This window comes from Paraburkholderia sp. Cpub6 (genome assembly GCF_014201065.1).
GTDB classification, from domain to species: domain Bacteria; phylum Pseudomonadota; class Gammaproteobacteria; order Burkholderiales; family Burkholderiaceae; genus Paraburkholderia; species Paraburkholderia tuberum.
Map to the genome: position 1 here is coordinate 282758 of NZ_JACHDM010000005.1, position 55157 is coordinate 337914.

General features: G+C 64.0%; 57 protein-coding genes, 1 tRNA gene and 1 pseudogene (2 of these 59 running past the window's edge). 28 read left to right on the forward strand and 31 right to left on the reverse strand.

Going from position 1 to position 55157, the window contains the following annotated elements; all coding sequences use genetic code 11:
- From HDG33_RS12325 to HDG33_RS12335, 3 genes are all read left to right on the forward strand, one after another.
- A protein-coding gene (locus HDG33_RS12325) for a cytochrome c oxidase assembly protein (RefSeq protein WP_184026605.1) crosses the window boundary here: on the forward strand, window positions 1-424 show its 3' portion. 215 nt of this gene lie to the left of the window's left edge; 424 of the gene's 639 nt are visible here — the last part of the coding sequence; its start codon lies beyond the left edge, outside the window; the stop codon is at window positions 422-424.
- 50 nt (window positions 425-474) lie between these two features.
- A complete protein-coding gene (locus HDG33_RS12330; RefSeq protein ID WP_018419310.1) occupies window positions 475-684 on the forward strand; it encodes a DUF2970 domain-containing protein in 210 nt (69 codons plus the stop codon).
- Between the two features lie 125 nt (window positions 685-809).
- On the forward strand, window positions 810-1667 hold the full coding sequence (locus tag HDG33_RS12335; RefSeq protein WP_184026608.1) for a cytochrome c oxidase subunit 3: 858 nt from the start codon (window positions 810-812) through the stop codon (window positions 1665-1667).
- A gap of 160 nt (window positions 1668-1827) precedes the next feature.
- On the opposite strand, the gene HDG33_RS12340 is transcribed toward HDG33_RS12335, so the two are convergent.
- Complete coding sequence (locus HDG33_RS12340) at window positions 1828-2037, reverse strand: twin transmembrane helix small protein (RefSeq protein ID WP_008921867.1); 210 nt, start codon at window positions 2035-2037, stop codon at window positions 1828-1830.
- A 111-nt stretch (window positions 2038-2148) separates the two neighbouring features.
- Here HDG33_RS12340 and HDG33_RS12345 point away from each other — a divergent pair, with 111 nt between their 5' ends.
- Genes HDG33_RS12345 through HDG33_RS12365 form a run of 5 tightly spaced genes read left to right on the forward strand, consistent with a single transcriptional unit; the run spans window position 2149 to window position 6267 of the window.
- Window positions 2149-2865 (forward strand): SURF1 family protein, encoded by a 717-nt coding sequence (locus HDG33_RS12345; RefSeq protein ID WP_184026611.1) that lies wholly within the window; start codon window positions 2149-2151, stop codon window positions 2863-2865.
- Window positions 2866-2915: 50 nt separating this feature from the next.
- Window positions 2916-3590, forward strand: coding sequence for a cytochrome C oxidase subunit I (locus HDG33_RS12350; protein ID WP_184026614.1), 675 nt, complete (start codon window positions 2916-2918; stop codon window positions 3588-3590).
- Between the two features lie 22 nt (window positions 3591-3612).
- Entirely contained in the window at window positions 3613-4722 is a 1110-nt protein-coding gene (locus tag HDG33_RS12355) for a heme A synthase (RefSeq protein ID WP_184026616.1), read from the forward strand.
- A gap of 5 nt (window positions 4723-4727) precedes the next feature.
- Complete coding sequence (gene cyoE, locus HDG33_RS12360; RefSeq protein ID WP_184026622.1) at window positions 4728-5633, forward strand: heme o synthase; 906 nt, start codon at window positions 4728-4730, stop codon at window positions 5631-5633.
- Window positions 5634-5637: 4 nt separating this feature from the next.
- Window positions 5638-6267, forward strand: a complete 630-nt coding sequence (locus HDG33_RS12365) for an SCO family protein (protein WP_184026650.1) — start codon at window positions 5638-5640, stop codon at window positions 6265-6267.
- A gap of 75 nt (window positions 6268-6342) precedes the next feature.
- Here HDG33_RS12365 and HDG33_RS12370 read toward each other — a convergent pair whose 3' ends face one another.
- A complete protein-coding gene (locus HDG33_RS12370) occupies window positions 6343-6633 on the reverse strand; it encodes a YciI family protein (RefSeq protein WP_184026653.1) in 291 nt (96 codons plus the stop codon).
- Between the two features lie 270 nt (window positions 6634-6903).
- Between HDG33_RS12370 and HDG33_RS12375 the strand changes: the two genes are divergently transcribed.
- A complete protein-coding gene (locus tag HDG33_RS12375; protein WP_184026664.1) occupies window positions 6904-7716 on the forward strand; it encodes a MetQ/NlpA family ABC transporter substrate-binding protein in 813 nt (270 codons plus the stop codon).
- A 78-nt stretch (window positions 7717-7794) separates the two neighbouring features.
- Here HDG33_RS12375 and HDG33_RS12380 read toward each other — a convergent pair whose 3' ends face one another.
- Window positions 7795-8721: a bifunctional helix-turn-helix transcriptional regulator/GNAT family N-acetyltransferase gene (locus tag HDG33_RS12380; protein WP_184026678.1), complete on the reverse strand. Its 927-nt coding sequence runs from the start codon at window positions 8719-8721 to the stop codon at window positions 7795-7797.
- A gap of 366 nt (window positions 8722-9087) precedes the next feature.
- Between HDG33_RS12380 and HDG33_RS12385 the strand changes: the two genes are divergently transcribed.
- The 5 genes from HDG33_RS12385 to nagE all read left to right on the forward strand — a co-directional run bounded on the left by HDG33_RS12385 (window position 9088) and on the right by nagE (window position 16565).
- A complete protein-coding gene (locus HDG33_RS12385; RefSeq protein WP_090802906.1) occupies window positions 9088-9822 on the forward strand; it encodes a GntR family transcriptional regulator in 735 nt (244 codons plus the stop codon).
- 74 nt (window positions 9823-9896) lie between these two features.
- Window positions 9897-11000, forward strand: coding sequence for an N-acetylglucosamine-6-phosphate deacetylase (nagA, locus tag HDG33_RS12390; protein ID WP_184026709.1), 1104 nt, complete (start codon window positions 9897-9899; stop codon window positions 10998-11000).
- The gene (locus HDG33_RS12395; protein WP_184026722.1) at window positions 10984-12000 is read left to right on the forward strand and encodes an SIS domain-containing protein; all 1017 of its coding nucleotides are present in this window, start codon (window positions 10984-10986) and stop codon (window positions 11998-12000) included. Before nagA ends, HDG33_RS12395 begins: the two co-directional genes overlap by 17 nt.
- Before the next feature lie 11 nt (window positions 12001-12011).
- On the forward strand, window positions 12012-14618 hold the full coding sequence (gene ptsP / locus HDG33_RS12400; protein ID WP_184026746.1) for a phosphoenolpyruvate--protein phosphotransferase: 2607 nt from the start codon (window positions 12012-12014) through the stop codon (window positions 14616-14618).
- 132 nt (window positions 14619-14750) lie between these two features.
- Window positions 14751-16565 carry an N-acetylglucosamine-specific PTS transporter subunit IIBC gene (gene nagE, locus HDG33_RS12405; protein WP_184026763.1) on the forward strand — a complete coding sequence of 605 codons (1815 nt, stop codon included), beginning with the start codon at window positions 14751-14753 and terminating at the stop codon, window positions 16563-16565.
- 113 nt (window positions 16566-16678) lie between these two features.
- Here the strand turns inward: nagE and cydX are convergent, their stop codons facing one another.
- From cydX to rpoH, 5 genes are all read right to left on the reverse strand, one after another.
- On the reverse strand, window positions 16679-16795 hold the full coding sequence (gene cydX / locus HDG33_RS12410; RefSeq protein WP_184026783.1) for a cytochrome bd-I oxidase subunit CydX: 117 nt from the start codon (window positions 16793-16795) through the stop codon (window positions 16679-16681).
- 36 nt (window positions 16796-16831) lie between these two features.
- Window positions 16832-17968, reverse strand: a complete 1137-nt coding sequence (cydB, locus tag HDG33_RS12415; protein ID WP_184026796.1) for a cytochrome d ubiquinol oxidase subunit II — start codon at window positions 17966-17968, stop codon at window positions 16832-16834.
- A gap of 34 nt (window positions 17969-18002) precedes the next feature.
- Window positions 18003-19595, reverse strand: coding sequence for a cytochrome ubiquinol oxidase subunit I (locus HDG33_RS12420; RefSeq protein WP_184026820.1), 1593 nt, complete (start codon window positions 19593-19595; stop codon window positions 18003-18005).
- Window positions 19585-19845: a cytochrome oxidase putative small subunit CydP gene (gene cydP, locus HDG33_RS12425; protein ID WP_018419327.1), complete on the reverse strand. Its 261-nt coding sequence runs from the start codon at window positions 19843-19845 to the stop codon at window positions 19585-19587. The genes HDG33_RS12420 and cydP overlap by 11 nt, the downstream gene beginning before the upstream one ends.
- A gap of 408 nt (window positions 19846-20253) precedes the next feature.
- Window positions 20254-21189 (reverse strand): RNA polymerase sigma factor RpoH, encoded by a 936-nt coding sequence (gene rpoH, locus HDG33_RS12430; RefSeq protein WP_184026837.1) that lies wholly within the window; start codon window positions 21187-21189, stop codon window positions 20254-20256.
- Window positions 21190-21545: 356 nt separating this feature from the next.
- Between rpoH and HDG33_RS12435 the strand changes: the two genes are divergently transcribed.
- Entirely contained in the window at window positions 21546-22118 is a 573-nt protein-coding gene (locus HDG33_RS12435; RefSeq protein WP_184026842.1) for an acyloxyacyl hydrolase, read from the forward strand.
- A gap of 41 nt (window positions 22119-22159) precedes the next feature.
- A complete protein-coding gene (locus HDG33_RS12440) occupies window positions 22160-22543 on the forward strand; it encodes a nuclear transport factor 2 family protein (RefSeq protein WP_008921685.1) in 384 nt (127 codons plus the stop codon).
- A gap of 197 nt (window positions 22544-22740) precedes the next feature.
- Here HDG33_RS12440 and HDG33_RS12445 read toward each other — a convergent pair.
- Both HDG33_RS12445 and ybiB read right to left on the reverse strand, forming a co-directional pair.
- A pseudogene (locus tag HDG33_RS12445) lies at window positions 22741-23727 on the reverse strand (2-isopropylmalate synthase); the annotation flags it as partial.
- Window positions 23728-24108: 381 nt separating this feature from the next.
- Complete coding sequence (ybiB, locus tag HDG33_RS12450; RefSeq protein ID WP_184026863.1) at window positions 24109-25080, reverse strand: DNA-binding protein YbiB; 972 nt, start codon at window positions 25078-25080, stop codon at window positions 24109-24111.
- A 222-nt stretch (window positions 25081-25302) separates the two neighbouring features.
- Here ybiB and HDG33_RS12455 point away from each other — a divergent pair, with 222 nt between their 5' ends.
- Together HDG33_RS12455 and maiA are read left to right on the forward strand one after the other, a co-directional pair.
- Window positions 25303-26001 carry a fumarylacetoacetate hydrolase family protein gene (locus tag HDG33_RS12455; RefSeq protein ID WP_184026866.1) on the forward strand — a complete coding sequence of 233 codons (699 nt, stop codon included), beginning with the start codon at window positions 25303-25305 and terminating at the stop codon, window positions 25999-26001.
- Window positions 26002-26035: 34 nt separating this feature from the next.
- Window positions 26036-26680: a maleylacetoacetate isomerase gene (gene maiA, locus HDG33_RS12460; protein ID WP_184026869.1), complete on the forward strand. Its 645-nt coding sequence runs from the start codon at window positions 26036-26038 to the stop codon at window positions 26678-26680.
- A 112-nt stretch (window positions 26681-26792) separates the two neighbouring features.
- On the opposite strand, the gene ftsY is transcribed toward maiA, so the two are convergent.
- The gene (gene ftsY, locus HDG33_RS12465; RefSeq protein WP_184026872.1) at window positions 26793-27950 is read right to left on the reverse strand and encodes a signal recognition particle-docking protein FtsY; all 1158 of its coding nucleotides are present in this window, start codon (window positions 27948-27950) and stop codon (window positions 26793-26795) included.
- Window positions 27951-28200: 250 nt separating this feature from the next.
- On the opposite strand from ftsY, the gene rsmD reads away from it, so the two are divergent.
- Window positions 28201-28815, forward strand: coding sequence for a 16S rRNA (guanine(966)-N(2))-methyltransferase RsmD (gene rsmD, locus HDG33_RS12470; protein ID WP_184026888.1), 615 nt, complete (start codon window positions 28201-28203; stop codon window positions 28813-28815).
- 100 nt (window positions 28816-28915) lie between these two features.
- Complete coding sequence (gene coaD, locus HDG33_RS12475) at window positions 28916-29425, forward strand: pantetheine-phosphate adenylyltransferase (protein ID WP_062125937.1); 510 nt, start codon at window positions 28916-28918, stop codon at window positions 29423-29425.
- Window positions 29426-29917: 492 nt separating this feature from the next.
- On the opposite strand, the gene HDG33_RS12480 is transcribed toward coaD, so the two are convergent.
- Window positions 29918-30265 (reverse strand): winged helix-turn-helix domain-containing protein, encoded by a 348-nt coding sequence (locus HDG33_RS12480; RefSeq protein ID WP_184026902.1) that lies wholly within the window; start codon window positions 30263-30265, stop codon window positions 29918-29920.
- A gap of 237 nt (window positions 30266-30502) precedes the next feature.
- Between HDG33_RS12480 and HDG33_RS38040 the strand changes: the two genes are divergently transcribed.
- From HDG33_RS38040 to HDG33_RS12495, 3 genes are all read left to right on the forward strand, one after another.
- Window positions 30503-30883 carry a hypothetical protein gene (locus HDG33_RS38040; protein ID WP_311548294.1) on the forward strand — a complete coding sequence of 127 codons (381 nt, stop codon included), beginning with the start codon at window positions 30503-30505 and terminating at the stop codon, window positions 30881-30883.
- 838 nt (window positions 30884-31721) lie between these two features.
- Window positions 31722-32492 carry a hypothetical protein gene (locus tag HDG33_RS12490; protein WP_260330411.1) on the forward strand — a complete coding sequence of 257 codons (771 nt, stop codon included), beginning with the start codon at window positions 31722-31724 and terminating at the stop codon, window positions 32490-32492.
- 33 nt (window positions 32493-32525) lie between these two features.
- Window positions 32526-32783 carry a YfhL family 4Fe-4S dicluster ferredoxin gene (locus tag HDG33_RS12495; RefSeq protein ID WP_090802933.1) on the forward strand — a complete coding sequence of 86 codons (258 nt, stop codon included), beginning with the start codon at window positions 32526-32528 and terminating at the stop codon, window positions 32781-32783.
- A 78-nt stretch (window positions 32784-32861) separates the two neighbouring features.
- Here HDG33_RS12495 and hisC read toward each other — a convergent pair whose 3' ends face one another.
- The 8 genes from hisC to HDG33_RS12535 form a co-directional block, all read right to left on the reverse strand.
- A complete protein-coding gene (gene hisC / locus HDG33_RS12500; RefSeq protein WP_184026915.1) occupies window positions 32862-33941 on the reverse strand; it encodes a histidinol-phosphate transaminase in 1080 nt (359 codons plus the stop codon).
- Between the two features lie 50 nt (window positions 33942-33991).
- The gene (gene pth, locus HDG33_RS12505) at window positions 33992-34597 is read right to left on the reverse strand and encodes an aminoacyl-tRNA hydrolase (RefSeq protein ID WP_090802935.1); all 606 of its coding nucleotides are present in this window, start codon (window positions 34595-34597) and stop codon (window positions 33992-33994) included.
- A 148-nt stretch (window positions 34598-34745) separates the two neighbouring features.
- Window positions 34746-35363, reverse strand: coding sequence for a 50S ribosomal protein L25/general stress protein Ctc (locus HDG33_RS12510; protein WP_090802936.1), 618 nt, complete (start codon window positions 35361-35363; stop codon window positions 34746-34748).
- A gap of 163 nt (window positions 35364-35526) precedes the next feature.
- Window positions 35527-36483 (reverse strand): ribose-phosphate pyrophosphokinase, encoded by a 957-nt coding sequence (locus HDG33_RS12515; RefSeq protein WP_008921698.1) that lies wholly within the window; start codon window positions 36481-36483, stop codon window positions 35527-35529.
- A gap of 62 nt (window positions 36484-36545) precedes the next feature.
- A tRNA-Gln gene (locus HDG33_RS12520) sits at window positions 36546-36622 on the reverse strand.
- Window positions 36623-36674: 52 nt separating this feature from the next.
- Entirely contained in the window at window positions 36675-37556 is an 882-nt protein-coding gene (ispE, locus tag HDG33_RS12525; RefSeq protein WP_184026918.1) for a 4-(cytidine 5'-diphospho)-2-C-methyl-D-erythritol kinase, read from the reverse strand.
- An 87-nt stretch (window positions 37557-37643) separates the two neighbouring features.
- Entirely contained in the window at window positions 37644-38276 is a 633-nt protein-coding gene (lolB, locus tag HDG33_RS12530; RefSeq protein WP_184026926.1) for a lipoprotein insertase outer membrane protein LolB, read from the reverse strand.
- Window positions 38276-40117, reverse strand: coding sequence for a tetratricopeptide repeat protein (locus tag HDG33_RS12535; RefSeq protein WP_184026930.1), 1842 nt, complete (start codon window positions 40115-40117; stop codon window positions 38276-38278). Before HDG33_RS12535 ends, lolB begins: the two co-directional genes overlap by 1 nt.
- An 87-nt stretch (window positions 40118-40204) precedes the next feature.
- On the opposite strand from HDG33_RS12535, the gene mutM reads away from it, so the two are divergent.
- Together mutM and mutY are read left to right on the forward strand one after the other, a co-directional pair.
- A complete protein-coding gene (mutM, locus tag HDG33_RS12540) occupies window positions 40205-41035 on the forward strand; it encodes a bifunctional DNA-formamidopyrimidine glycosylase/DNA-(apurinic or apyrimidinic site) lyase (RefSeq protein ID WP_184026933.1) in 831 nt (276 codons plus the stop codon).
- Window positions 41036-41042: 7 nt separating this feature from the next.
- Window positions 41043-42176: an A/G-specific adenine glycosylase gene (mutY, locus tag HDG33_RS12545; RefSeq protein WP_184026936.1), complete on the forward strand. Its 1134-nt coding sequence runs from the start codon at window positions 41043-41045 to the stop codon at window positions 42174-42176.
- A gap of 68 nt (window positions 42177-42244) precedes the next feature.
- Here the strand turns inward: mutY and HDG33_RS12550 are convergent, their stop codons facing one another.
- From HDG33_RS12550 to kdsD, 11 genes are all read right to left on the reverse strand, one after another.
- The gene (locus HDG33_RS12550; RefSeq protein WP_013088324.1) at window positions 42245-42880 is read right to left on the reverse strand and encodes an LON peptidase substrate-binding domain-containing protein; all 636 of its coding nucleotides are present in this window, start codon (window positions 42878-42880) and stop codon (window positions 42245-42247) included.
- A 39-nt stretch (window positions 42881-42919) separates the two neighbouring features.
- Window positions 42920-43813: an RNase adapter RapZ gene (rapZ, locus tag HDG33_RS12555; RefSeq protein WP_041734268.1), complete on the reverse strand. Its 894-nt coding sequence runs from the start codon at window positions 43811-43813 to the stop codon at window positions 42920-42922.
- Between the two features lie 98 nt (window positions 43814-43911).
- Window positions 43912-44880, reverse strand: a complete 969-nt coding sequence (gene hprK / locus HDG33_RS12560) for an HPr(Ser) kinase/phosphatase (protein WP_008921706.1) — start codon at window positions 44878-44880, stop codon at window positions 43912-43914.
- Between the two features lie 80 nt (window positions 44881-44960).
- Window positions 44961-45476, reverse strand: a complete 516-nt coding sequence (locus HDG33_RS12565; RefSeq protein ID WP_184026940.1) for a PTS sugar transporter subunit IIA — start codon at window positions 45474-45476, stop codon at window positions 44961-44963.
- 342 nt (window positions 45477-45818) lie between these two features.
- Window positions 45819-46175, reverse strand: coding sequence for a ribosome hibernation-promoting factor, HPF/YfiA family (gene hpf, locus HDG33_RS12570; RefSeq protein ID WP_027199628.1), 357 nt, complete (start codon window positions 46173-46175; stop codon window positions 45819-45821).
- Window positions 46176-46345: 170 nt separating this feature from the next.
- A complete protein-coding gene (locus tag HDG33_RS12575; protein ID WP_184027267.1) occupies window positions 46346-47863 on the reverse strand; it encodes an RNA polymerase factor sigma-54 in 1518 nt (505 codons plus the stop codon).
- A 193-nt stretch (window positions 47864-48056) separates the two neighbouring features.
- Window positions 48057-48833 carry an LPS export ABC transporter ATP-binding protein gene (gene lptB, locus HDG33_RS12580; protein WP_090805577.1) on the reverse strand — a complete coding sequence of 259 codons (777 nt, stop codon included), beginning with the start codon at window positions 48831-48833 and terminating at the stop codon, window positions 48057-48059.
- Between the two features lie 17 nt (window positions 48834-48850).
- On the reverse strand, window positions 48851-49522 hold the full coding sequence (lptA, locus tag HDG33_RS12585; RefSeq protein ID WP_184026956.1) for a lipopolysaccharide transport periplasmic protein LptA: 672 nt from the start codon (window positions 49520-49522) through the stop codon (window positions 48851-48853).
- Between the two features lie 39 nt (window positions 49523-49561).
- Window positions 49562-50149 (reverse strand): LPS export ABC transporter periplasmic protein LptC, encoded by a 588-nt coding sequence (gene lptC / locus HDG33_RS12590; RefSeq protein WP_018419357.1) that lies wholly within the window; start codon window positions 50147-50149, stop codon window positions 49562-49564.
- Window positions 50146-50706 (reverse strand): HAD family hydrolase, encoded by a 561-nt coding sequence (locus tag HDG33_RS12595; RefSeq protein WP_184026959.1) that lies wholly within the window; start codon window positions 50704-50706, stop codon window positions 50146-50148. The genes lptC and HDG33_RS12595 overlap by 4 nt, the downstream gene beginning before the upstream one ends.
- Window positions 50706-51689 (reverse strand): arabinose 5-phosphate isomerase KdsD, encoded by a 984-nt coding sequence (gene kdsD, locus HDG33_RS12600; RefSeq protein ID WP_090802947.1) that lies wholly within the window; start codon window positions 51687-51689, stop codon window positions 50706-50708. Before kdsD ends, HDG33_RS12595 begins: the two co-directional genes overlap by 1 nt.
- A gap of 206 nt (window positions 51690-51895) precedes the next feature.
- On the opposite strand from kdsD, the gene HDG33_RS12605 reads away from it, so the two are divergent.
- From HDG33_RS12605 to HDG33_RS12615, 3 genes are all read left to right on the forward strand, one after another.
- Entirely contained in the window at window positions 51896-53893 is a 1998-nt protein-coding gene (locus HDG33_RS12605; protein WP_184027281.1) for a cation:proton antiporter, read from the forward strand.
- Window positions 53894-53974: 81 nt separating this feature from the next.
- Entirely contained in the window at window positions 53975-54541 is a 567-nt protein-coding gene (locus HDG33_RS12610) for an adenine phosphoribosyltransferase (RefSeq protein ID WP_184026962.1), read from the forward strand.
- Between the two features lie 172 nt (window positions 54542-54713).
- A protein-coding gene (locus tag HDG33_RS12615; protein WP_184027294.1) for a LysE family translocator crosses the window boundary here: on the forward strand, window positions 54714-55157 show its 5' portion. It continues 171 nt past the right edge of the window; 444 of the gene's 615 nt are visible here — the first part of the coding sequence; its start codon is at window positions 54714-54716; its stop codon lies beyond the right edge, outside the window.

Below are 55157 nucleotides of genomic sequence, written 5' to 3' on the forward strand. Positions count from 1 at the left end.
TTCGATCGAATTCGATGCGAACGCGCGGGGCCTGTTGGGTTTCAAGCCGGAGCAGCGCAGTCTCGACGTGCATCCGGGCGAAGTAACGACGGTCATGTACGACGTCAGCAACGAGCAGTCGCGCACGATCCGTGCGCAGGCCATTCCGAGCTACGCGCCGAAGCAGGCGACCGAGTACTTCAGGAAGATCGAGTGTTTCTGCTTCACGCAGCAGACGTTGAACGCGAACGAGACGAAGCGGATGCCGGTGGTGTTCGTCGTCGACCCGAAGTTGCCGAAGGACGTGAAGACGATCACGCTGTCGTACACGTTTTTCGAGTTGAACACGCCGGCGGCAGCTAGCGCGGATGATGCGGCGTCGAAGGCGAATGCAGTGAACGATGCAGTGACCAGCGCGGCAGCCACTCCCGCGAAGCCGGCCTGAAGCAGATTTGACGGCGCGAGCCGCGGACGAACGAAGGAAGACGAAGCGACATGAACGATAACGGCGGCAGTCCGCGCAAGAGCAGTTTCGGTCAATCGATGCGCGCGGTGTTCTGGTCGTTTTTCGGCGTGCGCAAGCGCCGCGATCTCGAGGCGGACGCGACGCAACTGAACCCGCTGCATGTGATCGTGGCGGCGCTGATCGGCGCGGCGGTTCTGATCGGGGTGCTGATTCTGGTCGTGCGCCTCGTGGTCGGTTGAGGCAGTAGCAGGGCACAGCAGCAGAGAAGAGCCCACGAATTAGAGAGAAGCGGTGCGGTATCGACGCGCCGCCGAAGATACAGCCGGAGCTTCCGGAACAACTGGACTGAAGTGGAGAATCAAGAATGAGCGGTCAAAACGAGAGCCCGTACTATTTCGTACCGCATCCGTCGCGGCATCCGATCAGCGCCGCTACGGGGTTGCTGGTCATGCTCGGATCGCTTGCGGCCTGGATCAACGACCATACCTGGGCGCCGCTTGGCGTGCTCATCGGTCTGCTGTGGCTGCTCTTTACGCTGTGGCATTGGTTCGGCGACGCGATCGCCGAGTCGGAAGGCGGCATGTACGGCAAGAACGTCGACCGGTCGTACCGCTGGAGCATGAGCTGGTTCATATTCTCCGAAGTGATGTTCTTCGGCGCATTCTTCGGCGCGCTGTTCTATGCTCGCGAAATCGCGCTGCATCAACTCGGCAGCCTCGACTACAAACTGATCTGGCCGGATTTCACGGCGGTGTGGCCGAACAACGGCCCGGCCGAACTCGTGGGCACCTACAAGTCGATGCAGCCGTGGCCGGTCCCGACCATCAACACGGCGCTGCTGCTGTCGTCGGGTGCGACGCTGACGGTATCGCACCACGCGCTGCGCGACAACCATCGCAAGAAGGCGATTGCGTGGCTCGCGGCGACCCTCGTGCTGGGCGTGAGCTTTCTTTTCCTGCAGGGCTTCGAATACTTCCATGCATACAACGAGCTGAACCTCACGCTGGCTTCGGGCATCTACGGTTCGACGTTCTTCCTGCTGACCGGCTTCCACGGCTTTCACGTGTTCCTCGGCGGCACGATGCTCGCCGTCGTGCTGGTGCGCCTGATCCGCGGCCACTTCACGCCGGAACATCACTTCGCGTTCGAAGGCGCGGCCTGGTACTGGCACTTCGTCGACGTCGTGTGGCTCGGTCTGTACGTCGTCGTGTACTGGCTGTAATGCGGCCAGGTCCGTGCGCACAACGCCGTTCAGGCGGCGCGCACGAGCAGTATGCAAGGCTGAATGCAGCGCCGCCCTCGACCTCTCAGGGCGGCGTTTTGTTTGGCGGCGAGGAAAATTTGCCGCTGAGGGGGATGCGGCGGCGACCTATCCGCGAGCGTCAGCGCCCGTACGGAATCCCCGTCGACTGAATCCAGCCCATCCAGTGTGCGAACAGGATGAACAGGAACAGCGAGATCGACAGGCCCACCCGCGTGGCGAGTGACCAGACCATCCGCTTGGTCTTGCCTTTGTCGTGCATCATGAAATACAGCGCCGACACCATGCTGGCGATGATGAGAGCAAAGGCGATGGGAACGATAATGTGCATGGAACCAACTGAAACCGGAAAGCGCAGTGGCAAGACATTCATTATCGCACCGCGAGCGGGCGTCTGCCGCAGGTTCCCGGCGGCCCTGAGCGCGATGCCGGAGCGCCCGCAATGAAGTTTCGCCTGATTCCCGCGCTGCTGATCCTGCTGGTCGTCGTCGTGACGATGCGGCTCGGTTTCTGGCAGCGCGATCGCGCGCATCAGAAGGAAGCGCTCGAGGCGCGCATCACGCAGTTCGAGAACGCGCCCGTGTTGCCGGTCAGCGCGGCGCCGCTCGCGCTGAAGGACGTCGAGTTTCATCGCGTGAAAGCGCGTGGCAGTTTCGTCACGGACAAGGTCGTGTACCTCGATAATCGTCCGTATAACGATCAGCCGGGCTTTTACGTCGTGATGCCTTTTAAACTCGCCGACGGCGGTTACGTGCTCGTCAATCGCGGCTGGCTGCCGCGCAACCTGAGCAATCGCGAGACCATCGCGCCGTACACGACGCCGCCGGGCGAGGTCGAGATCGAAGGGATTGCGCGTGCCGACGCGTCGCGCGCGTTCGAGCTCGGCGAGGGTGGATCGGCCGCGCATCGCCTGATCCGGCAGAATCTCGATGTCGGCTCGTACGCCGCGGAGACCGGGCTGCCGCTGCAATCGTTCGTGATCCAGCAGACCGGCGATGCCGGCGACGGCCTGGTGCGCGACTGGCCCGCACCGACCACCGGCGTCGAGCGCAACTACGGCTACATGCTGCAGTGGTGGGGCATGGCCGCCGCCGCGCTCGCCTTCGGTCTGTATGCGGCGCGCCGCGCGGGCAAAAAAGAGCACGCGCCGGGCGCGTGAGGAACGCAAGCACGGCTCGCTGCCGTCCAAACATTGAAAGAGGTTCTGTAGTGTCGACTCAAACTCCCCGTTCGCCGGAAGCTGGCAAATCCAGCGGCAAACCCGCCGCGGCCAAAGCGATGCCCGGCCAACCGAACGGCCCGGGCTCGTGGCGGCGCGGCCGCTGGGTGCTGCTGCTGCTCGCGGTGATCTGCGCGGCGCCGATCGCGATCTCGTACTTCATGTACTACGTCGTGAAGCCGACCGGCGGCAGCACGAACTACGGCGCGCTGATCGAGCCGCAACGGCCGATCCCGGACTCGCTCATGGTCACCGGCGCGGACGGCAAGCCGCTGAAGCTCGCCGCGCTGCATGGCCGCTGGCTCATGATCTCGGTGGACAACAGCGCGTGCGACCAAGCCTGCGTGACGAAGCTCTACTTCATGCGACAAATCCGCGCAGCTCAGGGCCCGGAACGCGAGCGCGTCATGGAAGTGTGGCTGCGCACCGATGCAGACAAGGTCGCGGACGTGATACAAACCGCCTACCCCAACACCGACATGCTGATCGCCGATCCGGCGCAGGTCGCCGCGTGGCTGCCCGCCGACACCGCCACGCGGATCACCGACCACATCTACCTGGTCGATCCGAACGGCAATCTGATGATGCGTTTTCCGAAAGACGCGAACCCGAGCAAGATCAAAGGCGACCTGACCAAGCTGCTCAAATGGTCGACCATCGGCTGACGCCGCAACCTGGGTAAATGAGATGTTCGTATTGCAACTGGGCCTGATCGGCTTGTGTATCGGGTTGCTGCCGTTGTCCTACGTGTGGGTCAAGGCCGACGACAACAAGTTCCGCAAGCTGGTCTGGCTCACCACCTTCCTGACGCTCGATCTCGTGATGTTCGGCGGCTTCACGCGCCTCACCGATTCGGGCCTCGGCTGCCCGGATTGGCCCGGCTGCTACGGCACGTCGTCGCCGTTCATCGCGCACGCGGCGATCTCCGCGGCCTATCAGGCGATGCCGAGCGGCCCCGTCAGCATGACGAAGGCGTGGATCGAAATGATCCATCGCTACTTCGCGATGGCGATCGGCGTGCTGATCATCGCGCAGACGATCATTGCCTGGACGGCGCGTATCAAGCGTCGTCCGCTGCATGTGTCGCCGTGGTGGCCGACCTCGCTGCTGCTGCTGATCGTCGTGCAGGGCGTGTTCGGCGCGTGGACCGTGACCATGAAGCTGCAGCCGATCATCGTGACCACGCATCTGCTGCTCGGCCTCGCGCTGCTCGGCACGCTCGGCTGGCTCGCGGCGCGCTTGACGCCGCTGCCCGCCTACGAGCCGGAGGCCGGGCGCTGGCGCGTGGCCGCGCTCGCGGGTCTCGCGCTGCTGGTACTGCAAATCGCGCTCGGTGGCTGGGTCAGCACGAACTACGCGGTGCTCGCATGCACCGACTTCCCGACCTGCAACGGCCAATGGATTCCGCCGATGGACTTCGCGCACGGCTTCCACCTGTGGCGCGCGCTCGGCATGACCGGCGACGGCGACATGATTACGCAGGATGCGCTGGTCGCGATTCACTGGACGCATCGCACGTTAGCGTTCGCCGTGATCGCCTATCTGGTGTGGTTCGCGTTGAAGATGCGCCGCTTCGAGTCACTGCGGCGACCCGCCAACGGCGTGCTGCTGGTGGTGCTGATCCAGTTCGTCACCGGCTTGTCGAACATCGTGCTGCAATGGCCGTTACCGATTGCGGTCGCCCATAACGGCGGGGCCGCGATCCTGCTGCTGCTGCTCGTTATGTTAAACTTTCGGGTCGCTTATAGCCGTCCCGGCCGCGCCGCGCTCCCTGCGCGCGAAGCCGCGCCAGCGTGACTCACATGGACAGCACAACACTCTCCCAAACGCCCGGCAGCCGGGCCTCCCAATATCTCGCACTGACCAAGCCGCGTGTTACGCAGCTTGCGGTGTTCTGCGCGGTCATCGGCATGTTCCTGTCGACGCCGGGCATGGTGCCATGGACCGTACTGATCGGCGGCACGGTCGGCATCTGGCTGCTGGCCGGCGCCGCGTTCGCGATCAACTGCCTCGTCGAGCAGCAGATCGACGCCAAAATGCGCCGCACGTCGTGGCGTCCGTCCGCGCGCGGCGAAATCACCACCCCGCAGATCCTGCTGTTCTCGGCCGTGCTCGGCGGCCTCGGCATGTGGACGCTGTACACGTTCGCCAATGCGCTGACCATGTGGCTCACGCTCGCCACGTTCGTCGGTTATGCGGTCATCTATACGCTGCTGCTGAAGCCAGTCACGCCGCAGAACATCGTGATCGGCGGCGCGTCGGGCGCGATGCCGCCCGCGCTCGGCTGGGCCGCGGTAACGGGCCACGTGCCCGGCGACGCGTGGATCCTCGTGCTGATCATCTTCGTGTGGACACCGCCGCATTTCTGGTCGCTCGCGCTGTATCGCCGCAAGGACTACGAAAACGCCGGCCTGCCGATGCTGCCGAACACGCACGGCGAAAAGTACACGCGCCTGCATATCCTTCTCTACACGGTCATCCTGTTCGCGGTCACGCTGATGCCGTTCATCTCCGGCATGAGCGGCGTCGTGTATCTCGCGTCGGCGGTGCTGCTCGGCGCCGTGTTTCTCGCTTATGCGTGGAAGATCTACCGGGAGTATTCGGACGAGCTCGCGCGCAAAACTTTCCGTTTTTCGATCGTCTATCTGTCGCTGCTGTTCGCCGCTCTGCTGATCGACCACTACTCGCGCGTCGTGATAGGCGCGTAACACCATGCTCAACAATCGCTTTGCGCGCATCGCGCGCGCCGCTGTGATGGCTTGCGCGCTCGGCGCGACGCTCGGCGGCACATTGCTGATGACGGGTTGCGGCAAGCAGCCGCCGGCTTTTACGAATCTCGACATCACCGGCAATACGCAATTCGCCAGCGATTTTTCGTTGCCCGACACGTCCGGCAAGATCCGCACGCTTGCCGACTACAAAGGCAAGGTCGTCGTGCTGTTCTTCGGCTATACGCATTGCCCGGACGTCTGCCCGACGACGATGGCCGAGCTGTCACAGGCGTTACAGCAACTCGGTCCGGAGGACGCGAAGCGCGTGCAGGTGCTGTTCGTCACCGTCGACCCCGAGCGCGATACGCCGAAGTTGCTCGCGCAATACGTGCCGGCGTTCAATCCGAGCTTCGTGGGCTTGCGTCCCGCCAGCGAAGAACAGCTCGCGAAGGTCGCGAAAGACTTCCGCGTGTACTACGCGAAGGTCCCGGGCAAGACACCCGACAGCTACACGATGGACCACACGGCCGCGAGCTATGTGTTCGACACGGACGGCAAGCTGCGTCTGTTCGCGCGCGATGGCCAAGGCGCGACACCATGGGTGCATGACATCAAGCTGCTGCTTGATTGACGCGCATCGCAGGCGGCTTTTTAAAGCGGCGCCGCTCACGCCTCCCCGCATCCATCCCCTCTTCGCAACTCGCACTCAGACCGGAATCGGCAAATTCAGCCCCGGCGCGAGACGCGTCGTCTTGAACTCCGTCACCTCGTAGCGCGCGAGCTGTTGCAGGGCGAACGGATCGCTCGCGAGAATGCGATCCAGCCTGTCGCGCTCGATACGAACCGCGAGGATGATGCCGCCGTCGCGCGGCACTTTCGGCCCGGCCGCGACGAAGATGCCCGCGTCGAACTGCTCCGCGAGAAACGTGCGATGCGCGTCGAGCGCCTCGTCGATACGATCGAGCGGGGCGGTGTAGATCAGGTTGATCACGTACATGGTCGTTCTCAGGGGCGGGTGAGTGGGCCGTGCGCGGCTACGGCTCTGGATTATCGGTCAGCCGCGGGTTTTGCGTTGCGCTAGCCATTGCGCTTGCGCTCCGCATAACCATATGCGGTAAGGGTATTTCCCAACTTGCCGCCCATATGAAACAATTTTGGGCTTGGCCGACGGCGCGCCAGCACGAACCGGAGCGCCGCCCATTTCATCCGACTCCGACATCGATCGGAGCCATCGACTCAAACGTCGAACCGCAACAGCGAGAATCACATGCAGCGCAGAAATATCCTCAAAGCCCTCACCGCAGTCGTCGCCGGGGCGGCGATCCTGACCAGCTTCGGCGCGCACGCCGACGACAAGGTCATCAGGGTCGGCACGATCGGCGGCCCGGACGCGCAGATCTGGGAAGTCGTCACCAGGGTCGCGAAGCGCGAGGGCCTGAACGTGAAGGTCGTCGAGTTCAACGACTACATTCAGCCGAACGCCGCGCTCGACGCGGGCGACCTCGACGCCAACAGCTTCCAGCACCGGCCGTACCTCGATAGCCAGATCAAGCAGCGCGGCTACAAGCTCGTCAACGCGGGCCTCACGTACATCTCGCCGCTCGGCGCGTACTCGAAGAAGCTGAAGTCGTTGAAGGACCTGCCGCAGGGCGCGAAGGTCGCGGTGCCGAACGATCCGTCGAACGAAAATCGCGCACTGCTGTTGCTGCAGGCGCAAGGGCTGATCAAGCTGAAGGCCGGCGCGACCACGAGCGGCAACAACGCGACGCCGCTCGATGTCGTCGACAATCCGAAGAAGATCAGGTTCGTCGAGCTCGACGCCGCGCAATTGCCGCGTTCGCTCGCCGACGTCGACGCCGCCGTCATCAATACGAACTTCGCGCTGGCCGCCGGCCTGCAGCCGACCAGGGACGCGATCGCGCTCGAAGACATCCACAGCCCGTACGCGAACCTGATCGCCGTGCGCGCGAAGGACAAGGATCAGCCATGGGTGAAGAAGCTGGTCGCGGCGTATCAGTCGGAGGACGTGCGCCAGTCCATCAAGACGCAGTTCAAGGGTTCGATGGTGCCGTCGTTCTAAGCGACGCGTTCAGCGCGATCGCAAGCGCAGCCGCATGCGCATCAGGAAAGGCACGCGCCGTACAGGCGCGTGCTTTTTTTATAGCTCCAGCTCCCATCTTTCGATCGTCAGATCCTGGCCGAAGCGGCGCTGCGCCGCGCTGCCGGCCAACTCGAACCCAGCGCGCTCGCAAAGCCGCCGTGGCTCCGCCAATGCGCTCGCGGTGGTCAGCGTGAGCTTCGTGTAGCCCGCGCGCCGCGCGAAGCGCACGCATTCGCTGAGCAATTGCGTGCCGATGCCGAGCTTCCGCACGTCCGGTTCGACCCACAGCAGGCGCACGCCCGCGACCGTCGTCGAGACCCCGACGAGGCAAACCGAGCCGACCACCAGACCCTCCTGTTCGGCGATCCAGCACTTCTCGCGCAGCGGATCGTTGCGCTGCGCGTACTCGGCGACGACGCGCGCGAGCAAGCCCTCGAACGTGTGATCCCAGCCGTACTGCGCGGCGAACCACTGCGCCTGACGATGCACGAGCCAGCCACATTCGCCGGCGCGCGGCTGACGCAGCTCCACGAGCTCGTGCTTCGGCTTGTCGCTGAGCAGGCGCTCGATCAGCTTCATCGCGCCGATCAGCTGCTCCTGCGATAGCGCGCTGAGTCTGTCGAGCAGGCCGAGTGCTTCATGGATGGCGGCGGCGTCGAGCGGCGCGTAGATCGCGTGGCCGTGCTCGGTGAGCGCGATCAGCGACTGGCGTGCGTCGGTGTCGGACGGACGGCGGGTGATCAGCTCGCGTCGCTCGAAACTGGTCAGCAGGCGGCTCAGATAGCCGCTATCGAGCCCGAGCGCGCGCCCGAGCACCGACGCGGTCTGCGCGCGGGCGCGCGATAGCTCGTGCAGCACGCGCACTTCCGTCAGCGAGAACTCGCTTCGAGCCAGATGCTCGTGCAGGGCACCGATGCATTGGGTATAGAAGCGATTGAAATGGCGGACGGCCTGAGCGCGCCGCAGCGCCTCGGAATCTGTCAAGGGCGGCTCCCCGGGACTTTTTATGGTCGGTACAGCGCACTATATCGGCACGACCCTTATTTACAAAGCCACTCCACCGCGGCGAGACACCAACTGGTATTAAATAGGTATTGATTATTTGGGCTGTTGATACCACCAGGAGCCGATAACGACTCGCTGGTATCGTCAAATGCGTGCGATGCGGGAAAGTCCCTGGTCTGCAAATCCCTCCGACGGAGCCCTTGAATCCCGCTGTGATCCCCGTTCAGCAAGGCTTTCCGGCGATCCGGGCCGGCATGGAATCAGTCCATTGACTGGTATTATGTTGGTTATATAATGGGCTCTCAATTTTCCGGGCTGTACTGCTCACGGCGTCCTTGGAGCCCCATGGAAACTCGCTGGTCCGCATTGATGCCTGACGTGCGCAACGTCACGCCGCTCTACCTGCAGCTCGCGCGCAACCTGGCGACGGCGATCCATTGCGGCGTCTGGTCGGCCGGCGAGGCGCTGCCTTCCGAGCGTACGCTGTCCGACGCGATCGGCGTGTCGCGCGTCACCGCGCGCAAGGCGATCGAACTGCTGGTCGAGCAGGGGCTGATCCGGCGCTCGCGCGGCGCGGGCAGCTTCATCACGCCGCGCGTCGAAGATCCGCTGTCGCGTCTCACCGGCTTCACGAAGAAGATGCAGCAGCGCGGTTTCCGGCCCGATTCGGTCTGGCTCGAACGCGACGTGCGCGCCGCCAATCGCGACGAGCTGCTGCGCCTCGGCTTGTCACCCGGCGCGGCCGTCACGAGCCTGCGGCGGCTGCGGCGCGCGGACGGCATCGTGATGGCGGTCGAACATTCGGCGCTGCCGGTCGCGATCGTGCCTGATCCGCTCGTGATCGGCGACTCGCTGTATAGCTATCTCGAGCAGCGCGGCGCGGCGGTCGTGCGCGCGTTGCAGCACTTCCGCGCGGTCAACGCGTCGAGCGAAATCGCCGCGCTGATGGACATCGAACCGCGCACCGCGCTGCTGGTCATCACCCGGATCGGCTACTGCGCGGATCAACGCGCGATCGAGCTGACCGACACCTATTGCCGCGACGACTACTACGACTTCGTCGCTGAATTGCGCACCTGAGCTGCGCGGCCCTCGCAGGCCGCAAGTCCGGCGGACGCCATTTGCCGCATACGTATCACGCACCAGAGAGACTCATGCTGACCGGAAACATACTCACCACCGAAGGGTGGATCCACGGCACGCTCGAATACGAAAACGGCCGCATCACGACGCTGTCCGGCGAGCGCGTCGATCCGTCGACGAACGACGCACCGTACATCCTGCCCGGCTTCATCGATCTGCACGTGCATGGCGGCGGCGGCGCCGACGTGATGGAAGCTGGCGACGCGATCGAAACGATCACCCGCACGCATGCGCGCTACGGCACCACGAGCCTGCTCGCAACGACCATGACCGCGCCGCGCGACGAGCTGATGAACGTCGTCGCCGGGCTCGGCAACGTCACGCGGGTGCGCACGCCGGGTTGCGCGCGCGTGCTCGGCGTGCATCTGGAAGGACCGTACATCAACCCCGGCAAGCTCGGCGCGCAGCCCGACGCGGCGGTATCGGCGGTGTTGGACGAGGTGCTCAGGTATCTGTCGACCGCGCCGATCCGCGTCGTCACGCTGGCGCCCGAGATCGCCGGCCACATGGAGATCATCTCCGAGATGGCGGCGCGCGGCGTACGCGTGCAGCTCGGCCATTCGCTCGGCACCTACGACGACGCGGTCGCCGCGCTCAAGCACGGCGCGTGCGGCTTCACGCATCTGTTCAACGCGATGTCGCCGCTGCATCACCGCAACCCTGGCCTCGTCGGCGCTGCGCTTGCGCACGCCGAATACGCCGAAATCATTCCCGACCTGCTGCACGTGCATCCGGGGGCGATCCGCACCGCGCTGCGCGCGATTCCGCGCCTGTATGTGGTGACGGACAGCACGTCGGCTACCGGCATGCCCGACGGCGAATACCGCCTCGGCAGCCAGCACGTAACCAAGTGCCTCGGCGGCGTACGTCTGGCCGACGGCACGCTCGCGGGCAGCACGCTGACGATGGATCAGGCGCTGCGCAATCTCGTCTCGATCGGCCTGCCGATCGCCGATGTATCCCACCGTTTGTCACGCTACGCCGCCGACTATCTCGGCATCGAGGACCGCGGCCGCATCGCGCGCGGTGCGTGGGCCGACGTGGTCGTATTCGACCGCGAGCTGGCGCTGAGCGCGACCTACGTCGAAGGAGAAGCCATTGTCGAATATGCTTAAGGAAGCGCTCGCGTCCGCCGCAACAGTAGCCGGGCAGCTCAAGGACACCTCGCGCGTCGCGGCGCTCGCCGCGAAGCTCGCGCAGCAGCCGCGCCATGTCGCGCTGACCGTCGCGCGCGGCAGCTCGGACCATGCCGCCAGCTACTTTGCATCCCTGACGATGAGCCGCCTCGGCGTGCCGGTCGCGTCGCTGCCGATGTCGGTCGCGACGCTGCAGCAGGCGCCGCTGCAGGTGCGCGACCAGCTTGCGCTCGCGTTTTCGCAATCGGGCAAGAGCCCCGACCTCGTCGGCACGATGAACGCGTTGCGCGCGGCCGGCGCATTGACGGTCGCCGCCGTGAACGCACCGAGCTCGCCGCTCGCCGACGCGTGCGAATGGAATCTGCCGCTCGTAGCCGGTCCCGAGCTGAGCGTCGCGGCGACCAAGAGCTATATCGCCATGCTGTCGATCTCCGCGCAGCTGGTTGCGCATTGGCAGAACGACGCCGAGTTGCTCGATGGACTGAATACGCTGCCCGACGCGCTGGAACGCGCGGGCCGGCTCGACTGGTCGATGGCCGTGAACGAGTTGCGCGGTATCGAACGGATGATCGTGATTGGCCGCGGTCTTGGCCTCGCGATCGCGCAGGAAGCCGCGCTGAAGCTGAAGGAAACTTCCGGCATCCAGGCCGAAGCGTTTTCGAGCGCGGAAGTGCGTCATGGTCCGATGGAGCTGATCGACCGCGACTATCCGCTGCTCGTGTTCGCGCCGCGTGGCCCGGAGCAGGCGGGTCTGCTGCAACTCGCGCACGACATGAGCGCGCGCGGCGCGCGCGTGCTGCTCGCGGCGCCCGATGACGTCGCGCAAGCCTCGCTGCCGCTCGTCGCCACCGCACACGCGGCGCTCGATCCGATCGCCGCCATCCTGTCCTTTTACGTGATGGCCGCGGATCTTGCCGCCGCGCGCGGGCGCAATCCCGACGCGCCTCGCCATCTCAACAAAGTCACCGAAACTCACTGACGAGAATGACGATGCGACGTGTCGAGAAGTCCAACCTGATGAGCCATTCCGAGAATCACATTGTTTTGCTTGCACCGCTGACCGGCCCGGTCGTGCCGCTCGCGAAGGTGCCGGACCCGGTGTTTTCGGGCGGCATGTTCGGCGACGGCATCGGCGTCGATCCGCTCGAGGGTCGGCTCGTCGCGCCATGCGACGGCGTCGTCACGCATCTCGCGCGCACCGGCCACGCGATAACGCTCGAGAGCGCCGAGGGCGCGCAGATTCTGCTGCATATCGGTATCGACACCGTCGGGCTGAACGGCAAGGGTTTTGCGCCGATGGTCGAGCAGGGCGCGCAGGTGCGCGCCGGTGACGTGCTGATCGAGTTCGATCTGGACCAGATCGCGCGGAATGCGCCGAGCCTCGTCTCGGTGATCGCGATTGCGAATTCGGATGCGTTCGAGGTCATCGAGCGGGCGCCGAACGGGCATGTCAAGGTCGGCGAAACGACGCTGCTGGTGCTGCGCGCGCGCGAGGGCGTCAGCCACGACGCGGTGCGCGAGGCGAGCGCCGCGCACGTGATGGACGAAGCGCGCCGGCAGATCACGCTGACGCACGCGGGCGGCCTGCATGCGCGGCCCGCGGCGCGGGCGCGCGAAGCGGCGCGCGGCTTCGACGCACGGGTCGAGGTGCGCTACGACGGGCGCAAGGCGCCGATCGAAAGCGTGGTGGGTCTGCTGGGACTCGGTGCCGGCGAAGGCGCAAGCGTCGAACTGCTCGGCGTCGGTCCGCACGCGCAGGCGGCGGTCGATGCAATCGCTGGCGAACTGACGCGCGAAGCGCACGGCGAGGTCGAACCGAAGCGCGAACAGAAAGCGGCGCGGCCAGCGGCCGCACCGGCGGCAGTCGTTGCGGCGCCCGCCGCGGGCGGGCCGCTCGCGGCGAACACGCTCGCGGGCGTGTGCGCCGCGCCGGGCATCGCGCTCGGCAAGCTGGTGCGCTGGGACGACGCGGATCTCGAGCCGCCGGAGCAGGCGAGCGGCACGTCGGCGGCGGAAAGCCGTCTGCTCGACAAGGCGATCGCGACCGTCGATGCCGATCTCGACACGATCGTGCGCGATGCGTCGCAACGCGGCTCGGTCGGCGAGGCGGGGATTTTCGCGGTGCATCGCGTGCTGCTCGAAGATCCGACACTGCTCGACGCCGCGCGCGATCTGATCAGCCTCGGCAAGAGCGCCGGTTTTGCGTGGCGCGAAGCGATCCGCGCGCAAGTAGGCATCCTGAGTAATGTGGAGGACGCACTGCTCGCCGAGCGGGCCGCCGATCTGCGCGACATCGAAAAGCGCGTGCAGCGCGCGCTCGGCTACACGAGCAGCGCGGCTCGCACGCTGCCGGACGAGGCGGTGCTCGCGGCCGACGAATTCACGCCGTCGGATCTGTCGTCGCTCGATCGCACGCGCGTGACCGCGCTCGTGATGGCCCGCGGCGGCGCGACCTCGCACGCGGCGATTCTCGCGCGTCAGGCGGGCATTCCGGCGCTGGTCGCGCTCGGCGACGCGTTGCATGCGATACCCGAGGGCACTCAGGTGGTGGTGAACGCGAGCACCGGCCGGCTCGAATTCGCGCCGACCGAACTCGACGTCGAACGTGCGCGACGCGAACGCAGCCGCCTCGCCGACGTGCGCGAAGCGAATCGCCGCACGTCGCAGCAGGCAGCGGCGACCTCCGATGGCCGCGCGATCGAAGTGGCCGCCAACATCGCCACACTCGACGACGCGAACGCCGCGGTCGACAACGGCGCGGACGCGGTCGGCCTGCTGCGCACCGAGCTGCTGTTCATCCACCGCCCGGCCGCGCCGAGCGCGGACGAGCATCGCCACAGCTATCAGGCGATCGTCGATTCGTTGCGCGGCCGCACCGCGATCATCCGCACGCTCGACGTCGGCGCGGACAAGGAAGTCGATTATCTGACGCTGCCGCCCGAGCCGAACCCCGCGCTCGGCCTGCGCGGCGTGCGCCTCGCGCAGGTACGCCCCGATCTGCTTGACGACCAGTTGCGTGGCCTGCTCGCGGTGCGTCCGGTCGGCGCCGTGCGCATCCTGCTGCCGATGGTCACCGATGCGGGCGAACTGATCCGCATCCGCAAGCGTATCGACGAGCTTGCACGCGAAGCGGGTAGAACGGAGCCGGTCGAAGTTGGCGTGATGATCGAAGTGCCGTCGGCTGCATTGCTCGCCGATCAGCTCGCGCAGCACGCCGATTTCCTGTCGATCGGCACCAACGACCTGACCCAATACACGCTCGCGATGGACCGCTGCCAGCCCGATCTCGCGACGCAGGCGGACGGCCTGCATCCGGCGGTGCTGCGCCTGATCGCGGCGACCGTCGAAGGTGCCGCGAAGCACGGCAAATGGGTCGGCGTGTGCGGCGCGCTCGCCGGCGACCCGCTCGCGATGCCGCTGCTGGTGGGCCTCGGTGTGACCGAGCTGTCGGTCGATCCGGTCTCCGTGCCGGGCATCAAGGCACGCGTGCGCACGCTCGACTATCAGCTGTGTCGCCAGCGCGCCCGCGATGCGCTAGCGCTCGACTCGGCGCAGGCGGTCAGAGCCGCAAGCCGCGCCACGTGGCCCCTCGATTGAAACACCAACGAATTTGAGAACCCGCACGCCGTGCGCCCGGCAGCACGTCTGCCTTCACGCGCGGCGCGATTCTCCGTATAGCTGCACCACTCAACCAAGACGTACCCCTACGAGACAAAATTGGAGATACCGATGGATGGAAATCCGTTTCTGAAGATTCAGCGGCTGGGACGCGCGCTGATGCTGCCGATCGCGGTGCTACCGGTGGCCGGCCTGTTGCTGCGGCTCGGCCAGCCCGACGTGTTCAACATCAAGATGATCGCCGATGCGGGCGGCGCGATCTTCGACAACCTGCCGCTCCTGTTCGCGATCGGCGTGGCGGTCGGCTTCGCGAAAGACAACAACGGCGTCGCGGGTCTGGCTGGCGCGATCGGCTATCTGGTGCAGATCGCGGTGATGAAGGACATCAACGACAAGCTCAACATGGGCGTGCTGTCCGGGATCATCGCGGGGGTCGTCGCGGGGCTGCTGTACAACCGCTACAAGGACATCAAGCTGCCCGACTACCTGGCGTTCTTCGGCGGCAAACGCTTCGTGCCGATCGTGACAGGGGTGGTGTGCGTGGGGCTAGGTATCGTATTCGGGCATGTGTGGGAGCCGGTGCAGAACGCGATCGACGTGGCCGGCCACTGGCTCACGACCGCCGGCGCGCTCGGCGCCTTCGTGTTCGGCGTGCTGAACCGGCTGCTGCTCGTCACGGGCCTGCATCACATCCTCAACTCGCTGACGTGGTTCGTGTTCGGCACCTTCACGCCGGCGGGCGGTGCGCCCGTCACGGGCGACCTGCACCGCTTCTTCGCTGGCGATCCGACCGCGGGCACCTTCATGACCGGCTTCTTCCCGGTGATGATGTTCGGCCTGCCGGCCGCGTGTCTCGCGATGTATCACGAGGCGCCGAAAGAGCGTCGCGCGATGGTGTTCGGCCTGCTGTTCTCGATGGCGCTCACGTCGTTCCTGACCGGTGTGACCGAGCCGATCGAGTTCAGCTTCATGTTCCTCGCGCCGGTGCTGTATGCGATCCACGCGCTTCTGACGGGTCTGTCGCTCGCGATCTGCTCGGCGCTCGGGATTCACCTCGGCTTCACGTTCTCGGCGGGCTTCATCGACTACGTGCTGAACTTCGGTCTGTCGACGAAGGGCTGGTGGGCGATTCCGCTCGGCATCGTGTACTCGGTCGTGTACTACGGTCTGTTCCGCTTCTTCATCCGTAAGTTCAACATGGCGACGCCGGGCCGTGAGCCCGCCGCTGCCGACGAGCAGGTCGAGTCGTTCGCGGCGGGCGGTTTCGTCGCGCCGGCGGCTGGTGCGGCCGTGCCGCGTGCGCAGCGCTATATCGCGGCGCTCGGTGGCGCGGCGAATCTGTCGGTCGTGGATGCGTGCACGACGCGTCTGCGTCTGTCTGTCGTCGATACGGACAAGGTCTCGGAAAGCGAACTGAAGTCGATCGGTGCGCGCGGTGTGCTCAAGCGCGGCACGAACAACGTGCAGGTGATCATCGGACCGGAGGCGGACATCATCGCCGATGAGATGCGTACGGCGATTGCGCAGGGTCAGGGCGACGCGGTGAAGGTGGCGGGTGTTGCTGTATCGGCGCCGGCTGCTGCCGCAGCGGCTACCGCTGCCGCGCCGGTCGCGCGAAACGCTGGGCACGCCGGTGACGCGCAAGGCGGTCCGCTCGATCCCGATCCGCTGCGCTGGCTCGCCGTGCTCGGCGGCGCGGGCAACGTGGTGTCGCTCGATGCGGTCGCGGCGACGCGTCTGCGGGTAGTCGTGCGCAATCCGTCGGCGGTCGATCGTCAGCGCCTCGCGACGCTCGATACCGCGTGGGTGTCGACCGACACGTTCCATATCGTCGTCGGCGAGGCCGCGCAGCGCTATGCGCAGAAGCTGGCCGAGCGCCTGTCGTCGCAAGGCGGCGGCGCGGGCGCGGCGCCGGTGCCGGCGTGATCGGTTGATGGCTGTCCAGCGCTGTTGAGTTGCACGGCGATCGCAGCACGCCAATAAAAAGCGGCACCTGGTCCCAAGGTGCCGCTTTCGCGTTGACGACCAGAGCGTGGCGCCTAGCGAGTCCCCCGCTTTGCCGAGCGCGCCATCTCGCGCGATTCGAGCCACATCACATTGACGACACCGAACGCCAGCGCGACGCCAACGCCGAGAATCCAGCTGAAATAGCACATCGCCAACTCCTGTTTTCTGTTGAAGCGTCGTGCCGGTTAATACATCGAATGGTGGTTTTCCTTGATCGCCGCGGCGGTCACCTTGCCGCGCATCACGCGATACACCCAGCCCGTATAGAGCAGGATGATCGGCAGGAACACGATGACGGCGAACAGCATGATCTCGAGCGTCATGCGGCTCGACGTCGAATCCCACATGGTCAGGCTGCTGCGGCCGTCGAGTGACGATGGCATGATGAACGGGAACATCGAGAAGCCCGCGGTCAAGATCAAGCCGACGATCATCAACGACGTCGACAGAAACGCCGTCGCCTCGAAGCGCGAACGCGCGAGCAGCACCGCGAGCACCCCGCCGAGGAGACCCGCGAGCGGCGCAATCGCCATCCACGGGTAGAGCGCGTAGTTGTTCAGCCACAAACCCGGCGCGCCGATCACGGTCTTCATCAACGGATTGGAGACGGCGTCGAGCGGCGGCGCGTCGACGATCTGATAGCCGCCGATCATCGTCGCGACGAGCGCGCCCGCGACGAGAAACAGCACCACCGTGCACAGCGCCGCGAGCCGCAGCGCCTTCGACGCGCGCTCGTGAACCACCCCATCGGTCTTCCACTTGACGAACGCGGCGCCGTGCGCGGCCAGCATCGACACGCTGACGAGTCCCGTCAGCAGCGCAAACGGATTGAGCAGGCCGAAGAAGCTGCCGTGATAGGTGACGCGCAGATCGGTATCGAACGAAAACGGCACGCCTTGCAGCAGATTGCCGAACGCGACACCGAACACCAGCGCCGGCACGAAGCCGCCGATAAAGAGGCCCCAGTCCCACGCGTTGCGCCAGCGCGGATCCTCGCGCTTGCCGCGATAGTCGAAGCCGACCGGACGGAAGAACAGCGCGAACAGCACGAGCAGCATCGCGAAGTAGAATCCCGAGAAGGATGCCGCGTAGGCGAGCGGCCACGCGGCGAACATCGCGGCGGCCGCGGTCACGAGCCAGACCTGGTTGCCTTCCCACGTCGCGCCGACCGTGTTCACGACGATGCGTCGCTCGGAGTCAGTGTTGGCGATGAACGGCAGCAGGATCGCCGCGCCCATGTCGAAGCCGTCGGTGAGCGCGAAGACGATCAGCAGTACACCTATCAACACCCACCAGATCAGTCTGAGAGCTGCGTAGTCCATATGGGTTTCTCCTCCGGGGCGGTGCAGCGGTGCGTCATGCGGCCGTGTTCGACAGTGGCTGCGTCACCGGCTGTCCGATCTCGTGGTGATAGCGGCCCGTATGCAGCGACGAAGGGCCGAGCCGCGCGTACTTGAACATCAGCATGATCTCGATGACGAACAGCCCCGTGTAGAACAGCACGAAGCCGCCGATGCTCAGATACAGATCGCGCGGCGTCAGCGTCGACGCGGCCAGGTTGGTCGGCAGAATGCCCGCGATGCTCCACGGCTGGCGGCCCATTTCCGCGACGATCCAGCCGAGCTCGGCGGCGAGCCACGGCAGCGGAATCGCGATGACCGCCCAGCGCAGAAACCAGCGACGCTTTTCGAGCAGCAACGTGCGCTGCGCGCAGAACCAGAAGGCGAGCACGAAGGTCGCGAGGAACAGCAGGCCAAGGCCGACCATCATGCGGAACGAGAAGAACAGTGGCAACACCGGCGGAACCGTGCTTCTTGCCGCCGCGGCGATCTGGTCTGGCGTCGCGTCGATGACGTTCGGCGTGAACCGCTTGAGCAGCAGGGCGTAGCCGAGATCGTCCTTGTACTTGTCGAACTCCGCATGCGCCTCGTCGCTGGAGTCGCCGCCCTTTAACCGCTGCAACGCCGAATAGGCGAGCATGCCGTCCTTGATGCGACCTTCGTTTTGGGCGATCAGGTCGCGCAGGCCGACCACGGGTTCGTCGAGCGAGCGGGTCGCGATAATGCCGAGCGCGTACGGCACACGGATCGCATAGTCGGTGCGTTGCTCTTTCTGATTGGGGATGCCAAATATCGTGAACGGCGCCGGCGCGGGCGCGGTCTCCCATTCGGATTCGATCGCGGCGAGCTTGATCTGCTGGACTTCACCGGTGCGATAGCCGGATTCGTCGCCCAGCACGATCACGCACAGCGCCGACGCGAGGCCGAAGCCGGCGGCGATCGCGAACGAGCGCAGCGCGAACTCGGTGTCGCGGCGCTTCAACAGATACCACGACGACACGCCGAGTACGAACATCGCCGCGGTCACGTATCCAGCTGATACCGTGTGCACGAACTTGACCTGTGCAACCGGGTTGAAGATCACCGAGCCGATGCTGTCGAGCTCCATGCGCATCGTCTGATAGTTGAACTTCGCGCCGACCGGATTGTTCATCCAGCCGTTGGCAATCAGAATCCACAGCGCCGACAGGTTCGAACCGAGCGCGACACAGAACGTGACGATCAGATGCTGGATTTTTGACAATCTGTTCCAGCCGAAAAAGAACAGACCGACGAACGTCGATTCGAGGAAGAACGCCATCAGCCCTTCGACGGCGAGCGGCACGCCGAAAATGTCGCCGACGTAATGCGAGTAATAAGCCCAGTTGGTGCCGAACTGAAACTCGAGCGTGAGGCCGGTCGCGACGCCCATTGCAAAGTTGATGCCGAACAGCTTGCCCCAGAACTGCGTCATGTCCTTGTAGATCTGCTTGCCGGTCATCACGTAGACCGATTCCATGATGACGAGCAGCCAGGCGAGACCGAGCGTGAGCGGCACGAACAGAAAGTGATAAAGCGCCGTGACGGCGAACTGGAACCGCGACAGTTCTACGACTTCGCTAACGGGCATGTTGATCACCTCGAGACGGATGCGGGGCGGGCACCGACAGCAGCGCCTGCGCGACCTGCTCAGGCGGCAGCATCATGTGCTGCGCCTGTGGATGATTGAAGAATGTGTACTTGAGCGCCATCAGTAGGACGAACTTGATGGCGAGGATGATGGCGATATCGCGCGCCAGCGTTGGACCGCGCACCCACCTGGTGAACCGGCCGCGCAAGCGCGACCGGACAGTGCTGCTGCGATTCAGGGCTATGGTCATGATCGGTCGAAGACGACTTCACGCCGGTGAGTCCGGCTGGATCCAGACCGCCCTGGCCGTCAGGCAGTCTGGCGAATGCATGCCGATTGTAGGAGGTGAACCTCGCGCGCTCAGGTTTAGCCATGCGGCAACACGTCGCGAAACTTGCCGCGTCTGTGCAGTATTGCTACCGGACTTGCGATACGTCAAGAAACGCTTACCGGCCTCGACAAGCCGGCTTGCGGATAGGCCGACGCGAAGCGCGGCCGCGGGGACGCAAGAAAGGGCGAAAAGAATGAAAAGGCCCCGCCGTCTTGCGAGGGCGGGGCTTGAGCGCGATGGTCGCTAAATGGAGCGACCGATTAACGCGTGTCGTTTTTACCTATGTCATGGGCGGGACACAATTGACGCGCGCATGGCTTCGACGCTTTACGCGTATTCGGTCAGCGCGCCGCGCATCTTCTTCATCGCGCTGGCTTCGATCTGGCGGATACGTTCGGCCGAGACACCGAACTCGTCGGCCAGCTCGTGCAACGTGGAGCCGCCCGAGCCATCGTCGGCCACCTTCAGCCAGCGCGCTTCGATGATGCGGCGGCTGCGCGGATCGAGCGCGTCGAGCGCGCTTGCGATGCCGTCGCTTTGCAGCCGGTCGCGCTGACGCGAAGCCAGCACGGCAGTCGGCTCACTATGCGAGTCGGCCAGATAGGCGATTGGCGCGTACGACTCCTCGCCGTCTTCGACCTGACCTTCGAGCGCGATATCGCCGCCCGACAGACGCGTCTCCATCTCCGCGACCTCTTCGCGCTTCACGTTCAGCTCCTTCGCGAGACCCTCGATCTCGTCCGGCGTGAACGCGCCAAGCCCCTGCTTGTGGCTGCGCAGGTTGAAGAACAGCTTACGCTGCGCCTTGGTGGTGGCGACCTTCACCATGCGCCAGTTGCGCAGGATGTACTCGTGGATCTCGGCCTTGATCCAGTGCATCGCGTACGACACGAGGCGCACGTTTTGCTCGGGATCGAAGCGCTTGACCGCTTTCATCAGGCCGATGTTGCCTTCCTGGATCAGATCGGCGTGCGGCAACCCGTAACCGAGGTAGTTACGCGCGATGGACACGACGAGTCGCAGGTGCGACAGCACCAGGCGGCGCGCAGCCTCCAGATTGTCGTGTTCGCGCAACTCGGTGGCGAACTGGCGTTCCTCCGCCGGCGTCAGCATCGGAATCCGGTTGACCGCCTGGATGTAGGCGTCGATGTTGCCCAGATGACCGGACAGCAGCGAGGAATGCGAGAGCGCCAGTGCACCTGCCGGAGCGGCCTTAGCCGACGACGGGCTCAAAGTACTCGGAAGGGTCATTGCATGGCTCACGTGTGAAGCTCCTTTGGAATCAGACAATAGCGTACTCAGTAAACGACTCCAGCGATGGATGTTAGCACTCAGATCTGCCGAGTGCTAATACTTAGAGGTCGCAGGGGCATCCGAGTTCCCGAAAATCCTATTGAGTTTTGACTTCTGATAGCCATCATACGCTCTATTTGCCTTGCGCGTTGGACCTGTACAAAGTACCGCTGGGAGCGGTTGCAGGCTCATGTTTGACTGACATCGTCCCCGTTTTTAAAGAGAATAATTGCTGGTCATGGGCATTATCTGGGAAATACTTGCTCCTGAATTCGTGCTTGGAATAAAGGGGGCGCTCGCTTAATACTCGGCAGTATGGGGGGCGGATGAACAGGCAGAATCTCGTGGTGTGTGGGCTTACTCTAAAAAGCACGTTTGCCGTTCTGCTCGTTCTGCTGTTGGGTGCGGCGGGCGCGTCCCAAGCTGAGCAGTTCGGCGTGCAGGTGGCCGCCGGCGTCGGCGACCATCACGTCAGGACGCTCGATCTCGGCGTGGTCTGGGATCCAAACCTGACCTGGTGGCAGATCGGCGACTGGCATTTCGCGCTGCTCGGCGAGGCGCATGTCGCGTGGTGGCACACCAATGAAGGAAACGTTCACGACAACATCGGCGAGATCGGTGTGACGCCGGTGATCCGCTTCATCAGGTCGTCGGGTTCGGTGCGGCCATTCATCGAGGTGGGTGCCGGCGTCCGGCTGCTGACCAGCCCGCGCATTTCTTCCGACTTCACGTTGGGCACCGCGTGCCAGTTCGCCGAGATGGCGGGCGTCGGGTTGCGGTTCGGCGCTCGTGAGCAGTATGTCGCCGGCTACCGCTTCCAGCATGTCTCCAATGGCGGTATCAAAGAGCCGAATCCTGGTATAAATTTCAGCCAGCTATATTTGCAATATCACTTCTGACCGTGGCCGCCTGCGGCTCGCGGTGTTCGAGGGGCTCTGCAATGGCGGCAAAGATGATCGAAGCGATTCGCGGGCTCGAGCGAGAGCGTTTTCGCGCGATGGTCGATGGCGATGGGCAGTCGCTCGACACGCTGCTCGCGGACAACGTGAGCTACGTCCATACGAATGGCAAGCGCGAGACGAAGCGGCAGTTCATCGACGGGATCACCGCGGGGCGCCGTCGTTATCGGCAAATCGAGGTGCAGTCGCAGGATGTCTTGCCGGCCGGGCGCGAGACCTACGTCGTCACGGGCCGCGCGCTGATCGAGATGGAGGCGAACAACGGCGCGCTCCTGTTTCCGATTGCCTATACCGCGATTCACACGCACGAAGACGGGCAGTGGCGACTGATCGCGTGGCAGGCGACCCGTTGCGCGCTCGAGTGAGATTCTCATCGGGCGGGCGCGCCTCGTGAGCGCGTCTTCAGCGGCAGCGGAATGCGGGTGTGCACTCCGCAGCAGCAGGCTCGAGGCCCAACGCGAATTCACGCGGTCGCGCATTCGCCAGCTTTGTCGCGGCTGTTTGCGCCGTGCTCGTCTACATCGGCATCCGCGTCGCGCGCCTCGCGCGTGCCGCGCATCGCTAGCTCTCCCGCATACGGATGCCGCGCCGCCACCGGAAGCCGCGTGCAGCGTTCCGCCACGCGCCTGATCGTCGCGAGATCCGAGAAATCCAGACCGCTGTCGATACCCATCGCGTCGAGATTCATCGCGACTGTGACGAGATCGACGTTGCCGGTGCGCTCGCCATTGCCGAACAGACAGCCTTCGATGCGATCCGCGCCGGCCAGCAGCGCGAGCTGCGCCGCGGCCACGGCGGTGCCGCGATCGTTGTGCGGATGCACCGACAGCACGATGCTGTCGCGGTAACCGAGGTTGCGATGCATCCATTCGATCTGGTCGGCGAACACGTTCGGCGTGGCCGCTTCGACGCTTGCCGGCAGGTTGACGATCATCTTGTGATCGCGCGTGGGCCGCCACGTTTGCGCGACCGCGTCACACACCTCGCGCGCGAACGGCAGCTCGGTCGTGTTGAAGGTCTCGGGCGAGTACTGGAAGGTCCAGCGCGTGCCCGGCCGCGCCTGCGCGTGTTCCTTGATGAGGCCCGTGCCTTCGACGGCGAGCGCCTTGATCTCATCCTTCGACTGCTGGAACCCGATGCGCCGGAACGACGGGCAGATCGCGTTGTACAGATGCACGATCGCGCGCGGCGCGCCTTCGAGCGCGTCGAACGTGCGTGCGATCAGCTCCGCGCGCGACGGCACGAAGACTTCGATCGTGACGTCGTCGGGAATGCGTTGCTCGTCGATCAGCTTGCGAGCGAAGTCGAAATCGGTCTGCGACGCCGACGGAAAGCCCACTTCGATTTCCTTGAAACCGATCGCGACCAGCATCTCGAAGTACTCGAGCTTCTGGGCAGCGTTCCTCGGTTCGATCAGCGCCTGATTGCCGTCGCGCAGGTCCGTGCTCATCCAGACGGGTGCGGCGTCGACCGTGCGACTCGGCCATTTGCGGCCGGTCAGCCGGACGGCGGGAAAAGGGCGGTACTTTTCAGCGGGGTTGCGCAACATGGTGAGGTGCCTCATTCGTGGTGTCGTCGGCGGAGGGTGGCGACGTCGAGCGGTTGGCCGACTGTTCACGCATGCACGCTGCGGATGCTGCCCATGCAACGTACATGTGATCCTCTCGCATCGTCCGCGCGGTAAACGGACGAATGCAAACGACGACAGGTTGTGGAGAACTACGACGGAGGTGAAGCGAAACTGCGGGAACTACGGGGAAGACCGCCGACGGCAACCGGAGCTGCCAGCGCGCGGCGCTACGCGAGACTTACGCCAGGTGTAGCGATAGGGGCCGCGCCAGGCAGCCGGAGATAATTCGGAGGGTGTTCGGAAGGGAACGCATGAGGCCAAATGTATGACGGCGTGCGTTGGCCTGTCAACCCGCGGCGGTCAGGCCGCCGTCTTCGCGATATCGACGATCAGCTCGACCTGCCGCTCGAGCGCGCCAGGCACCGGCGCTTCGCCGCGCAGCACGGCGTCGATCCAGGCGGCCGTGGTCGCCGCGTCGCGCGCTTCGGGCAGCTCGACTTCGGGCGCATCGGGCGACGAGCGCTCGTGCGGCAGCCGCGTCTCGCAGATGCCGTCATGCAGCCAGTCGACCTGCACCTGGCGGCGCGTATCGGCGACCGCCTCGCCTTCGGTGCCGCGCGCTAGCAGCGCACCGCCGACGGCCGCATCGGGATGCGTGACGAACAGCTGAGTGAGACTGTCGCGATACGGCGGATGCGTGTAGTTCACGAGCCGCAATCCCGCGGGCGCGAACGGCTGCAGCAGCTTCACGAGCGTATGTGTCGAATTGCGCACGCCCATGCGCCGGCGCAGCGCGAGCAGGCGCGCGAGCTTGGGCGCCAGTACGTCGATCGAGGCGAACGCGACGCGGCGCTCCGCAAGTCCAGCTTCGATCTGCGTGTGCGACTGCGCATGGGCGATGCGCAGATGTGTGAAGATTTCCGCGCTCGTCACCCGACCCGGATCCTCGGTGACGCCGTGTACCAGCACCGGCACGCCTTCGCGGGCGAGCAGCAGCGCGAGCAGCGGCACGAGGTTCGGCTGCTTGCGCGCGCCGTTGTACGACGGGATCGACACCGGCCGAAACGCGCCGTGCGGCAGCCGCACCGGCTCGAACGACGTATGCGCGGCGGCCAGCATCGCGGCGAGTTCGTCGGCGGTTTCGCCTTTCACGCGATACGCGAGCAGCACCGCGCCGAGTTCGAGATCGTCGACGCGGCCGTCGAGCATCGCGGTGTAGAGCGAGCGCGTGTCGTCGGCGGTCAGCGCGCGGGCGCCATTCGGGCCGCGGCCGATTTCCTTGATGAATCGGGCCCAGGGGAAGGGAGAAGTGGTATCGGTGGAGTCGGTCATCGTGCGCAAGAGGCGGGTGGCGTGCCGCGCCTGGCGGTTCGCTACGCCATTCGGGGAACAGTTCGGTGTGAGTATCGCATCTATGGCGAGCGGGCGAACAGCAACGAAGCGGGCACGCAGTGGCGCGCGACGGGCCGCCTGACACGCCCCCGCGCCGTGCCGCGCGTTACACTCGATGTTTCTCGCCGCCTCGGCGGCGCACATCGGAAAACGGAGAACGGGATGAGTTACGTATTTGCACCCGCACCGCAGGTCGCGGTGCCGGTCGTGGGGTCGGGCGAGCAGTTCGCGGTGCGCCGCATCTACTGCGTGGGGCGCAACTACGAGGCGCACGCGCGTGAAATGGGCCACGACCCGGACCGCGAGCCGCCGTTCTTCTTCACGAAGCCGGCCGATGCGATCGTATACGTCGCGCCGGGCGCGACCGGCGAATTCCCGTATCCGTCGCAGACCAGGAACGTCCATTTCGAAATGGAAATGGTCGCGGCGATCGGCGAGGGCGGCAAAGACATCCCCGTCGACCGCGCGCTCGACCATGTCTACGGCTACGCGCTCGGTCTCGACATGACGCGCCGCGACCTGCAAGGCGAAGCGAAGAAAATGGGTCGTCCGTGGGATACCGCCAAGGGCTTCGATCACTCGGCGCCACTCGGCCCGATCCATCCGGCTTCGACGGTTGGTCACATCGGCAAAGGCGAGATCTGGCTGTCGGTGAATGGCGAGGACAAGCAGCGCGCGGATGTGTCGCAGCTGATCTGGTCGGTGGCCGAGACGATCGCGTATCTGTCGACGCTGTTCGAACTGCGGCCTGGCGACCTGATTTTCACCGGCACGCCGGAAGGCGTCGGCGCGGTCGTGAAGGGTGACCTGATGAAGGGCGGCGTGGACGGGCTCGGCGAGTTCAGCGTGCGCGTCGTCTGAGACGGCTTGCGTGCAGGTGGAGGAGGCAGACAACATGAAGCTCTACAGCTATTTCCGTAGCTCGGCGTCGTATCGCGTGCGCATCGCGCTGAACGTGAAGAACCTGTCGTACGACTACGTACCCGTGCACCTTGTGCGCGAAGGCGGCGAGCAGTTGAAGCCCGCGTATCGCAAGATCAACCCCGACTGCATCGTGCCGACGCTCGCCGACGGCAGTCATTTGCTGCCGCAGTCGCTCGCGATCATCGAGTATCTCGAGGAGACGCATCCCGAGCCGCCGCTGCTGCCGAACGCGCCGCTCGATCGCGCGTATGTGCGCTCGGTGGCGCTGCAGGTCGCCTGCGAGATTCATCCGCTGAACAATCTGCGCGTGCTGCGCTATCTGAAGCACACGCTGCGAGTCGACGACGACGCGAAGGACGCGTGGTACCGGCACTGGATCGACGCGGGCTTCGCGACGCTGGAGACGCATCTTGCCGGCGACGCGCGCACCGGCAAACTGTGTTTCGGCGACGCACCGACACTCGCCGACGCGTGCCTGATTCCGCAGGTATTCAACGCGCAGCGCTTCAAGGTCGACACCGCAAAGTTTCCGACGATCCAGCGCATCTACGATCACGCGATGCAACTCGACGCGTTCGCGCGCGCGGCGCCGGGCGTGCAGCCGGACGCGGAGTGAGCCCGGGATCGCTGACACGTCGACGGCAGCTCGAAACGAAAAAAGGGCGCTCCGCTGAGTGCCCTTTTTCTTTGGTTCGTCGCGAGCGCCGAGCGCCGCAACGATCACGCGATCAGCCGCCCAGTAGCGCGTCCGAGAACTCCTCCGCGCTGAACGGCTGCAGATCCTCGACCTTTTCGCCGACGCCGATGAAATACACCGGAATCGGCCGCTGCCGCGCGATCGCCGCGAGGATGCCGCCCTTCGCGGTGCCGTCGAGCTTGGTGACGATCAGGCCGGTGAGCCCGAGCGCGTCGTCGAACGCCTTGACCTGTGTGAGCGCGTTCTGGCCGGTGTTCGCGTCGATCACGAGCAGCACTTCGTGTGGCGCGCCGTCCTGCGCCTTGCCAATCACGCGCTTCACCTTGCGCAGTTCTTCCATCAGATGCAGTTGCGTGGGCAGGCGGCCGGCCGTGTCGGCCATCATCACGTCGATCTTGCGCGCGCGCGCGGCGCCGACCGCGTCGAAGATCACCGCGGCCGGGTCGCCGCTTTCCTGCGCGACCACGGTCACGTTGTTGCGCTGGCCCCACACGGCGAGTTGCTCGCGCGCGGCGGCGCGGAACGTGTCGCCGGCCGCGAGCAGCACCGACTGGTCAAAGCTCTGCAGATGCTTCGCGAGCTTGCCGATGCTCGTGGTTTTGCCCGCGCCGTTGACGCCGGCGATCATCATCACGAGCGGCTGCGCGCGGCCGAGCATCAGCGATTTTTCGAGCGGCTTGAGCAACTCGACGAGCAGTGTGCGCAAGGCGGTTTTGACCTGCAGGGGGGCCGTCAGGCGTTCGCCGCGCACTTTTTCGCGCAGCGCTTCGAGCAGGAATTCGGTCGCCTCGACGCCGGCGTCAGACATCAGCAGCGCGGTTTCGAGTTCCTCGTACAGGTCCTCGTCGATCTTCGTGCCGACGAAAATGCCGGTCAGGTTCGAACTGGTTTTCGCGAGGCCGCTCTTCAGACGCGTAAGCCACGAGCGCTTCGCGCCGGCATCCTGCACGGGCGGCGGGACGATTTCGACGGTGTCGAGCATGGCGTCTGGCGGCTCGGGCTGCGGCTCGATGATCGTCGTGGCCACAGGAACGGGGGGCGCGGTAGGTTCGATCGGTTCGATCGGTTCGGCGGGCGCAACGGGCGCGGCCTCGGCCTCGGGTGCCGCGCCGTCTTGCGTCGCCAGCGATTCGTCTGCGGCGGTATCGGACTCTTTCGAACCCTTGAATCGTTTGAAAAAGCTGAACATGATCTGACGTATGGGAGAGCGCGCCGATGCGCGCAGCCGGCACGGGACCGGCGAAGCGGTGGGCAGCGCCGGGATGCGAAAAGGCGGGGCGCTGGCAGCCGCACATTTTATCAGGCGTGCCGCGGCGCGTCGTATCGGCCGCTCGGCCAGGCTGGACGCGTGCCAACCCTGTGGTAACGTGAGCGCTCCGGCCCGCGCGCATCGACGCCGCGGGCGTGTTCATCACCTAGCTGAAACTGCACGATACTGGATGCCTCGTTTAGCACCTTCACGCGCCGCTGGCGCTTCGTCCAAAAGTGGCAAACCGCATGCCATTCGCATCATCGGCGGCGACTGGAAACGCACGCCGCTGCCGGTGCTCGATCTGGACGGCTTGCGCCCGACGCCCGACCGCGTCCGCGAAACGCTGTTCAACTGGCTCGGCCAGCGTCTGGACGGCCAGCACTGCCTCGATCTGTTCGCTGGTAGTGGGGCGCTCGGCTTCGAGGCCGCGTCGCGCGGCGCCGCTCGCGTGCTGATGGTGGAGCGCCATGCGCGCGCTGCCGGCCAGTTGCGCGCAAACCAGCAGCGGCTCGATGCACGCATGATCGAAATCGCCGAGGCGGACGGCCTGCGTCTTGCGGCGAGTCTCGCGCCAGGCTCGTTCGACGTCGTGTTCCTCGATCCGCCGTTCGATGCCGACCTGCTCGGCAAGGCGCTCGCGGTGGCCGTGCCGCTCGTGCGCGCCGACGGCTATCTTTATGTCGAGGCAGGCGAAGCGCTCGAACCGGCCGCTCACAAGCCACTGTCAGGCTGGGAACTCGTGCGGCAGGGCAAAGCGGGCGCTGTGCACTTTCATTTGCTGCAGCGCGAAAATAAGGAATAATGCGCGTTCCAAAAAAGGGCCGGGCGGTTTATCGTCATCCGCGCCGGTGCGAAATGCGTCGCCCGGACGTGCCCTTTTGTCTGAAGAGAGGAGAAGTCTCATGGTAGTCGCCGTGTACCCGGGCACGTTCGACCCGCTGACGCGCGGTCACGAAGACCTCGTTCGGCGCGCGTCGAGCATTTTCGACACGCTGGTGGTGGGTGTGGCCGACAGCCGTGCCAAGAAGCCGTTTTTCACTCTCCAGGAGCGCCTCGCGATTGCGCATGAGGTGCTCGGCCACTATCCGAACGTCCAGGTGATGAGCTTCAAGGGACTGCTGAAGGACTTCGTGCGGACCAACAACGCGCGGGTGATCGTCAGGGGGCTGCGCGCGGTGTCGGACTTCGAGTACGAGTTCCAGATGGCGGGCATGAACCGTTATCTGCTGCCCGACGTCGAGACGATGTTCATGACGCCGTCCGATCAGTATCAGTTCATCTCGGGCACGATCGTGCGCGAGATCGCGCAATTGGGCGGCGACGTCAGCAAGTTCGTGTTCCCGTCCGTCGAAAAATGGCTGAAGGAGAAGGTCGCTTCGCTGGATCCGCAGGACGGCGCTCAGGGGACCTGAGCATGAGTCGCGCGAATGCCGGTTTTGACGGATCAAGACCGGCCAGGCCTCGGTGATCGGCGCCAGGTGCATCGGTCGGCTGTTCCAAGTAATGTTGGCGAGCCGTATTGGCGGCGAACGTCAATCCTGTCGTTATGCATGGGCATCGGTGTATTCGATGGTTCGCGCAAGCTGCGATGTCAATGATGATGCGAAGAACAAGAATTGTCTCTTCATCGCAAACGGGGCGATCATCAATAGTCACGCCGGCTTGTCAGGTTCCTACGGAACCCTATCCGGAAAAAGTCACGGGCGTGGGCAATCGATATACCTTTGTCCAATTCGCCGAGTATGAACTGACGAAGCGCACCAGTACGTTACGATGGATTTCAACAGGGTGACAGGTGCCGCATACGTGGAATTGCCGGAGCGGAGCAACTAGACGGGCATTGCAAGAGGAATGAGGAGTTTTTCCTAACCGGATAGTGCCGGCTTAACCAAAGCAGAACAATGTCAGCTTCCCTTCGCAGCTTTCGTGAACGCCTCGGCAAGTTTGTCGAAGTGCCGGAGGGCCGCGGGCGTCAGTTCGACCTGTTTGCGGCGAGCGTCTTCCGTGTCGTCGAGCAGGAGCCAGCCCTTTTCGCGCATTGACGTGATACGGGCATGCAAGGTAGCCGGCGACCCCAGCGAACTTTGGGCCATCATGTCTCGAACCGACAGGCGTTCGTTTTTTTGCCTCATGCGAGCAACGAACTCCAGGATCTTTTCTTCGAGCGGATCGAGCGCGGGAAGTGAGGGAAGACCTCGCAGTGCTTCGGTCAATTGAAGAAATCGAAGATAGATATCAGCAGGGCGGCCCATGACCATCGCTCCAACGAAAACGCCGCTCACCCGAGCGCGGAAAGCGAACCTTGATGCCCTGCGACAACCGGGCTTCCCTATTTTATCTCCATGTCCAGCTTGCGTTTGGGTTTGCTCCCGGTCGCGGGCACGGCCATCGCGTTCGCGCTGTCGCTCTGGATCAACCAGGAAGTCTTCACGCACATCGAGTTCGTCCGGGACGAGAGCTGAATCTACCTGCCGTCGGGAGTCAGACTATTGAGCACCTTGCTTCTGGGGGGCGATGGCGCAATCGGCTTGCTATTAGCGAGCTGGCTCGTCGCCCTCTTCAATTTCTTCCCGCACGACCCTGTGCGGTCAATCGCCGGCGGAATCATCGCTACGGTGGCGCCGTATGCGGTGTATCGCCAAAGCTTCTTCTTGATGTGTGGCAGCGATTCGTCCGGCGCGCTCAGCGTACGGCCTCGTACTCTTTTGCACGGGTATAAAAGGAAACAGCAGGTTGAGCATGGGCTTTTGCCGTTATGCAACCGATCAAACGTAACCGACCGGTCGGCGCGAGCCAGAAAACCGGTCGGTCCGGACAGCGCGTTCCACGCGAACCATTTCTCTCAGGTTTGGCCGTTACAAAAACTATAACGATAAAGTCGCGCATTGCCAAGGTTCGTGGGGGTGATCAACTCGAGCCGTCGCTGGAGGACGATTGGCTGCTTTCCGAAGGCGGATTCAACCGGTCGATGCAAAACCAGGATCGTCAATCAAGTGGCGAAGGCTGTAGGGCGCTGCGTGCTCGTAGAGGATCGGCCAATCTACCGCGAGTAGCGGAATCGTTGGGTCTTTCCGACACCAGTACGCAACAAACCGCGCCCAGCCCCCGAGAAACATTCCGTTGCCAGAACTCAGCAGACACGGAGGGCGAGCGACAGGCGGAGCCAGCATCCGCGGCATTCCCGCCGCCAGGGTTTCAAGGGCGTCCGACGATTCGTGTGACGCCAGCAGACTGTCCTCGGTATCAGACAGGTATCGACGTACTTCTTCTGCGACGCATGTGCTGCGAAGTTCCAGGTAAGAGGCGCGGACTTCATCAAGTACTGAAGTGGGCACACACGAATAATTGGAGCCACCCAGCCTTTCCAAAGCAGCGCGCCTGACGAAGTCAGGCAGCGCCCCCAACCTTGTTTCGCAGCCGAGCAACGCATCTTGAAAGACGGGATAGCACGCGAGCCATGCAGCAGGCGGGCGGCCTACTGGTCGGCGTGCCGATAGCCACCGGTTCGTCCGGATAGCGCGTTCCGTTCCAGCCTGTTCTCTCAGGTTCATCGCTATAAAAAGCATATCAATATGGACGCGGCTCTGCATGCTTGTCGAGCCGGGCATAAAGCTATACATGGGTTTTCGGTCGCGTCGCGCAGAACTTGAGGGCCTCGCGAGATTTTTTCCGTGAGCGTCACGATATCTGTGACCGAAAGCCTGCTGCTTGTGCTCGCGGAACGCCATACGGGCACGCTATGATGCATTCGGCAAAAGCAACCGAGGATGGCTCACCGCAATGTCTAGCTTACGTTTGCATTTTTGGTCGATCGCTGGGACCCTGATCGCGTTCCTGGCGTCGCTGTGGATCAATCAGGAGGTGTTTACGCACACGTCTTTCGTGCGAGGCGTCAACTGGATTTTCCTGCCGTCGGGTGTTCGGCTTCTCAGCACGTTGCTGGTTGGGTTCGATGGTGCACTCGGCCTGCTGCTTGCCGGACTGATTACAGACTTTCTGTACTGGTTTCCGCATGACCCGGTGCGTGCAATAGCAGGCGCTTTGCTTGGGTCGTTGGCACCGTATCTGGTCTACAGGTTTGCGCTCGAGTATTTCGATCTGCGCGCATCGCTGACGAACCTGACGCCGAAGCGGCTGCTTGTTCTGGCTGTCGCCTATTCGGGAGCAAATACGCTGTTTCACCACCTGTGGTTCGCGCTGGCCGGTACGACGAAGAACTGGTTCGAAAGCTTCTTCACGATGTTTGTGGGTGATCTGGCCGGCGCGCTAATCATTCTGTATGTGATGAAGGCACTGCTGGCCCTGTTGCCGAAACAGCCCGGCAGTTCCCGCGTGTCGAATGGCATGTTCAGCATCCAGTTGGCGTTGAACAGCGCATACGCCAACCAGTTTGCGACGAAGGCTACCTGGCCGAGAAGCGCGGCCGTCCATGATCCTGGCGTGGGATTGCACGGCCGTGCGGGGGCGAAAAAGCTATAATGTATTGTTTTCTCTAGCAAAGCTGGTGGCGGCATGGCCCTGATGATTACCGACGAGTGCATCAATTGCGACGTCTGCGAGCCCGAGTGCCCGAACGACGCGATTTCGATGGGCCCGGAAATCTATGTGATCGACCCGAAGAAGTGCACCGAGTGCGTCGGTCATTTCGACGAGCCGCAATGCATTCAGGTGTGTCCGGTCGAGTGCATTCCGCGTGACCCGAACCACTTGGAAACGCCCGAAGGTTTGATGGCGAAATATCACGCGTTGCAGGCCGCCAAGGGCACCTGACGTTCGCGGGAGACGCGCAAAAGAAAACGGCGAAGGCCTGCGAGCCTTCGCCGTTTTCTTTTGGGGGCGGCGTTTCCGTTATCCGACGTAAGCGCTGAAAATGCCGCGCAAAGCGTCGAGCAGTATGTCGCATTCGGCGTCGGTGCCGACCGAGATCCGCAAATGCTGGTCGATGCGCGGCGCGTTGAAATGCCGCACGAAAATTTCCTTTTGCCGCAGCCGCGACGCGAGCGTCGCCGCGTCGTACCCCTCATGCCGCGCGAACAGCAGATTCGCCGCCGATGGCACCACCTCGAAGCCGAACGCGGTCAATTCCGCCGCAAGCCGTTCGCGGCTCGCGATCACCTTCGCGCAGCATTCGCGAAACCATGCGTCGTCTTCGTAGGCGGCGGTGGCCGCGACTTGCGCGAGGCGGTCGAGCGGGTACGAATTGAAGCTGTCCTTCACGCGATTGAGCGCATCGATCAACGCAGGATCGCCGAACGCAAAGCCGACGCGCATGCCGGCGAGCGAACGCGACTTCGACACGGTCTGCACGACGAGCAGATTCGGATAGCGCGCGATCAGCGCAATCGCCGACTCGGCGCCGAAGTCGACATACGCTTCGTCAATCACCACGACCGAATCAGGATGGCTCGCGACGAGGCGTTCGATTACCGCGAGCGGCAGCGGCCGGCCGGTCGGCGCGTTCGGATTCGGAAACAGGATGCCGCTGTTGGGCACCGTGTAGTCGTCGACGTTGATCGCGAAGCTGTCGTCGAGGGGGATGGTCCGGTAGTCGACCTCGAACAGCTTCGCGTAGGTCGGATAGAAGCTGTAAGTGATGTCGGGAAACAGCAGCGGCTCGTCGTGCTTGAGCAAGGCCTGGAACGTTAGCGCGAGTACCTCGTCCGAGCCGTTGCCCGCGAACACCTGCTCGGCGCGGATGCCGTGATAGGCGGCGACCGTTTCGCGCAGCTTGCGTGCGCTCGGATCGGGATAGCGGCGCAGTGCGTCGGCCGTGTCGCCGAGCTCGCGGCGGATCGCGTCTAGCACGCGCGGCGACGGCGGATACGGATTCTCGTTGGTATTGAGCTTCACCGGATGCGCGAGCGCGGGCTGCTCGCCCGGCACGTACGGCGTCAGACGGTGAACGATGTCGCTCCAGTAGCGGCTCAAGCGATTCTCCTTGCGGGGCCGATTGCGGGTGTCGATGAGTGTGGCGCGCGTCAGCTGTTGTTGCGATGCAGTTGCATCATTGCGCGTTCGAGCTCGCCCTTGATGATCTGCGGCATCACCGCGAGCGCGCGTTCGATCGACGCGTCGATGACCTCCTGCTCTTCTCGCCGCGGCGGCTTCAGCACATAGTTCGCGACGTCCGGCTTCGCGCCGGCGCGCGCGCTTTCGGGAATCAGATCGCGCGGATGGCCGATGCCGATCCGCAGCCGCCAGTATTGCTGCGACGACAGATGCGCGCTGATGTCCTTCAGCCCATTATGCCCGCCGCTGCCGCCGCCGAGCTTCAGCTTGACGCTGCCAGGTGGCATGTCGAGCTCGTCGTGCGCGACGAGGATCTCGTCGGGAAGAATCTTGAAGAATTGCGCGAGCGCGACGACCGATTGACCAGAGCGGTTCATGTAGGTTTGCGGCTCGAGCAGATGCACTTCCTCGCCATGCAACCGCGCTTTCGCGTAAAAGCCGTGAAAGCGCCGCTCGTCGCGCAGCGCGGTGCCGGCCTCGCGCGCGAGTTGATCGACCAGCCAGCAGCCGGCGTTGTGACGCGTCGCGGTGTATTCGGCGCCCGGATTGCCGAGCCCGACGATCAGCTTGATCATGATTGCGTGAGTCCACCAAGTCCGGAAGTGAAACGTACCGGACTAGAAAAGCCGAAAAAAAACCCGCCAGGGCGAACCTCGGCGGGTCACATCGACCGTTTCATAGGAAACGGATCGAGAGGATTGCTTGCTTCGAACCGGAAGGCTCTTAAGCAGCCGGCGTTTCGCCACCTTCAGCAGCAGCAGCGTCTTCAGCGATTGCGCCAGCCGGGATCGTTGCAGCAGCGACCACCGGGTTTTCCGCGTCGACGTGGGCCACGAGCGCCACACCTGCCGGCAACGGGATGTCCTTCGCGTGAACCGATTGACCTGCTTCGATCTTCGCGAGGTCGACTTCGATGAACTCCGGCAGTGCCGACGGCAAGCACTCGATTTCGATTTCGTTGAGGATGTGCGAAATCACCGCGCTCGACAGCTTCACTGCCGGGTTGGTTTCCTGGTTCAAGAAGTGCAGCGGCACCTTGGTGTGCAGCTTCTTCGTCGCGTCGACGCGCTGGAAGTCCACGTGCAGCACGAGCTGACGGAACGGGTGGTATTGCACGTCGCGCAGCAGAACCTGTTGCGACTTGCCTGCCACTTCCAGATCGAGGATCGACGAGTGGAAAACTTCTTTCTTCAGCGCGTGCCACAGGGCGTTGTGATCGAGTTCGATCAGTTGCGTGTCAGCGCCGGCGCCATAAACGATACCCGGGGTCTTGCCCGAGTTACGCAGGCGGCGGCTCGCACCCGTACCTTGCAGGGAACGCTCGAAAGCGACTACTTTCATGTTAAATCTCCAATGCACTGCCCGCGACCAGGCAGTAAAAACAGGGCCTCGAAGCCGTAATGGCTGAGGCCCAGGATAGCGGCAAGAACCTTCGTTCGTTCATGCCGATTGTGCAAAAACGCCGCGTGTCGCATGAAGCGGTACCCGGTGTCTTCGCAAATGCTTAACTCTCAGCGAACAGCGACATCACCGAATCGCCGCGGCGGATGCGCGAGAACGTTTCGGCGAGCAAACCGGCGCTCGTCAGCGAACGGATCTTCGCGCACGAACGGGCTTCTTCGCCGAGCGGAATCGTGTCCGTGACAACGAGTTCGTCGAGTGCGGAAGCGGCAATACGCTCACCCGCGCCGCCCGACAGAACCGGGTGGGTGGCGTACGCGAATACCTGCTTCGCGCCGCGTTCCTTCAGAACCTGCGCGGCCTTGCACAGCGTGCCAGCCGTGTCGACCATATCGTCCATGATCACGCAGGTGCGGCCTTCGACTTCACCGATGATGTTCATCACTTCGGCGACGTTCGCCTTCGGGCGACGCTTGTCGATGATCGCGAGATCGCAATTGAGTTGCTTCGCCAATGCACGGGCGCGGACCACACCGCCGACGTCCGGCGAAACTACCATCAGGTTGTCGTAGTTCTGCTTGCGCAGATCCCCGAGCAGCACGGGCGTTGCGTAGATGTTGTCGACCGGGATGTCGAAGAAGCCTTGAATCTGGTCGGCGTGCAGATCCATCGTGATGATCCGCTCGACGCCGGCGATTTCCAGCATGTTCGCCACGACCTTAGCCGAGATGGCGACGCGCGCCGAACGCGGGCGACGATCCTGACGGGCATAACCGAAGTAGGGGATGGCTGCAGTGATCCGGCCTGCGGATGCGCGCTTGAGCGCATCGACCATGATCATCAGTTCCATCAGATTGTCGTTAGTCGGCGCGCACGTGGATTGCAGGACGAAGACATCCTTGCCGCGCACGTTTTCCTGAATCTCGACTTGGATTTCGCCGTCCGAGAAACGGCTAACCATTGCTTTGCCGAGGGGAATACCGAGGTTTTTGACGACTTCCTGTGCAAGCGCGGGATTTGCGTTGCCAGTAAAAACCATCAGGCCGTCATGGCTGCTCATCGTGCACCTACTTCAGGCTGGGGGCGGGAGAAATGCGAACTACGGCGAACTACGAGAATTTTTGGCAGGGGAGAAAGGATTCGAACCTTTGCATGCCGGAATCAAAATCCGGTGCCTTAACCAGCTTGGCGACTCCCCTACACTAACTTTGAGCTCCGCCGAACGTGGAGTTTCGTTCGACGATGCAAAACTTATGACGCAAAAGCAAAGAGTGGATGCTGATCCAAGCCCGCTGCTACTGCACTGTTCCACTCGCCGGGCAGTTTGGCTTGCGCCGCTTCTGCTTCAGCTTTGCTACGGAACGCTGCAAAAACACTGGCACCCGATCCGGACATCCGCGCTGGCGCGATGCTTTCAAACCACCGCAACACTTGCGCTACTTCCGCGTGCTTTCCTACGACAACCTGCTGCATGTCATTCCGGCCGAAGCTTTCTGGCCACTCAGTGTTGCAGCTGAGTTCTGCGGGAAAGTCCGTAATTATGAGGGGCTTTGTATCTCTTGTCAACGCTTTTTCGGAAAAAATCGCTGCAGTCGGAACCTGCACCCTCGGCGTCACTACCAGGAAGTGACGCGGCGGCAATTGTACAACGTCCAATGATTCTCCGACACCCTCTGCAAACGCATTTTTTCCAAATACGAAGAAAGGCACGTCCGCGCCGAGTTTCAACGCAAGATCCTGCAACTCCTGACGTGGCAGATCGAGCTTCCACAGGCGATTGAGCGCGAGCAGCGTCGTCGCCGCATCGGAACTGCCGCCGCCGAGGCCCGCGCCCATCGGCAGGCGCTTGTCGATTTCGATATCGACGCCTTCGCGGGAGCCCGTATGTACCTTCAGCAACGTCGCGGCGCGTACGGTCAGGTCATGCTCGGGTGGCACGTCGGCGATTTCGGTGCGGCGCGTGATGAGACCGTCGTCGCGTCGCGTGAAGTGCAGCGTGTCGCCCCAGTCAAGCAACTGGAAGACCGTCTGCAGCGTGTGATAACCATCCGGCCGACGGCCGGTGATGTGCAGGAAGAGATTGAGTTTCGCTGGCGCGAGACAGTCGCGCAGCGAATTGGTTGTTTCGATCATGAGAAGGCTACATGCGCCACGGTGGCGCCAAACGGGTAGCAAGGTTACGTGAGCGGATGCTGGGACAAAAGGCCCAGCAAGAACGACTCACTGATCCAGCACGAGCTTGATGTCGAGTGGCGGCTCCGAGCGGCTCAGATCGAGGCGCTTCACGCCGGTGGCTGGCGGATCGGCATAGGCCACATAGTCGATCGTCCAGCCGTCCTGGGTGATCTGCTTCAGGCGCGACGGTTGCTCCGGATCCTTCTCGGTCTTCGCGCGCGAAGTCGGCGCCGGCGACGGTTGCAGCCAGTAGCGCAACCCTTCGACCGGCAGCGTGAAGCCGAGCGCGTTCTGCATCAGCGTCGACACGTTATCGGCGGTGAGCGGCTGGCGGTTCGGCAATTCGAGCGTGGCCGAAGCCGGCGACGAAGTCACGATGGCCAGCGTCTGGCCAAGCGGATTGCGCAACTGCAGCGTGACGGTGTCGCCCGTTTCCTGCCACGAGAAATTGCCGTAAGCGTTGCGCTGCTGGCCGTTCTGATCGTTGTATTGGATCGCGAAGCGGCCCTGATACGAGCGGCTCGTCTGCGCGGTGACTTCGGTGGCGGCGTTCGACGTGGACGGCCCTTGCGGCTTCACCGACGCGCAGCCGGCCAGCGCGACAACCGCCGCCGCCGCGAAACCAACCGCGCTGCCGCGAGGCGCCCTGGAAAAAGAAATCAAACGGGAAAGACGCATCAAAGATTGTTTACCTGAAGACGTTGCAACGTTTTGACGAGAGTCTCGTTGTCGGGTTCGAGCTTGCGAGCCTCGCGAAACGCGGCGCGCGCCTGTTCCTGCTCGCCGGCCTTCCACAGCACTTCGCCGAGGTGCGCGCCGATTTCCGCGTTCGGCTGGAGGTTGTATGCCTTGCGCAGCAGCTTGATCGCATCGGCCGTGTTACCCATCCGGTACTTGACCCAGCCGACGCTGTCCATGATGAACGCATCGTTCGGTGCGAGCGCCGAGGCCTTCTCGACCAGCTTGTCCGCCTCTGGCAGGCGCTGGTTGCGATCTGCGAGCGAATAGCCGAGCGCGTTATACGCCTGCGGATTGTCCGGCTGCGTCTGGATCAGCTTGCGCAGCTGCGCTTCCATGATGTCGTAATGGCCGGTTTTCTCGGCGGCCATCGCGTAGTCGTAGGTGAGGTCGGGGTCGTCGGGAAAGTTCGCCGTGGCTTGCTGCAGACGGGCTTCGGCCTCCGGGTAGCGCTTCGCGTCGAACAGGATCGCCCCATCGGTGCGCGCGATCAGCGCCACATCACGCGGATCGGAGGTCTGCAAGTTGGAGAGCAACTGGCGCGCCTCCTCGGTCTTGCCCTGTTTCGCGAGCAGTTGCGCGCCGGTAATCTGCGCGGCCAGGTATTGTTGACTCGCTGGCGAGATCTTGTTCAGCCAGTCGCTCGCGGCCGCCTCATTCTTCTGTTCGAGCGCTAGCTGCGCGAGGTAGATGTAGGCCTGGCCCGCATCGACACCCGGCGTCTTCTCGGCCTGCTGCGCATACTGCACCAGATACGTCTGCGCTTCGGGGAGATTCTTCTGCTGGATCTTGATCAGCGCGAGCGCCATCAACGGTGTCAAGTCGTTGGGGTTGGCCTTGCGCATGAGCTCGAACTGCTTCTGCGCGTCGTCGAGACGGTCGCTGGCAAGATACATCTGCGCCAGCGCGAGCCGTGCGTCATGCGATTTCGGATTCTGCTGCACGTACTTTTCGAGCGACGCGATGCCTTCCTTGCGCTCCTCCGGACCCATTTGCGACAGCATCAACGCCGCCGGCAGATAGTCGGGCTTGATCGTGAGCGCCTGCTCGAGCGACTTGTGCGCGCCCGGCGCGTCGTCGGCCAGCAGCTGCTGACGCGCGAGGGCCAGTTGCGCCTCCGGCCGGTTCATGTCGTTCTTCAGCAGGTCCTGCAACACGTGCAGGCCACCGACGCGGTTCGGGCCGCGCGACAACAGCAGTTGCAGCGCGAGGACCGCGCTGCCGCGATTTTCCTCAGGTACCTTCGCCAGTTCTTGCGACAGGATCGGCGACGCATCGTCGGGCTTGCCAGACAGCACGAGCAGCGACGCGTCGAGCTGGGCGGCGCGTTCCGAACTCGGCGCGTACTGTTGCCACAGTTGCGCGGCGGCGAGCGCGTCCGACGGGCTCTGCGCCGCCAGCGCGATTTCGGTGGCGCGTTGCGCCATGCGCGGGTCGTGAGTGTCGCGCGCGAGCGCGAGGTAGGTCTGATAGGCCGGTGCCGGCTGGTCGCGCTGCAGCGCGATCTCGGCGGCCAGCACCTGGAAGACGATCTGGCTCGACAGCGGTACGCCGGGCAGCGACTTTTCTTCTTCAGATGTTGCCGGACCCAGCGGGTCCGGCATCGTGACCGACGTGTCGTCGGAATCCGGCGACGGGTCCTGCGCATGCGCGGGCACGGCGGCCAGCGCCCACAATCCGAGCGCGGCTGCACCGAGCATCCGGCGAGCGAATACGGCGAGCGGCACGTTGGACACGCGCGCGCGGCGCTTTGAAAGCAGCTTCACGAAGGACACGTTCATGGAAATCCGTTCAATGTTTCAGTCGATTGTAACGCGCTCGCTACAATACGCGCACAACCACTCACGCAAGTAGCAGACCAATCAGCCATGCCAGAGTTGCCAGAAGTCGAGGTTACCCGACGGGGGATCGAACCGTATGTGTCCGGGCGCAAGGTTGAGCGCGTCGACGTGCGGACGGCCGCGCTGCGCTGGCCAATTCCGGCCGACCTTGCGAAAACCTTGCGCGGCCACGTGGTGCGCAAAGTCGAGCGACGCGGCAAGTATTTGCTGTTCGAAATCGACGCTGGGTGGTTCATCGTCCACCTCGGCATGACGGGCACGTTGCGCGTTCTGCGTCATGTGCCGCATCCGCCTGCCGCGGCGAAGCACGATCATGTCGACTGGATCTTCGACGACTTTATCCTGCGCTATCGTGATCCCCGCCGCTTCGGCGCGGTGCTATGGCATCCGCGCGAAGCAGGCGACATCCTCGAACATCCGCTGCTCGCGAGCCTTGGCGTCGAGCCTTTCTCGCCGGCTTTTTCGGGCGCGCTGATGCATCGGTTGACGCGCGGGCGCAAGGTGTCGGTGAAGCAGGCGCTGCTGGCGGGGGACATCGTGGTCGGCGTGGGCAATATCTACGCGTCGGAGAGTCTGTTTCGCGCGGGCATCCGGCCGACCACCGCGGCGGGCCGCGTGTCGCTCGTGCGTTATGAACTGCTGGCCGATGCCGTGCGCGTGACGCTCGCCGCCGCGATCGACAAGGGCGGCAGCACGCTGCGCGATTTCGTCGGCAGCGACGGCGAAAGCGGCTATTTTCAGCTCGACTACTTCGTCTATGATCGCGCGGGCCTGCCATGCCGCGTGTGTGGAACGCCAATCAAACAGATCGTGCAGGGGCAACGCTCCACGTACTTCTGTCCCACTTGCCAGCGCTAGATTCTCGATGCCTTCCCGCCTGACCCCAACGACCGGCGCGCGCTCCAGCGCGTCCGACACCACGCCCGCGTTTGCGCCGATGCCCGAGTTTTCCGCGCGGCTGATCGCGTGGCAGCGCCAGCACGGCCGCCACGATCTGCCGTGGCAGAACACGCGCGATCCGTATCGCATCTGGCTGTCCGAAATCATGCTGCAGCAGACCCAGGTGTCGACGGTGATTCCGTACTACGCGAAATTTCTCGCGCGTTTCCCGAGTGTCGCCGCGCTCGCCGCCGCGCCGTCCGATGACGTGATGGCGCTGTGGGCCGGCCTCGGCTACTACACGCGCGCGCGCAATCTGCATCGCTGCGCGCAGGTCGTCGTCGAGCTGCATGGCGGCGCGTTTCCCGCGTCGGTCGATGAGCTCGCCGAGTTGCCCGGCATTGGCCGCTCGACGGCCGCGGCGATCGCGTCGTTCGCGTTCGGCGCGCGCGCGACGATTCTCGACGGCAACGTGAAGCGCGTGCTCGCGCGCGTATTCGGCGTCGAAGGCTTTCCGGGCGAGAAGAAAGTCGAGAACGCAATGTGGACGCTCGCGGAGTCACTGCTGCCGTCGAATGCGTCGAACGCGGAGGTCAGCGGGTACACGCAGGGCTTGATGGATCTCGGCGCGACATTGTGCGTGCGCGGCAAACCCGATTGCTCGCGCTGTCCGTTCGCGCCGGACTGCGTTGCCAACGTCACCGGACGTCAACGTGAATTGCCGACCGCGCGCCCGAAGAAAGCGGTGCCGACACGCCGTACGTGGATGCTGCTGCTGCGCGACGGCAATGCGGTGATGCTCGAGCGGCGTCCACCGTCGGGCATCTGGGGTGGTCTGTGGAGTCTGCCCGAAGCTGCCGACGAAGCATCGCTGGCCGAGCGGGCGCGCGCGTTCGGCGGCGACGGCGAAGTGTCCGCGCTCGCGTCGTTCTCACACGTATTCACGCATTTCAAGCTCGATATCGAACCGCGCCTTGCGGAGTTCGATCGCGGTGTCGGCGCCCTGGCCGCGCTCAACGATGCGGACACCGCATGGGTTGCGCTCAGCGATCTGGATTCGTTCGGCGTGCCGGCGCCGGTGCGCAAGCTGCTCGCCAGTCTGCATGGTTCGTTGCTCTAGCGGAATGGATCGGAGGTGCTGAGCGGGCGACTTGGGTCCGGCGCGGCAGCCTTCACGACTTCAGGATTTCACAGCAACTGATGCTGTTGCATGTAGTGATGCACGACGTCGATGCGCGCGCCGGCATCGGTTAATTCCATCAGCTTTTGCCGTGCGCGCAACGCGATTGGCAGCACCTCGGCGAGACGGTTCGACACCCACGACGGATCGTCGAGCCGGAACGGCTCGGCGAACGGTAGGCTGTCCGGATCGCGTTCGCGGATCGTTGCGATGATCCGCTCGAGCACTTCCGCGCACGCGCCGAATTTGGCCAATAGCTCATTGCCCTCGAGCGGGAGATCATCGGCGAGCGGCTCGGCCATGCCGACCAGCAGACCGCTCGCTTCGACGCGATGCGATAACAGACGAAAGCGCTTCGTGCCGCGCGCGCGAATCAGCAGCATGCCGAATGCTTCGACGTCGCACTCGTCGATTTCGGCGAGACAGCCGATCGTTTCTGGTACCGAAGGTTCTTCCTCGCGCGCGACTTCGGCGCCGCTTTTCAGCATGCAAACGCCGAACGGTGTTTTTTCGCGCAGACAGTCGCGCGCCATGTCGAGGTAGCGCGCTTCGAAGATTTTGAGCGGCAGCAAGCCATCGGGAAATAGCACCGTATGCAGCGGAAACAGCGGCAAATCGGCGTACACAGTAGGCGTAGAGGACATGGCGCAACGCTTCGGGTTAAGGCCGCGCGATGCGGCCGGTTAAGCCACCAGCTTCGATGATTCGCCGACGTCGACCGGCGCATCGCGGTGCCGCACAATCACATTCGCCGATGTTGCGAGACGCGCGGCAAGCGTCTCCGCGATGAATACCGAGCGGTGCTGGCCGCCCGTGCAACCGATTGCGACGGTCAGGTAGCTGCGATTGTCGTCGCGGAAATGCGGCAGCCACTTGGACAGATACTTCTCGATGTCGTCGATCATCTCGTGGACGACCGGCTGCGCATCGAGAAAATCCATGACCGGTTTGTCGAGGCCGGTGAGCGGCCTCAATTCATGATCGTAGTATGGGTTCGGCAGCGTGCGTACGTCGAATACGAAATCCGCGTCGAGCGGTACGCCGCGCTTGAAGCCGAACGACTCGAACATCAGCACGAGCCCCGCGTCCTCCTGTTCGATGAAGCGCTTGACCCATGCGCGCAGCACGTTCGCGCGCAGATTGCTCGTGTCGATCTGATGGCCGAATTCGGCAAGTCCCGCGACCAGTTCGCGCTCGCGTTCGATCGCTTCGGCGAGCGACGTGAGCAGGCCAACGTCCGCGTCGTGCGCGGGCGAGCCGGACAGCGGATGGCGGCGACGCGTTTCGGAAAAGCGTTGAATCAGCGACTGCGTGCTCGCGCTCAGGAACAGCACGCGCACGTCGTGCGAGCGCTTGAGGTCGCGGATCATCGCGGGCATTTCGTCGAGCGACGAACCGGAGCGCGCGTCGATCGCGACCGCGAGACGATCCTGGCCGTCCGCGGCGAGGTAGGTGGCGAGTTGCTGCAGGAAACGCGGCGGCAGATTATCGACGCAGTAATAACCCGCGTCTTCGAGCGCGTTCAGGGCAACCGATTTGCCGGAGCCGGAGATACCGGTGATCAGGATTATGCGCATGGAGTCGTCGAAAGCGTAGATTTCATCATAGCATCTGGCCTCCATGCGCGTGCCCGCGGCCTGCCTTCTGCGGGCGCTTCATGGCGCTGTCGCGGGCTTCAGATCAGCTTTCCGGGAAACTGGCTATCGGGATCCTGCATGGCGAGACGTTGCCGATCCATGAAATCGCGCAGCGTGTCGATACCGCGCAGTTGCAGAATCGTGTTGCGCACGGCCGCTTCGACCAGCACCGCGAGGTTGCGGCCGGCGGCCACTTGAATCGTCACCTTGCTGATCGGTAGGCCGAGCACGTCGACGGTCTGGCTTTCCAGCGGCAGCCGCTGGAATTCGCCGTCGGGGCGGCGCACCAGTTGCACGATCAGCTTCAGTTTCATTTTGCGGCGCACCGCCGTTTCGCCGAAGATCGTCTTGATGTCGAGCAGACCGAGGCCGCGAACTTCGAGCAGGTTCTGCAGCAGCGGCGGACAGCGTCCTTCGACGAAGTCCGGGCCGAGGCGCACGAAGTCGACAGCGTCGTCGGCGACGAGACCGTGGCCTCGGCTAATCAGTTCGAGGCCGAGCTCGCTCTTGCCGAGGCCCGAGTCGCCGGTCAGCAACACGCCCATGCCGAGGATGTCGAGAAACACTCCGTGCAGCGTCGCGCGCGGCGCGAGAATGCGCGACATGTAAAGACGCAGACTATCGATCACCGCGGCCGCCGAGGTCGGCGTCGTGAACAGCGGCGTCGACGAGCGCGTGCAGCGCAGCACCAGCTCCGGCGGCGCCGCGACTCCGCCCGCGACGACGAGAAACGGCGGCTCCAGCGCGATCAACTCGGCCATGTGGCGCGAGCGGTCTTCGTCGGTCTGACGTTTGTAGTAGTCGATTTCAGCGTCGCCGAGCACCTGGATCCGGTTGGGGTGGATCAGGTTCAGGTGGCCGACGAGGTCGGCGCTCGACGTGGCATTGGCGACCGATTCCGAAGAAAAGCCGCGCTCCCAGCCTTCATGCCCCGTGAGCCAGCTGAGCTTCAGCATGGCGGCGTTGTCGTCGAAAATGCTTTGGGCGTTGATGCTGGACGTATCCATGAGTCAGTGACTCCAGTGTGAGCCGCTTGCCGGGTCTTTGCTGCGTGTGCGGGCGCGTATGAACTACCGCCGCCGTTGCATCAAGGTTGCCACTGAGTAAGCAGGCGATGCAACGATTCGCGTTCTTCTTCAGTGTGCAGCCGCTCGCGGGCGTCGCGATCGGACAGCAATTGCGCGATCTCGGAGAGAATTTCGAGGTGCTGTTGAGTGGCCTGTTCGGGGACGAGCAGGAAGATCAGCAGCGAGACCGGCTGGCCGTCCGGCGCTTCGAAGGGGATCGGTTCGGCGAGTCTGACGAATGCGGCGAGCGGCTGCTTGAGGCCCTTGATCCGCCCATGCGGGATCGCGACGCCTTCGCCGAGCCCGGTCGAGCCGAGTCGTTCTCGCGCAAAAAGATTGTCTGTGACGGTACTGCGGGCGATGCCGTTCTGGTTCTCGAAGATCAGGCCCGCTTGCTCGAACACGCGTTTCTTGCTGGTGACCGATAGTCCGATGACGACGTTCTCGAGGGGAAGAAATTTGGCTAAACGATTCATTTTGACAGGCGAAAACGTGGCCTGAGTTCTCCCCACCGGGGCGGTTGAGTGACGTTCCATTCGTTCGATGCTGGCGAAGACGGACGGTCAGAGTCGATCGCGAAAGCGTTAGATTTCGATCGGCCGTACTTCATCAGAGCTGGCTTGACCCCGATGGTAACTGGAACATTATAGAACAGGGTGACGGCCGATGGTGCGGCGCGCCATCTATGCATATCAGGTTTTTCAGCGCTTGCGCCGCGGCACGTGTCGCGCTGCGCAAACCTCTGCGGGAATGGTTGGGGTCGGCCTCGGCGAGACGCACCCGCGGTGAGCGGGAACCGGGGCGCTGAAACGAAAAACCGCCCGGTCGCGGGCGGCTCGACGAGTTCAAGGGAATTGAGGAATTTCCTCTAATTTCTCCTATTGCGGCGGCACGTCCAGTTGCGGCGCCGGCTGATACTTGATCGCTTCGTGCTGATGGCCTTGCAGACGATCCTTGTGGCGTATCACCTGCCTGTCGAGCTTGTCGATCATCAGATCGATTGCAGCGTACAAATCGCTGTCACAACTCTCGACGAAGATATCCTTACCCTTCAGATGGAGGTTGATTTCCACCTTTTGACGCTTGTCCTTTTCCTTATGGTTGTCGACCGAGAGGACCACACTGCCGTCGATGACCTGATCGAAATGTCTTAGCACCCTGTCCAGTTTGGTGATCACGTATTCGCGCAACGCAGGCGTTACTTCGAGGTGGTGTCCACTGATCTTGAGATTCATAGTGCTTCTCCAAGCTAATGGCCGCTTGGTCCGCACAATGACAAAGGTCCGGTCGATCTGACGGCTTGCCTGTGTCGCCCCCCGGTGACGGACATCTGGCAGGTCGCAGCGGCCGGCCTGTCCGCCAGGTGCGGAGCGGCCGGTAAATGCCCGCTGCAAAACGCGGCGGGCTACAGAGACTTGCGCAGGTTGACTGCCGGGATTTTGAGCGCCTCACGGTATTTCGCAACGGTACGCCGTGCGACCACGAAGCCCTGTTCCGCCAGCAGTTCGGCTATGCGACTGTCTGAAAGTGGCGATTTCGGGTTTTCCGCTCCTATCAGTTGTTTGATCAGCGCGCGAATGGCCGTGGAGGAGGCCGCGCCGCCGGTGTCCGTCGAAACGTGTGAGCCGAAAAAGTACTTGAATTCCAGCGTCCCGAATGGGGTCAGCATGTATTTGCCGGTTGTCACACGCGAGACAGTCGACTCGTGTAGGCCCAGCGTATCAGCTATTTCCCGCAAAACCAAGGGGCGCATGGCAATTTCGCCGTGCACAAAAAAGCTCTTTTGACGCTCGACAATTGCCTGCGCAACCCGCAGGATCGTCTCGAAACGCTGCTGGATATTTTTGATCAGCCAGCGTGCTTCCTGCAGTTGCTGGCGCAACGAACCACTGCCCGGATCGCCGCGGTTATTGCGCAGAATATTCGCGTATAGATGGTTAATCCGCAGCTTCGGCACTACCTCGGGATTCAGCTCCGCCAGCCAGCCCTGTGCCGTTTTGCGCACCATGATGTCGGGCACCACGTAGTCCGCTTCGGCCTTGCCGTAGGCCGCGCCCGGAAATGGTTCGAGCGAGCGGATCAGCACATGCGCGTCGCGCAGATCGTCGTCGCTGGCCTTAAGGTGCTTGCGCAGCCGCGTGAAATCGCGCGCGGCGAGCAGTTCCAGGTAATGGCTGACAATGTCTAGCGCAAGCGTGCGCGTGGGCGATGGCTCGAGCCGCAGCAACTGCAGCTTCAGACATTCGGACGCGGAGCGCGCGCCGACACCCGATGGGTCGAAGCTATGCAGCAGCGCAAGCGCGGCGTTCAGTTCATCGACGTCGACTTCGAGTTCTTCGGGCAGGTCGGCCAGCACTTCTTCGAGCGTGGCGGCGAGATAGCCGTCGTCGTCCAGCGATTCGATCAGGAACGTGATGAGCGCGCGGTCGCGCTGGCTCGCCTGGGTGACGCGCAGTTGCGCCATCAGGTGGTCGCGCAGCGACGTGCTCGATTCGTGGATTTGCAGCGGAGGCAGGTCGTCGTCGTCCGACGCGTTGCCGGAGCGGCCGTAGTCGTCCAGGTTCCACTGCGAGGTATCGCCGCCGCCGTCGCCCGAAAGGCCATTGTATTCGTCGACACCCTGCGGCTCGCCGCTTTCGGCTCGCTCGCCGTTGCCCTCGGACGATGCCGAACCGTTGCCGGCCATCGGATCGGCCGGCGCCGAGGAGCCCGGTGTCTGGGCGATCACGGTACCGTCGGCTGCCACCCGCAACGGGCTCGCGATCCACTCGTCTTCGTTTTCGAGGAGCGGATTCTGCGAGATCGCCATGGCGACTTCCTGCTGCAGTTCGAGCGTCGACAACTGAAGCAGCCGGATGGACTGTTGCAGTTGCGGCGTGAGCGCAAGATGCTGCGATAGGCGGAGTTGGAGGCTGGCTTTCATGGCAAGTTGAGATTCATTGTAGAGAGTTTGCCACGACCGCGATACCTTGCGGCACTCGCAATTTTTGGGTACGCCCAATTTGGCGCGCCGCGCGGCGCCACCCTGCGCCGCCTGACAACGAATGTGCGGGTGCCGCAAAAATGGCGCCGCGGCCGGCCGCGCGCGCTCGCGTGGCCGGGGACGCCGTACGTGCTTACATGCGGAAGTGCTCGCCCAGATAGACGCGCCGCACGCTTTCGTTTTCGATGATGTCGCTAGGCGCGCCGGCGGCCAGCACGCTGCCGTCGCTGATGATGTACGCGTGATCGCAGATACCTAGCGTTTCGCGCACGTTGTGGTCGGTGATCAGGACGCCGATATTGCGCTGCTTCAAGAACTTGACGATTTTCTGGATTTCCAGCACCGCGATCGGGTCGACGCCGGCGAACGGTTCGTCGAGCAGAATGAAGCTCGGATTGGTTGCCAGCGCGCGCGCAATTTCAACCCGACGACGCTCGCCGCCCGACAGCGACAGCGCCGGATTTTCACGCAGATGCGCGATCTGAAGTTCGTCGAGCAGCGCTTCGGTGCGTGACGTGATCACGTCTTTGCCGAGGCGCTTGCCGTTTTCGTCGTGCTGCAATTCCAGCACCGCGCGAATATTCTGCTCGACGCTCAACTTACGGAACACCGACGCTTCCTGCGGCAGATATGACAGGCCGAGCGATGCGCGTTTGTGAATGGGCAGCAGGCTGATCGACTTGCCGTCCAGATCGATTTCGCCGGCGTCGAGCGGCACGAGGCCGACGATCATGTAGAACGACGTGGTCTTGCCGGCGCCGTTCGGGCCGAGCAGGCCGACCACTTCGCCGCTCTTCACGTCGAGCGACACGTCCTTGACGACCGTGCGCGAGCCATAGCGCTTCTTCAGATTGCGCACGACCAGCGAACTGCTGGTGCCGGCCGGCTTCCGATGGGGGAGGGGCGCGATGGTGCTGCTCATGGTGCTCACTGGTTCGGCGCTCCCTGGATCGAGTTGGACGGCGTGAGCGTGGCCGACGCGCCGGTCAGCGGCGCGGCGCCGGCGTTGCGCGGCGACAGCATCGCGCGCACGCGGCCGGTCGGGTTGCCCGGACCGGCGACGTCCTTGCCTGACTTCGCGGTGTAGAAGTCGTTCTGGCCGTCGTAGGTGATCATGCTACCGTGCACCTGGTCGAGCAGCGTCGTCATGCTCTGCAGGCGGCGCACCGTCGCGTTGGTGGTCAGCGTGGTCAGATCCTGCTTGCCGTCGTAGTCGATACGGATGGCCGTACCCTCGATGTATTCGTCGAGCCCTTCGCGCTTCTGGCGGAAATACGACAGATTGCCGCCGCTCGAGGTGCCGGTCGCGAATTGGTAGCCCTGCGGGTCTTGCGACACTTCGACGCGATCGGCCTTGATCAGGATCGTCCCTTTGGTGGCCACCACGTGGCCGGTGAAGATGCTGACCTGCCGCAGGTCGTCGTAAGTCATGTTGTCCGCTTCGATGTTCAGCGGCTTGTCTTTGTCGGCGCGGTCCGCGTGCGCAAGCGGCGCGAAGCCGACGAGCGGCAGCGCGACGACGAGCGCAGCGAGTGCGGCGCGGCACGCGGACAGCGCGCGCGAACGGCCGGTATCAAAACGGGGGTGCGATTCGTTCATGCAGTCACGCCTGGAATGGATTACCCGGTATGCGTTGGCTTAGTGGCCGGAATCGGACGCGGCGATTGCGCCTCTTACATTGCCGAACAGTTGCATAAACCGGGTGACATTGTTGTATTTCATGCCGCTGGCAGTCATCACGGACATGCCGCGCTGAAGTTTAACTGGCTTTTCAGTCTCGATCACATCGTCGTTGACGAGGACCCTGAAATGCTCGGAATCGGCTTGCATCTGCGGATCGCCGCCGCCGGGCGCGCGCAGGATGCGCGCGTTCTGGTACAGATTGACGATCGACGCATCCGCGTTGACCGTGCCCGTGTCGCCGGTCGCGGTGACGATCGGCTTGCCGGGCTGGAACGCACGCATCGCCGGCTTGACGAGGTCGCTCATTTCGTCGTCCTCGTAATGGACCAGCGACTGCGCGGTCAGCCGGTACTGCGTCGCGCCTGACTGGTCGAGCTCGGACACCGAAAAGTTGTCGGCGAAGTAGTCCGGCGTGTGTTCTTTCGGGCGCACCTCGTCGTCGGTCTTGCGCGGCAACGTGGCTTGCAGCAGCCACCACGTGATGCCAGCGAGCGCCGCCATCGCGATGAGCGGGATCAGCGAAGTCAGGCGAAACTGGTTCATCCCACGAGGCCCCGTTGCTCGCCGCTGCACGCCGCCGCGAGCAGTGCTTCATATTTGTGCTGGGCCCGCAGCAGCGTGTCGCACACTTCGCGCGCCGCGCCGTAACCGCCGCGCGCCTCGCTGACCCAGTGGGCGCGCGCGATCACTTCGGGATGCGAATTGGCCGGCGCGGCCGCGAAGCCGACGCGTAGCATCACCGCGAGATCGACCCAGTCGTCGCCCATGTAGCCGCAGTCCTCGGCGGTGAGGCCGGTTTGCCGCAGCAGGTCGGCGAACGCCTGTGGCTTGTCCTGCACGCCCTGGTAGACATGCGCGATGTTCATTTCTTTCGCCCGCGCGGCCACGATGCCGGACTTGCGCCCGGTGATGAGCGCCGTTTCGATGCCGGCCTGGCGCAGCAGCTTCATGCCGTGGCCGTCCATCGAGTTGAAGCCTTTCATCGTGTCGCCTTCCGCCGTGAACAGCAGGCCGCCGTCGGTCAGTACGCCGTCGACGTCGAAAATCATCAGCTTCACGCGGCTTGCGCGTTCGGTAGCGGTAGGGGGAGCAACGGCCATCAGATCACCTTCTTCGAAAACAGGTCGTGCATGTTGAGCGCGCCGATCAGCTTGCCCGTTTCGTCGACGACCAGCATCTGATTGATACGATAACGCTCCATCAGTTCCACGGCTTCGACCGCGAGATGATCCGGCCCGATCGTGCGCGGGCCCGCGGTCATCACCGAGGCGATCGGCAACTGGCGGAAATCGCCGTCGCGTTCGAGCACGCGGCGCAGGTCGCCATCGGTGAAGATGCCCGTCACACGGCCCTCGCGGTCGACGACCGAGGTCATGCCCATGCGCTTCGCTGTCAGTTGGAAGAGGGCATCGCTGACGGTTGCCTCGGGGGTGACCTGCGGCAACTGGTCGCCGGTGCGCATGACGTCGCGCACGTAGGTGAGCAGGCGTCGGCCGAGCGCGCCGCCCGGATGCGAGCGCGCGAAGTCGTCGCGGCCGAAGCCGCGCGCGTCGAGCACCGCGACCGCGAGCGCATCGCCGAGCGCGAGCGCGGCGGTGGTGCTGGCGGTGGGCGCGAGATTCATCGGACAGGCTTCCTTCGCGACGCCGGAATTCAGATGCACATCGGCGAGTTGCGCGAGGCTTGAGCCAGGACGGCCCGTCATCGCGATCAGCTTCGCGCCGATCCGCTTGATGAGCGGCAGGATCGCCATCAGCTCCTCGGTTTCGCCCGAATTGGACAGCGCGAGAAATACGTCGTCGGCGGTGACCATGCCGAGGTCGCCGTGGCTTGCTTCCGCCGGATGCACGAAGAACGCGGGTGTGCCGGTGCTTGCCAGCGTGGCCGCAAGCTTGCGGGCCACGTGGCCGGATTTACCGATGCCGGAGACGACCACGCGTCCACGGCAACCCAGGATGAAATCGACCGCGCCGACGAAACTGCCGTCGAGCTGGTCGCGAAGCGCGCGCACGGCGTCCGCTTCGATGTCGAGTACGTCGCGAGCAAGCGTGAGTGCCCTGTCGCCATTGATTTTCGCTATCATTCGCGGAGTATAGCAAAGGCGCCTGTTCGCCGCGCCGGGCCTGCTGTGCCGAGCCGCTGTCTGCATCGGCCTGTCGACAATCCCTTTTTCAGCTGCTTTGCCGCCTTTTTGCAGCTTTTTTGCCGGCCCAATCAATCATCTCGCACGGCGTTCTCGTGCGCGGTTCCGCTGACGAACGAGGACGCTTCACCCATGCGTTTTTGCCGATGATTTCCCCGCTCGAAATGACGCTGTTTCTGCTGCTGGCATCGGTGGCGGGCGTGGTGATCTTTCGCTTCCTGAATCTGCCGCCGATGCTCGGCTACCTGACGGTCGGCATCGTCGTCGGGCCGCATGCGTTCGGGCTGATTCCCGATTCGGCGGGAGCGCAGAATCTCGCGGAATTCGGCGTCGTGTTCCTGATGTTCTCGATCGGGCTCGAGTTTTCGTTAGCCAAGCTGCGCACGATGCGCCGGCTCGTGTTCGGACTCGGCTTGCTGCAGGTGATCGGCACGGTCGCGGTGGCGGTGTCGCTCGGCTTCGTGCTCGAGCGTTGGGTGCATATCACGTGGCAGGGGAGCGTCGCGCTGGGCGGCGCGCTGGCGATGTCGTCGACGGCAATCGTCAGCAAGATGCTCGCGGAGCGGCTCGAAATCGAAACCGAGCACGGCCGTAATATCTTCGGCGTGCTGCTGTTTCAGGATCTCGCGGTGGTGCCGCTGTTGATCATCATTTCGGCGCTCGGCGGCCGCTCGGAGAATCTGGTCAGCGCGCTCGGCGTCGCGGCGATCAAGATCGTCGTGGCCCTCGCGCTGCTGCTGATCGTCGGGCAGCGCTTCATGACGCGCTGGTTCAACGTCGTCGCGCGGCGCCGCTCGCAGGAGCTGTTTGTCCTCAATCTGCTGCTGGTGACGCTCGGCGCCGCGTTCATCACCGACAAATTCGGGCTGTCGCTCGCGCTCGGCGCGTTCATCGCCGGCATGCTGATCGCCGAGACGCCGTATCGGCATCAGGTCGAAGAGGACATCAAGCCGTTTCGCGACGTGCTGCTCGGGCTCTTCTTCGTGACCACCGGCATGCTGCTCAATCCGCGCGTGATCTGGGAGCATCCGCTGGTCGTGCTGGCCTTTTTCCTCGGCCCGGTGCTGCTGAAATTGGTCATGATCACCGGCCTTGCGCGGCTCTTCGGCGCGACGCCGGGCGTCGCGATGCGTACCGGTATCGGTCTCGCGCAGGCGGGCGAGTTCGGCTTCGTGCTGCTGAACCTGATCCTCGACCGACATCTCGTCGACGCGACGCTGTTGCAGGCGATTCTCGCCGCGATGCTGCTGTCGATGCTCGCCGCGCCGTTCATGATCCAGAACGCGGACCGTGTCGTGCTGCGGCTGTCGTCGACCGAATGGATGATGCAGTCGTTGCAGATGACGCGCATCGCCACGCAAAGCCTGAAGCAGAGCGGCCACGTAATCATCTGCGGCTACGGCCGCGCCGGGCAGAACCTCGCACGCATGCTCGAGCATGAAGGGCTCTCGTATGTCGCGCTCGATCTCGATCCCGACCGTGTCGCGGCGGCCGCGGCAGCCGGCGAATCGGTCGTGTTCGGCGACGCGGGGCGGCGCGAGTCGCTGCTGGCCGCAGGCCTGCATCGCGCGGCCGCGATCGCGATCACCTACGCGAACACGCCGTCGGCACTGCGCGTGCTGCACAACATTCACGAGATGGAGCCGACGCTGCCGGTCATCGTGCGCACCGTCGACGATGCCGATCTGGAGAAACTGCTCGCCGCCGGCGCGACGGAGGTGATTCCGGAGATCGTCGAGGGCAGCCTGATGCTCGCGTCGCATACGCTCGTCGTGATGGGTGTGCCGATGCGGCGCGTGGTGCGGCGCGTCGAGGAGATGCGCGACGAACGCTATTCGCTGTTGCGCGGCTATTTCCACGGCGCCGACGACATCGACGACGACGACGGCCACGAGCAGGTGCGGCTACAATCGGTGCCGGTCGACGAGAGCGCCGACGCGGTGGGCCGTACGCTCGCCGAGGTGGGCCTGTACGAACTCGGTGTCGAAGTGACCGCGATCCGCCGGCACGGCATCCGCGGCGTCGAACCGGACCCGTCGACGAAACTGCGCGCGAGCGACATCGTGGTGCTGCGCGGTCTGCCCGAACAACTGGCGCAAGCCGAGGAGCGGCTGTCGAAGCATCGCCGCGCCGCTGCGGCCTGAACCCGTGAGCCTGGCCCGTTCTGGCGGGCGACCCTGATTCAAGCCTTTCACCGGACCTGTCGAGGTCCATCCGGAGACATCATGTCCAAGGCGCTCGCGAGCGCGCCGCTCGATGCGGCCGACTACATCAGAAGTCACATTCGCACGGTGCCCGACTGGCCGCAGCCGGGCGTGCAGTTCCGCGACATCACGCCGCTGTTGCGCGAGCCGAAGTCGCTGCGTGTGCTGATCGACCTGTTCGTGCAGCGCTATATCGACGCGAAGCTCGACTACATTGCCGGGCTCGATGCGCGCGGCTTCCTCATCGGGCCGATCGTCGCCCATGAGTTGAGCGTTGGCTTCATCCCGATTCGCAAGGCGGGCAAGCTGCCGTACAAGCGGATCTCGCAATCGTATGAACTGGAATACGGTACCGCGACCGTCGAGATTCACGAGGATGCGTGCGGGCCGGGCGACCGCGTCGTGATCATCGACGATCTGATCGCGACCGGCGGCACGATGATGGCCGGCAAACTGCTGCTCGAGCGGCTCGGCGCGGTCGTCGTGGAAGGCGCGGCGATCGTCGATCTGCCGGAGCTGGGCGGCTCGAAGCTGCTGGGCGAGGGCGGTCTTGCGCTCTATACCGTGACGAGTTTCGACGGTCATTGAACCGGGAGGTAGTCACGGCGCGTGCCGTGACGCGTGGTAGCGTTTCCCGCCGTACCAGCGGCTAAAGTCGCATGAGCCGCACAAGCCCCGTTGGCCGGGCAAAACCAACCGGGCTCAACGATATGGCTCACCCATCATGGTTCACCAGTCGCCCAACCAGAAGGCCACCACGATGCCCAACTTCCTGCTGTTTCTTGCCACTTCGATCGCGATCACCGTGGCGCCCGGCCCGGACAATCTGCAGGTGCTCGCGCGCGGCATCTCGCAGGGCCGCGCGGCCGGCCTGGTCGCCGCGCTCGGCTTTGCCGCCGGCATCACGTTTCATACGACACTCGCGGCGCTCGGCGTCGCCGCGCTGCTGCGCTCGTCGCCGCTCGCGTTCGAGGCGATCAAGCTCGCCGGCGCCGCGTATCTGGTGTGGATCGGCATCAAGGCGCTGCGCAGCCAGGGCCTCGCGACCGCGCACGAGCGTGCGCCGCAGCCGCTTTCGACGGTGTTTCGCCAGAGCGTGCTCGGCAATCTGATGAATCCGAAGGTCACGCTGTTCTTCGTCGTGTTTCTGCCGCAGTTCGTGCAGCCGGACGGCGCGCAGAGCGTCACCGTGCAGATGCTGGAG

Coding starts and splice junctions, on each gene's coding strand:
- HDG33_RS12355 (WP_184026616.1), top strand. CDS start 3,613: ATGTTCGTATTGCAACTGGGCCTGATCGGCTTGTGTATCGGGTTGCTG.
- nagA (WP_184026709.1), top strand. CDS start 9,897: ATGCTGACCGGAAACATACTCACCACCGAAGGGTGGATCCACGGCACG.
- HDG33_RS12565 (WP_184026940.1), bottom strand. CDS start 45,476: ATGGAACGTCACTCAACCGCCCCGGTGGGGAGAACTCAGGCCACGTTT.
- coaD (WP_062125937.1), top strand. CDS start 28,916: ATGGTAGTCGCCGTGTACCCGGGCACGTTCGACCCGCTGACGCGCGGT.
- HDG33_RS12595 (WP_184026959.1), bottom strand. CDS start 50,706: ATGGCCGTTGCTCCCCCTACCGCTACCGAACGCGCAAGCCGCGTGAAG.
- HDG33_RS12480 (WP_184026902.1), bottom strand. CDS start 30,265: ATGGGCCGCCCTGCTGATATCTATCTTCGATTTCTTCAATTGACCGAA.
- HDG33_RS12385 (WP_090802906.1), top strand. CDS start 9,088: ATGGAAACTCGCTGGTCCGCATTGATGCCTGACGTGCGCAACGTCACG.
- ispE (WP_184026918.1), bottom strand. CDS start 37,556: ATGATCGAAACAACCAATTCGCTGCGCGACTGTCTCGCGCCAGCGAAA.
- hprK (WP_008921706.1), bottom strand. CDS start 44,880: ATGGATACGTCCAGCATCAACGCCCAAAGCATTTTCGACGACAACGCC.
- HDG33_RS12605 (WP_184027281.1), top strand. CDS start 51,896: ATGATTTCCCCGCTCGAAATGACGCTGTTTCTGCTGCTGGCATCGGTG.
- mutM (WP_184026933.1), top strand. CDS start 40,205: ATGCCAGAGTTGCCAGAAGTCGAGGTTACCCGACGGGGGATCGAACCG.
- HDG33_RS12340 (WP_008921867.1), bottom strand. CDS start 2,037: ATGCACATTATCGTTCCCATCGCCTTTGCTCTCATCATCGCCAGCATG.
- HDG33_RS12610 (WP_184026962.1), top strand. CDS start 53,975: ATGTCCAAGGCGCTCGCGAGCGCGCCGCTCGATGCGGCCGACTACATC.
- cydB (WP_184026796.1), bottom strand. CDS start 17,968: ATGGACTACGCAGCTCTCAGACTGATCTGGTGGGTGTTGATAGGTGTA.
- cydP (WP_018419327.1), bottom strand. CDS start 19,845: ATGACCATAGCCCTGAATCGCAGCAGCACTGTCCGGTCGCGCTTGCGC.
- HDG33_RS12495 (WP_090802933.1), top strand. CDS start 32,526: ATGGCCCTGATGATTACCGACGAGTGCATCAATTGCGACGTCTGCGAG.
- HDG33_RS12510 (WP_090802936.1), bottom strand. CDS start 35,363: ATGAAAGTAGTCGCTTTCGAGCGTTCCCTGCAAGGTACGGGTGCGAGC.
- HDG33_RS12535 (WP_184026930.1), bottom strand. CDS start 40,117: ATGAACGTGTCCTTCGTGAAGCTGCTTTCAAAGCGCCGCGCGCGCGTG.
- cyoE (WP_184026622.1), top strand. CDS start 4,728: ATGGACAGCACAACACTCTCCCAAACGCCCGGCAGCCGGGCCTCCCAA.
- rsmD (WP_184026888.1), top strand. CDS start 28,201: ATGCCTCGTTTAGCACCTTCACGCGCCGCTGGCGCTTCGTCCAAAAGT.
- lolB (WP_184026926.1), bottom strand. CDS start 38,276: ATGCGTCTTTCCCGTTTGATTTCTTTTTCCAGGGCGCCTCGCGGCAGC.
- HDG33_RS12420 (WP_184026820.1), bottom strand. CDS start 19,595: ATGCCCGTTAGCGAAGTCGTAGAACTGTCGCGGTTCCAGTTCGCCGTC.
- maiA (WP_184026869.1), top strand. CDS start 26,036: ATGAAGCTCTACAGCTATTTCCGTAGCTCGGCGTCGTATCGCGTGCGC.
- HDG33_RS12550 (WP_013088324.1), bottom strand. CDS start 42,880: ATGTCCTCTACGCCTACTGTGTACGCCGATTTGCCGCTGTTTCCGCTG.
- kdsD (WP_090802947.1), bottom strand. CDS start 51,689: ATGATAGCGAAAATCAATGGCGACAGGGCACTCACGCTTGCTCGCGAC.
- HDG33_RS12435 (WP_184026842.1), top strand. CDS start 21,546: ATGAACAGGCAGAATCTCGTGGTGTGTGGGCTTACTCTAAAAAGCACG.
- mutY (WP_184026936.1), top strand. CDS start 41,043: ATGCCTTCCCGCCTGACCCCAACGACCGGCGCGCGCTCCAGCGCGTCC.
- rapZ (WP_041734268.1), bottom strand. CDS start 43,813: ATGCGCATAATCCTGATCACCGGTATCTCCGGCTCCGGCAAATCGGTT.
- ptsP (WP_184026746.1), top strand. CDS start 12,012: ATGCGACGTGTCGAGAAGTCCAACCTGATGAGCCATTCCGAGAATCAC.
- HDG33_RS12440 (WP_008921685.1), top strand. CDS start 22,160: ATGGCGGCAAAGATGATCGAAGCGATTCGCGGGCTCGAGCGAGAGCGT.
- nagE (WP_184026763.1), top strand. CDS start 14,751: ATGGATGGAAATCCGTTTCTGAAGATTCAGCGGCTGGGACGCGCGCTG.
- HDG33_RS12515 (WP_008921698.1), bottom strand. CDS start 36,483: ATGAGCAGCCATGACGGCCTGATGGTTTTTACTGGCAACGCAAATCCC.
- pth (WP_090802935.1), bottom strand. CDS start 34,597: ATGATCAAGCTGATCGTCGGGCTCGGCAATCCGGGCGCCGAATACACC.
- HDG33_RS12575 (WP_184027267.1), bottom strand. CDS start 47,863: ATGAAAGCCAGCCTCCAACTCCGCCTATCGCAGCATCTTGCGCTCACG.
- ftsY (WP_184026872.1), bottom strand. CDS start 27,950: ATGTTCAGCTTTTTCAAACGATTCAAGGGTTCGAAAGAGTCCGATACC.
- HDG33_RS12370 (WP_184026653.1), bottom strand. CDS start 6,633: ATGTACGTGATCAACCTGATCTACACCGCCCCGCTCGATCGTATCGAC.
- HDG33_RS12375 (WP_184026664.1), top strand. CDS start 6,904: ATGCAGCGCAGAAATATCCTCAAAGCCCTCACCGCAGTCGTCGCCGGG.
- HDG33_RS12455 (WP_184026866.1), top strand. CDS start 25,303: ATGAGTTACGTATTTGCACCCGCACCGCAGGTCGCGGTGCCGGTCGTG.
- HDG33_RS12335 (WP_184026608.1), top strand. CDS start 810: ATGAGCGGTCAAAACGAGAGCCCGTACTATTTCGTACCGCATCCGTCG.
- HDG33_RS12365 (WP_184026650.1), top strand. CDS start 5,638: ATGCTCAACAATCGCTTTGCGCGCATCGCGCGCGCCGCTGTGATGGCT.
- ybiB (WP_184026863.1), bottom strand. CDS start 25,080: ATGACCGACTCCACCGATACCACTTCTCCCTTCCCCTGGGCCCGATTC.
- HDG33_RS12345 (WP_184026611.1), top strand. CDS start 2,149: ATGAAGTTTCGCCTGATTCCCGCGCTGCTGATCCTGCTGGTCGTCGTC.
- lptA (WP_184026956.1), bottom strand. CDS start 49,522: ATGAACGAATCGCACCCCCGTTTTGATACCGGCCGTTCGCGCGCGCTG.
- cydX (WP_184026783.1), bottom strand. CDS start 16,795: ATGTGCTATTTCAGCTGGATTCTCGGCGTTGGCGTCGCGCTGGCGTTC.
- lptC (WP_018419357.1), bottom strand. CDS start 50,149: ATGAACCAGTTTCGCCTGACTTCGCTGATCCCGCTCATCGCGATGGCG.
- HDG33_RS12330 (WP_018419310.1), top strand. CDS start 475: ATGAACGATAACGGCGGCAGTCCGCGCAAGAGCAGTTTCGGTCAATCG.
- hpf (WP_027199628.1), bottom strand. CDS start 46,175: ATGAATCTCAAGATCAGTGGACACCACCTCGAAGTAACGCCTGCGTTG.